This is a genomic window from Streptomyces sp. NPDC002851 (assembly GCF_053591935.1).
The window spans coordinates 57672-115342 of the sequence record NZ_JBSFUT010000025.1; the positions used below are offsets into that span (position 1 = coordinate 57672).

Sequence of the window (57671 nt, forward strand, 5' to 3'; positions counted from 1 at the left end):
CGGCCGCCGCACCGTCGCCGTCGGCGGCAACGCGGAGGCGGCCCGGCTCGCCGGGATCGACGTACGCCGCCAGCGCCTTTACCTCTATCTGCTCTCCGGTCTCTGCTGCGGCATCGCGGCCTTCTTGCTGATCGTGCTGTCCGGCTCCGGCCAGAACACCAACGGCAACCTCTACGAACTCGACGCCATCGCGGCCGCGATCATCGGCGGCACGCTGCTCACCGGCGGCCGGGGCACCATCGTCGGCTCCGTGCTCGGCGTGCTGATCTTCACCGTGATCACCAACATCTTCGCGCTCAACAACCTCCAGAGCGCGACCCAGCAGATCGCCAAGGGCGCGATCATCGTCGCCGCCGTTCTCATCCAGCGCCGCACCGCCCGCGAGTAGCGCGCCACTTCGAGGAGAGATACGCACATGGCTCACCCAGCGCACACCACCCGCAGAAACCTGCTCTTCGGCGCCGCCGCCGTCTCCACCGGCGCGCTGCTCACCGCCTGCACCAGCAACGAGCCCACGGACGGCGGCGACGACAAGGCCGAACTGCCGGTCGCCGACGACAAGCCGGGCAAGAAGGTCACCATCGGCTTCGCCGGGCCGCAGGCCGACCACGGCTGGCTCAACGCCATCAACGTCAACGCCCGCGAGCGCGCCGAGAAGTACCAGGACGTCACCCTGGAGATCACCGAGGGCTCCAACGACACGGCCGCCCAGATCGGCCAGATCGACACCCTGATCAACAAGAAGGTGGATGTCCTCGTCATCCTGCCCGCCGACGGCAAGGCCATGACCCAGGCCGGGCTCAAGGCCATGCGCGCCGACATCCCGGTGGTCAACCTCGACCGGATCTTCGCGTCCCCGCAGGCGTACCGCTGCTGGATCGGCGGCGACAACTACGGCATGGGCCTCAACGCCGGGCACTACATCGGCGAGCAGCTCAAGGGCAAGAAGAACGCCCGCGTCGTGGAGCTGGCCGGGCTCGACAACCTGGAGCTCACCAAGCAGCGCACCGAGGGCTTCGACGACGCCCTGAAGAACTACCCCAACATCAAGAAGGTGGCACGGCAGGCCGCCGAGTTCACGGTCGAGTCGGGCCAGGAGAAGATGTCTCAACTCCTCCAGGCGCAGAAGAACTTCGACGCCCTGTGGAACCACGACGACGACCAGGGCGTGGGCGCCCTGCGCGCTGTCAAGCAGGCCGGGCGCGACGACTTCCTGATGGTCGGCGGCGCCGGGGCGCTCTCCGCGTTCGAGGAGATCAAGTCCGACCAGGGTGTCCTGAAGGCCACCGTCCTCTACCCGCCCACCATGGCGGCCTCGGCCATCGACCTGGCTCGTGCGCTCGGCCAGAGCAAGGGCATCGGCGGCATGGCCGAGTTCGAGATCCCGTCGTCGATCACGCTCTACTCGGCGGTCGTCACCAAGGACAACGTCGACCGGTACATGCCCACCGGCTTCAAGTGAGCCCCGCAGCACCTGTGTTGAGCACCCGGGGCGCCGCGCCCCCCACCGCCGTTGACGAGGAGGCATTCCGTATGCAGGAGGAACACGGGGAGCGGGACGAGTCCGTGGCCGGGTCCCGGGCGCTGCCCCGGCTCGGTGTCGGCATGGTCGGTTACGCCTTCATGGGCGCCGCCCACTCGCAGGGCTGGCGCACCGCGGGCCGCGTCTTCGACCTGCCGCTGGCCCCGGACATGACCGCGATCTGCGGCCGCGACACCGTCGCCGTACGGTCCGCCGCCGACCGGCACGGCTGGCGCGCCGCCGAGACCGACTGGCGCGCCCTCGTGGCCCGCGACGACGTGCAGCTCGTCGACATCTGCACGCCCGGCGACAGCCATGCCGAGATCGCCATCGCGGCGCTGGACGCGGGCAAGCACGTGCTGTGCGAGAAGCCGCTCGCCAACTCGGTCGAGGAGGCCGAGGCCATGGCCGCCGCGGCCCGCCGCGCCCGCGCCCGCGGCCAGGTCGCCATGGTCGGCTTCAACTACCGCCGCGTGCCCGCCCTCGCGCTCGCCCGCCGCATGGTCGCCGACGGCCGGATCGGCGCGGTCCGCCATGTGCGGGTCGCCTATCTGCAGGACTGGCTGGTCGACCCGGAGTTCCCGCTGACCTGGCGGCTGCGCCGGGAGCTCGCGGGCTCCGGTGCGCTCGGCGACCTCGGGGCGCACATCGTGGATCTCGCGGAGTACGTCGCCGGGGAGCGGGTCGCGGGGGTGTCCGCGCTGACGGAGACGTTCGTACCGGAGCGGCCGCTTCCGGTGGGGGTGTCCTCGGGCCTTTCCGCGGGGCTGTCCGCGGGGTCCGATGCCGAGAGCGGTGGCGGTGGCGGTGTGGGGCGCGGGCTTGTCACCGTCGACGATGCCGCGCTGTTCACCGCGCGCCTGGCCTCCGGGGCGCTCGCGTCCTTCGAGGCCACCCGTTTCGCCGCCGGGCGCAAGAACGCACTGCGGCTCGAACTCAACGGCGAGAAGGGTTCGTTGGCCTTCGACCTGGAGCGCCTCAACGAGCTCTCCTTCCACGACCACACCGAGCCCGGTGAGAGCGCGGGCTTCCGCCGCATCCTCGTCACCGAGGCCGCCCACCCCTACCTCGACGCCTGGTGGCCGCCCGGCCATGGGCTCGGCTACGAGCACACCTTCGTGCACCAGGCCCGCGACCTCGTCCACGCCATCGCCGAGAACACCGCGCCCGTCCCGTCGTTCGCCGACGGGCTTCGGGTCCAGCGGGTCCTCGCGGCGGTCGAGGAGAGCGCCGCGAAGAACAGCGCCTACATCCCCGTACCGGCTCCGGAGGCTGAGGACTGATGCCCCGCACCTTCACGCTCTTCACCGGCCAGTGGGCCGACCTGCCGCTCGAAGAGGTCTGCCGGCTCGCCCGCGACTTCGGCTACGACGGACTCGAACTCGCCTGCTGGGGCGACCACTTCGAGGTCGACAAGGCGCTCGCCGACCCTTCTTATGTAGAAGGCCGCCACCAACTCCTCGACAAATACGGCCTGGAATGCTGGGCCATCTCCAACCACCTCGTCGGCCAGGCCGTCTGTGACGCGATCATCGACGAGCGGCACAAGGCGATCCTGCCCGCCCGCATCTGGGGCGACGGCGACGCGGAGGGCGTACGGCAGCGCGCCGCGGCGGAGATGGAGGACACCGCGCGGGCCGCGGCGGCCTTCGGCGTGGACACGGTGATCGGCTTCACCGGCTCGGCGGTCTGGCACCTCGTCGCGATGTTCCCGCCGGTCGTGCCCGGCATGATCGAGCGCGGCTACCAGGACTTCGCCGACCGCTGGAACCCGATCCTCGACATCTTCGACGCGGAGGGCGTCCGCTTCGCGCACGAGGTCCACCCCAGCGAGATCGCCTACGACTACTGGACCACGAAGGAGGCGCTCGCCGCGGTGCATCACCGCCCCGCCTTCGGCCTCAACTTCGACCCCAGCCATTTCGTCTGGCAGGACCTCGACCCGGTCGGCTTCCTCTACGACTTCCGCGACCGGATCTACCACGTCGACTGCAAGGAGGCCCGCCGCCGCCTCGACGGCCGCAACGGCCGCCTCGGCTCCCATCTGCCCTGGGGCGACCCGCGCCGCGGCTGGGACTTCGTCTCGGCCGGGCACGGCGACGTGCCCTGGGAGGACGTCTTCCGCATGCTCCGCTCGATCGGCTACGCCGGGCCGGTCTCGGTGGAGTGGGAGGACGCCGGTATGGACCGCCTCCAGGGCGCGCCCGAGGCGCTGCGGCGCTTGAAGGCGTACGACTTCGAACCCCCGTCGGCCTCGTTCGACGCGGCGTTCGGGGGCGCCGAGTAGGCCACTGCTAAGCCGAGTAGGCCACTGCTGGGCCGAGTAGGGCCACCGCCAGCAGGCCCGCCCCCTGCCCCACGCACGGCAGCACCAGCACCAGCACGCGCACGACGTAAGTACGGCACGCACCCGCCCTGTACCACCGGCCCCACCCCCGGAGGACACCCGTGCACAGAACACGACCATGGTTGCGCAAGCCCCTGGCACTCCTGACCGGCGCGCTCCTCGCCGGTGCCTCGCTGAGCCTGACGGCCCCGGCTTCCGCCGTACCGGACGCGCCTGCTTCCGGGCCCTCCGCCGAAACGCAGGCGGGGGCGGGGACGGGGGCGGCAGCGCGGGCGGACAAGGGCAAGGGCAAGCCCAAGGCCGAGGACTTCCAGCAGGTCACCCTCGCCAAGGGCGAGCTCGAAATGGGCGAGCCCATGACGCTCGCGGTACTCCCCGACCGCTCCGTCCTGCACACCTCGCGTGACGGAACGGTCCGTCTCACCAGCGAATCCGGCACTACAAAAGTAGCGGGCAAAATACCCGTCTACTCCCATGACGAAGAGGGCCTCCAAGGCGTAGGCATAGACCCCGACTTCGAGCAGAACCGCGCCGTTTACCTCTACTACGCCCCGCCCCTGGACACCCCGTCCGGCGACGCCCCCAACGAGGGCACCGCCGAGGACTTCGCGAAGTACCAGGGCGTCAACCGGCTCTCCCGGTTCACGCTCAAGGAAGACGGCACCCTCGACGTGGCCGGTGAGAAGAAGGTCCTCGACGTCCCCGCGGACCGCGGCATCTGTTGCCACGTCGGCGGTGACATCGACTTCGACAAGGACGGCAACCTCTACCTGTCGACCGGCGACGACTCCAACCCCTTCGCCTCCGACGGCTTCACGCCCATCGACGAGCGGGCGGGCCGCAACCCCGCGTACGACGCGCAGCGCACCTCCGCCAACACCCATGACCTGCGCGGCAAGATCCTGCGCATCAAGGTCGCGGACGACGGCTCGTACACCATCCCGGACGGCAACCTCTTCGCGAAGGGCACCGAGAAGACCCGCCCCGAGATCTACGCGATGGGCTTCCGCAACCCGTTCCGGATGAGCGTCGACAAGCCCACCGGCATCGTCTACGTCGGCGACTACGGCCCGGACTCGGGCACCGCCGACCCCAAGCGTGGCCCCGCCGGACAGGTCGAGTTCGCCCGCGTCACCAAGCCCGGCAACTACGGCTGGCCGTACTGCACCGGCAAGAACGACGCGTACATCGACTACGACTTCGCCACCGGAGCCTCCGGCGAGGCCTTCGACTGCGCCGCCCCGAAGAACGAGTCGCCGCACAACACCGGCCTCACCGAGCTTCCGCCCGCGCAGGAAGCCTGGATTCCGTACGACGACGACTCGGTCCCCGAGTTCGGTTCCGGTTCCGAGTCCCCGATGGGCGGCCCGGTCTACCGCTACGACCCGAAGAACGAGTCCCTGGTCAAGTTCCCGAAGGCGTACGACGGGAACTTCTTCGCCGGAGAGTTCGGCCGCCGCTGGATCAAGCGGATCGCGCAGGACAAGGACGGCACGGTCGAGTCGATCAACCCCTTCCCCTGGCAGGGCACGCAGGTCATGGACATGGAGTTCGGCCCCGACGGCGCGCTCTACGTCCTCGACTACGGCACCGGCTACTTCAACGGCGACGAGAACTCGGCGCTCTACCGCATCGAGAACGCCACATCCGGCCACTCCCCGGTGGCCGAGGCGAGCGCCAACGTCACCAGTGGCCAGGCCCCGCTCAAGGTCGACTTCACGGCCAAGGCCACCGACGCCGACGGCGACGCGCTCACGTACTCCTGGGACTTCGGCGACGGCGCCACGTCCACGGACCAGAACCCCTCACACACGTACGAGAAGAACGGCGTCTACGCCGCGACCGTGACCGTCAAGGACGCCACCGGCCGCACCGGCTCGGCCAGCGCCCATATCACCGTCGGCAACACCGCCCCGACCGTGAAGCTCGAACTCCCCGGCAACGGCCAGCTGTTCACCTTCGGTGACACCGTGCCCTTCAAGGTGACCGTGACGGACCCGGAGGACGGCACCATCGACTGCTCGAAGGTCAAGGTCACGCACATCCTCGGGCATGACAGCCACGGCCACCCGGTCACCTCGGCCAACGGCTGTGAGGGCACCATCCAGACCTCCGCCGACGGCGAGCACGACCCGAACGCGAACATCTTCGGGGTCTTCGACGCCGAGTACACCGACCAGGGCGCGAACGGCCAGCCCCCGCTGACCACCCACGACCAGAACATCACCCAGCCCAGGCACCGCCAGGGCGAGCACTACGACGACAACCAGGGCGTGACCGTCACCAACCGCGCCCCCGCCCACGGCGGCAGGGCCGTCGGCGATATCCACAACGGCGACTGGATCTCCTTCACGCCGTACCAGCTGGACAAGGCCACGGGCGTGACGGCGCGGGTCGCCTCCGGCGGCAGCGGCGGCACCCTCGAAGTGCGGGCGGGCGCCGCGGACGGCACGCTCCTCGGCACGGCGACGGTCCCGCCGACCGGCGGCTGGGAGAACTACGCCGACGTCACCGCGGACCTCGCGGGCGCACCCGCAGGCACCACCCAGCTCTTCCTGGTCTTCAAGGGCGAGGGCACGGAGGCGCTGTACGAACTCGACGACTTCACCTTCACGACGAGCTGAGAAGGGGGCAACAATGCGCGCACGCACGCGACTTACGCTGGCGACGGCCGCGGCGGCCCTGCTCATCGCCGGTGTCTCGGGCCCGAGCGCCGCCAGGCCGGACCCCGACAGGAAGCCCGGCGCGCCCGGCGCGCCCGGCGCGCCTGGCAAGCCCGGCAAGCCCGGCAAGCCCGGCAAGGACGGCGAGAAGGTCCTCGTCTTCTCCAAGACCGCCGGATTCCGGCACGACTCCATCCCCGACGGCATCGCCGCGATCAAGGACCTGGGCGCCGAACACGGCTTCACGGTCGACGCCACGGAGGACGCGGCCGCCTTCAGCCGCGGCAACCTGTCCCAGTACGACGCGGTCGTCTGGCTCTCCACGACGGGCGACGTCCTCGACATGGGCCAGCAGGACGCCTTCGAGGACTACATCAGGTCCGGCGGCGGGTACGTCGGCATCCACGCGGCCGCGGACACCGAGTACGAGTGGGAGTTCTACGGCGCCCTCGCCGGGGCCTACTTCCAGTCACACCCGCACATCCAGCAGGCCACGGTCGACGTCGAGGACCACGCCCACGAGGCCACCGCCCATCTGGGCCCGACGTGGCAGCGCACCGACGAGTGGTACAACTACCGCACCAACCCCCGGGACCGGGCCCGCGTCCTGGCCTCGCTCGACGAGTCCTCGTACATCGGCGGCACGATGAACGGTGACCATCCGATCGCCTGGTGCCAGGCCTCCGTCGACGGCTCCGAGGGCCGCTCCTTCTACACGGGCGGCGGCCACACCAAGGAGTCGTTCGCCGAACCGGAGTTCCGCCAGCACCTGTTGGGCGGCATCCGCTACGCGATGGGCGCCTCGCAGGCCGACTGCCGCCCCGAGCAGGGATATGAGTCGCTGTTCGACGGTACGTCGGTGGAGGGCTGGAAACAGGCCGGTCCCGGCTCCTTCGAGCTCGGCGACGACGGCACCCTGACGTCCGTCGGCGGGATGGGCCTGTTCTGGTACGAGGCCAAGGAGTTCGGCGCGTACTCCCTGAAACTCGACTGGAAGATGGCCAGCCAGGGAGGCGACGACAACTCGGGAATCTTCATCGGCTTCCCGCCGTCCGACGACCCGTGGTCGGCCGTGAACAACGGCTACGAAATCCAGATCGACGCGACAGACGTCCCGGAGAAGACCACGGGCTCGGTGTACGGCTTCCAGTCCGCCGACATCAAGGCCCGCGACCGGGCACTCAACCCGCCCGGGGAGTGGAACACCTACGAACTCCGAGTAGAGGGCGAGCACTTGGAACTCTGGCTGAACGGCGTGAAGATCAACGACTTCACGAACACGGATCCGGCGCGGAGCCTGGTGCAGGGGCATATCGGCATTCAGAATCACGGCGACGCGGACAAGGTGTCCTTCCGGAACATCCGCGTCAAGGAGCTCCCGGCTGCTTCGAAGGGGGCGGAGAGCTGACGTGGGGCCGGCGGGGCCGGCCGGTCCATCCGGTTCGGCCCCGCCCCGCCCGGCGTCTGCGCGGCACAGAACTCTTCGTAACTCTTCTTACGACGGGAGGATGGCGTGGCCTCAATTGGTACGGCCGCTGGTGGTACGGCAACGGGGGTCTGGCTGATCGGAGCACGGGGTTCCGTCGCCACGACGGTGGTGGCGGGGTGCGCGGCGGTCGCCGCGGGCCTGCGTCCGCCGACCGGCCTGGTCACCGAGACCCCGCCGTTCGCGAACAGCGGCCTGGCACCCCTGAACTCCCTGGTCTTCGGCGGCCACGACACGATCGAGTGCCCGCTGCCCAAACGCGCCGAGCACCTGGCCGACGGCGGTGTCCTGCCACACGGCCTGGTGCCATCGGTCCGCGCCGAACTGGCCGCCGCGGACGCCGAGATCCGCCCGGGCGGCCCACTCCCGGGCGACACCCGCGACGACGAGGCGCTGATCGCCTCCTTTGCGAAGGACATCTCCTCTTTCGTACGCCGCCGGGGCCTGACTGGAGCGGTAGTGGTGAACGTCGCCTCGACGGAACCCGCCCCGTCCCTGAGCGAGGGCGAACGCCTCCCACCCAGCTCCCTCTACGCGGCCGCGGCACTCCGCGCGGGCTGCCCCTACGTGAACTTCACCCCCTCAACGGGCCTGAACCACCCGGCCCTTGAGGACCTGGCCCACCGCTCCGGCCTGCCGTGGGCGGGCCGCGACGGCAAGACGGGCCAGACCCTGCTACGGGCGGCCCTGGCCCCGATGTTCCTGTCCCGCGCCCTCGACGTACGGGCCTGGTCCGGCACCAACCTCCTCGGCGGCGGCGACGGCGCCACCCTCGCCGACCCGGGCGCGGCGGCCGCGAAGAACGCGGGCAAGGAACGCGTCCTCACGGACATCCTGGGCGGCCCGGCTCCCCAGGGAGAGGTCCACATCGACGACGTGCCGTCCCTCGGCGACTGGAAGACCGCCTGGGACCACATCGCCTTCGACGGCTTCCTCGGCTCGCGCATGGTCCTGCAAACCATCTGGCAGGGCTGCGACTCCGCCCTGGCGGCCCCCCTCATCCTGGACCTCGCCCGCCTCACCGCCCGCGCCTCCGCCCTAGGCCTCACCGGCCCCCGCCCAGAACTGTCCTTCTACTTCAAGGACCCGGCCCCGGGCGCCCCGGCGGCCTTGGCGGACCAGTACCAAACCTTGCTCACGTTCGCGCAGCGGCTCCGGGAGGCATGGTGATGCTGCCACGAGACGGGCTTCGGGCCCGGCTTTTTGGTGCTCTGGGTGCTCTGGGTGCTTTCGGTGCTTTGGGTTCGGGTGTTCTGGGTGCTTCGGGTGCTTCGGGTGCTCCGGGGGCTCCCGGGGCTCCGGTCGCGCCGGGTGCTCTGGGCGCTCCGGGATTTCTGGGTGCTCTGGGCGCCCGTCGTTCGGGCCCGGCGGCCGTTCAGGGCCAACTTTCCTTGCCCCGGGCTGCTTTGGGTGCCGTGGGGGCGGTGGCCTCCCGGTCGGTGTCCTGGTCGGTTCTAACGTCAGTTCTCCCGTTGGTTCTCCCATCGGTTTCCAAGAAGAGTGACCGGACCGTTTCGGCGGTCGAGGAATCCCCGGAGGAATCCCCGGAGGAATCCCCGGAGGAAGCCGGGGCGCGACGGATGGTTGCTCGCAGGGCCGGACTGGGCCGCCCCCGCGACTGGGCCGAACTCCTCCGGATCTCCGCCCTGTTCACGGTGCCGGGCGACGCCCTCGCAGGCGCCGCGGCAACAGGCCGCCGCCCGGGCCGACGCACCCTCCTCGCCATCGGCTGCTCCCTCTGCCTGTACGAGGCAGGCATGGCCCTCAACGACTGGGCCGACCGCGCCGAGGACGCCGTCGAACGCCCGCACCGCCCGCTGCCCTCCGGCCGTATCGCCCCGGGCGCCGCCCTGGCCGCCGCGGCCGCACTCACCACGACCGGACTCGCCCTCGCCGCCCGCGCAGGACGCCCGGCCCTGACGGTCGCCGGGGCCTTGGCGGGCACCGTCTGGGCGTACGACCTCCGCCTCAAGCACACCCCGGCCGGCCCCGCCGCCATGGCAGCGGCCCGCGGCCTCGACCTCCTCCTCGGCGCCGCGGCCACCTCCGGCCGCATCACCCCGGCCCTCCCTTCCTCCGCCACCCTGGCGGCACACACCTACGCCATCACCACCGTCTCCCGCCAAGAAACCCAAGGCGGCTCCTCCGTACCTCCCTTGCTCGCCCTCGCCACCACCCTCGCCCTCACGGCCTCCACGGCCTCCACGGCCACACGACGCCTCGCCGCGCCCCAACTCCCCACAGCCCAAGGGGGAGCAGCCCTCCTAGGGAGACACCCCTTAGGCCAGCCCGGCATGCGTCGCCCGTCCGCCCACGCTGTGCTCGCCGGGCCTCCACTCTCCATGGCTCGACGCGGAGTAGCCCTCCTGCGCCTGCCCGGTATGCGTCGCCCATCCGCGCACGCCGTGCTCGCCGGGCCTCAACTCTCCGTGGTCCGACGTGGAGTTGTCCTCCTGTGCCTGCCCGGTATGCGTCGCCCATCCGCGCACGCCGTCCTCGCCGGGCCCCAACTCTCGGCGGCCCGACGCGGAGTTGCCCTCCTGCGCCTGCCCGGCATGCGTCGCCCATCCGCGCACGCTGTGCTCGCCGGGCCCCAACTCTCGGCGGCCCGACGCGGAGTTACCCTCCTGCGCCTGCCCGGGACGCGTCCATCCGCGCACGCCGTCCTCGCCGTGACCTACGCCGTCACAGCCGCCCGCCCCCTGCTGCACGCCGCGCTCAACCCCTCACCCCCACTCACCCAACGCGCCGTCGGCGGCGGCATCCGCGCCATGATCCCGCTCCAGTCCGCCCTCGCCGCCCGCTCCGGCGCCCTCGGCACCGCCCTCGCCACCGCCGCCCTCGCCCCTATAGCCCGCACCCTCGCCAGGCGGGTGAGCCCCACATGACCCGGCTCCAGCTCTGGCACCCCACCCGCTCCGCCCGCGCACGGAAGGGGGAACCCCACCCATGACCCTCCGCTTCGGCTACGGCACCAACGGCCTCACCGACCTGCGCCTCGACGATGCCCTCGACCTCCTCTCCGACCTCGGCTACCAGGGCGTCGGCCTCACCCTCGACCACATGCACCTCGACCCGATGGCACGGGACCTCGCCGCCCGCACCCGCCACGTCGCCCGCCGACTGGACCGCCTCGGCCTCGGCGTCACGGTCGAGACCGGCGCCCGCTATGTCCTCGACGCTCGCCGCAAACACGCCCCCTCCCTTCTCGACCCGGACCCGGACCGCCGCGCCGCCCGCACCCGGCTCCTGATCCGTGCCGTACAAGTCGCCGCCGACCTCGGCGCCCACGCCGTGCACTGCTTCAGTGGCACCGTCCCGCCGGATACCCCCGACGCCCTGGCCTGGCGCCGCCTCGTCGACGCGCTCGGCCCGGTCCTTGACGTCGCCACCGGTGCCGGTATCCCGCTCGCCGTCGAACCCGAACCCGGTCACCTCCTCTCCTGTCTCGCCGACTTCCACCACCTGCGCACCGAACTCGACAGCCCGGACGCCCTCGGCCTCACCCTCGACATCGGCCACTGCCAGTGCCTCGAACCCGAGTCGCCCGCCGACTGCGTCCGAGCCGCGGCCCCCTGGCTGCGCCACGTCCAGATCGAGGACATGCGCCGCGGCATCCACGAACACCTCCCTTTCGGCACCGGCGAGATCGACTTCCCACCGGTCCTCGACGCCCTGGCCCGCACCGGCTACCAGGGCCTCACCGTCGTCGAACTCCCACGCCACTCCCATGCCGGTCCCCAACTGGCCGAAGAATCCCTCCACTTCCTCCAATCCGCGACCCCCACACCCACGGCAGCCCCTCCACCGACACCGAGCCCAGCCCGAGCACCCACCACTCCTCCAACACCACCTCCGATCCCGCACCCGTCACCCCGTCCGACGCCACCCCGACACCCGACCTTGCGCGAGACGTGACGCCACCGAGGCCCCCAGCGACCAGCCCGCGGGCGGGCCCGCGACCGCGGCTCCGCGAACGCCCCGCCACAGGCACCCACCCCTCGGCGGAGGGGCGAGAGGGCCCGTCGCTCGGGGACAAACGGGCAGTCAACGCTCCCGTCAACAACCCGCCAACGAGCCCATCCAGACCCGTCCCCGTCCCCGACTCCGCGGAACGGCCAAGCCGCCAGGCCCACCACACGGCGCCCCCCACGCCCCCCAGGCCCCCCGCTCCTCACGGCGCCCCCCGAGCTCACCCGAGGCAGACCCAGGCACTCCAGCCAGAGCCGGTCCCGACGACAAGCCCCAAGGAGGCCCCAGGTGACCGTCGACCTCGAACACCTCCGTGCCCGGCTCGCCCCCGCCCTCGACGCCACCGCCCTCGCGTGGCTCGACCAGGCACTCGCAGCGGCGGCCGCAGCCGCAGCCACCCCGGCGCGCACCGCCGACCGCACGGAGGCCCCTCGCCCCCACACCGCCAACCACGGCAACACCCCCGCATCCGACGATCCGCGTCACGGCACTCCCGGCACAGCCCCTCTCGTCCCCGGAACGGCCCCTCGAACCGCCTCCGGCCCAGTCCTCGGCACCACCTCCCCCACCTCGGCACCCAGCCTCACCCCGCCACCCCGGCAAGCCCCCATCCCCACCTGGGAGTTGCGATTCGCCGAAGCCGGACGACGCTGCCGCCGCGGACCGGCCGGCGCGAACCAGGCCGATGGTGTCGCCGCCACCGACGCCACCGGCACCGCTGCCACCACTGACATGGCCGTCACCGACGCCACCGGCACCGCTGCCACCACCGACATGGCCGCCACCGACCCCGCCGACCCCGCCGAATCCACCGACCCCGCCGACACCACCGACGCAGTACGCGTACTGCTCCTGCACACAGCCCGCGCCGATACCGACACGCTCGCCCGCCTCTACCGCCAGGGCACCGCGGCCGAACGCCGCGCCGTTCTCCTGTCCTTGCCTCACCTCCTGTCCGGGCCCGAAGCCCTGTCCCTCACCGAGGACGCCCTGCGGACCAACGACACCCGGCTCGTCGCCGCGGCCGTCGGCCCGTACGCGGCCGACCACCTGGACGCCCACACCTGGCGCCATGCCGTCCTCAAGTGCCTGTTCACCGGCGTGCCGGTGGATGCCGTCGCCGCACTGGAACAGCGTGCCCGCGGCGATGCCGAACTCGCCCGCATGCTCCGCGACTACGCCGCAGAGCGCACCGCCGCGGGCCGTCCCGTACCCGGAGATCTGCACCGTGTCCTCGCGCTGACCGAGCTCTCGGCCGAGGACACGCCCCGTAAGGAGTCCTGATGCGCATCTTCGACCCGCACATCCACATGACCTCCCGGACCACCGACGACTACGAGGCCATGCACGCCTCGGGCGTGCGCGCCGTGGTCGAGCCCTCCTTCTGGCTCGGGCAGCCCCGTACCTCTCCGGCCTCCTTTCTCGACTACTTCGACGGTCTCCTCGGCTGGGAGCCCTTCCGCGCCGCGCAGTACGGCATCGCGCATCACTGCACCCTCGCCCTCAACCCCAAAGAGGCGAACGACCCCCGCTGCACCCCCGTGCTCGACGAGCTGCCCCGCTATCTGATGAAGGACGGTGTCGTCGCCGTCGGCGAGATCGGCTACGACTCCATGACCCCCGCGGAGGACACCGCACTCGCCGCGCAGCTCCAACTCGCCGCTGACCACGAACTGCCCGCGCTCGTCCACACCCCGCACCGGGACAAGCTGACCGGCCTGCGCCGCACCCTCGACGTCCTGCGGGAGTCCGCGCTCGCCCCGGACCGCGTACTCCTGGACCACCTCAACGAGGTCACGGTCGACGAGGCCAAGGAAGCGGGCTGCTGGCTCGGGTTCTCCATCTATCCGGACACCAAGATGGACGAGGACCGGATGATCGCGGTCCTGGAACGTCACGGACCGGACCGCGTCCTGGTCAACTCGGCCGCCGACTGGGGCAGAAGCGACCCGCTGAAGACCCGCAAGGTCGGCGAGGCCATGCTCAAGGCGGGTTTCACCGAGGACACCGTCGACCGGGTCCTGTGGCAGAACCCCGTGGAGTTCTACGGGCTCAGCGGCCGACTCATCCTCGACGTGCCGGACACGGCCGCCACCCACGAGGGCAACTCCATCCTCCGCGGCGCCCCGAAGACAGCGTCGGGCGAGGGGTGACCCATGCGCTTCCGGCACCCCGACGGCTCCACCGTCCACCTCGCGTACTGCACCAATGTCCATCCGGCCGAGAACCTCGACGGCGTCCGCGCCCAGCTGCGCGACCACTGCGAGCCGGTCCGCAAGCGACTCGGCCGGGACCGGCTCGGCATCGGTCTCTGGCTGGCCAGGGACGCCGCCCGCGCCCTCACCGCGGACCCGGCGGCGCTGCGCGAGCTGCGCACCGAACTGGACCGGCGCGGCCTTGAGGTCGTCACCCTCAACGGCTTCCCTTACGAGGGCTTCGGCAGCGAAGAGGTCAAGTACCGGGTGTACAAGCCCGACTGGACCGATCCGGAACGTCTGACCTACACCACCGACCTCGCCCGGCTGCTCACCACCCTGCTCCCGGAAGACGTCACCGAAGGCAGCATCTCCACGCTCCCGCTGGCCTGGCGCACCGGCTTCGACGCCGAACGTGCCGCGGTCGCCCGTACCGCACTCGTCGCACTCGTCGGACGCCTCGACGCCCTGGAGGAGCTCACCGGACGCTCCATCCGTATCGGCCTGGAACCCGAACCCGGTTGCACGGTGGAAACCACCGCGGACGCCATCGCCCCGCTCCTCGCCCTCCGCGAAGCCCTCGGCGACGTTCCGCCCGAACCCCAGGCCACCCCCGTCCTCCCGGGCGACGCACCCGGAACGCCCACCCGTCAGCGGCCGCACACCGCACCAGGCGACACCGGGCATGCCGGGCACGCCGACCGGATCGGCCTCTGTCTCGACACCTGTCATCTCGCCACCTCCTTCGAAGATCCGCATTCCGCTCTCGACGCCCTCGACGCCGCCCGTATCCCCATCCCCAAGGCCCAGCTCTCCGCCGCCCTGCATGCCGAGCACCCCCATCTCCCCGAGGTGCGCGCGGCGTTGGCGGCCTTCGACGAGCCCCGCTTCCTGCACCAGACCCGCACCCGTCCTCGGACCGGGCCCGCACCCGCACCCGCACCCGCACCGGACGGTCAGCCCGGGACCTCGGGCGGGCTGTGCGGCACCGATGACCTCGGCGCGGCCCTCGCCGCGGACGCCCTGCCCGACGACGCCCCCTGGCGGGCCCACTACCACGTGCCGCTGCACGCCGCACCCATGCCTCCGCTCACCTCCACTCTCTCCGTTCTGCGCGACGCCCTGTCCCGCCTCGTCGGAGGGCCGCACCCACGCACCCGGCACCTGGAGGTCGAGACCTACACCTGGCAGGCCCTGCCCCCAGAGCTGCGCCCGCGCGGCCGCCCCCAGCTCATCGACGGCATCGCCGCCGAACTGACCCTTGCCCGCGATCTCCTCGTCGACCTGGGCCTCAAGGAGCTGCCATGACCGAAGCCACCAGGCCCGCAGAGCCCACCCCCCTTCTCGTACTCGACGTCGTAGGACTCACCCCGCGCCTGCTCGACCACATGCCCCGGCTCAAGTCCCTGGCAGAGGACGGTTCGAGCGCCCCGCTCGGCACGGTCCTTCCGGCCGTCACCTGCTCCGCCCAGTCGACCTTCCTCACCGGCGCCCCACCCGCGGAGCACGGCATCGTCGGCAACGGCTGGTATTTCCGCGAACTCGGCGACGTCCTGCTGTGGCGCCAGCACAACGGCCTGGTCTCCGGCGACAAACTCTGGGACGCCGCCCGCCGCGTCCACCCGGGCTACACCGTCGCCAATATCTGCTGGTGGTACGCCATGGGCGCCGACACCGACATCACTGTCACCCCCCGTCCCGTCTACTACGCCGACGGCCGCAAAGAACCCGACTGCTACACCCGGCCCCCGGCCCTGCACGACGAACTCACCAAGAAATTCGGCACGTTCCCCCTGTTCCACTTCTGGGGCCCCGGGGCAGACATCACGTCCTCCCAGTGGATCGTGGCCGCCACCCGGCACATCCTCGGCACCCGCCACCCCGATCTGGCCCTCGCCTACGTCCCTCACCTCGACTACGACCTGCAGCGCTACGGTCCCGACGATCCGCGCGCCCACCAGGCCGCCACCGACCTCGACCGCACCCTCACCCCCCTTCTCGACGACGCGGCGCGTGAAGGCCGCACCGTGGTCGCACTCTCCGAATACGGCATCACCCGCGTCAGCCGCCCCGTCGACATCAACCGCGCGCTGCGCCGCGCAGGTCTCCTCGAGGTCCACACCCAGGACGGCATGGAGTACCTGGACCCCATGGCCTCCCGTGCCTTCGCCGTGGCCGACCACCAGATCGCCCACGTCTACGTACGCCGCCCGGAAGATCTCGACGCTGCTCGGAAGGCACTTCATGGCCTGGCAGGCATCGATCAACTACTGGACGACGAGGGCAAGAAGAACCACGGCCTCGATCACCCGCGCTCCGGAGAACTGATCGCCATCGCGGAGCCGGACGCCTGGTTCACGTACTACTACTGGCTCGACGATGCGCGCGCCCCCGACTTCGCGCAGCTTGTGGAGATCCATCGCAAGCCGGGCTACGACCCGGTCGAGCTGTTCATGGATCCCCAAGACCCCTACGTCAAGGTCAAGGCCGCCACCGCGCTGGCCCGCAAGAAAATCGGGCTGCGCTACCGCATGGCGGTGGTGCCCCTGGACCCCTCACCTATTCGAGGCAGCCATGGCCGCCTCCCCGAGGACCCGAACGACGGTCCGCTCATCCTGTGCTCCACCCCCCGCGCTGTCACCGGCCCGATCCGGGCCACCGATGTGAAATCCCTGCTGCTTTCGCTCGCCGGTCTCTCGTCCCGACCGGCTGCAGATCACTCAAGCAGACACCACTGACAACGCCCCGTGACGACGAGGAGTTCCCGCATGCTCCGACTTTCCCGCACGTCCGCCGACGACCCCGAACTCACGCACAGGCTCACCAGACGCGGCATGCTCGGCGTCGCCGCCGGTGCCACCGCGGCCGCCGTCCTCGGCTCCGCCACCCCGGCCGCCGCCGTGTCGGACGCACCGGCCGCCGCACCGAACGCTGCCGGGGCGGGAGGCGGCCCCGTACTTCCCCCGGGCCGACTCGGCATTCAGCTCTACAGCCTGCGCGACAAGGTCAGCACGCTCGGCTTTGCCCCCGTCTTCGCCGAGCTGGAGCGCCACAACTACGACGAGATCGAGTTCGCCGGCTACACCCAGGGCACCGCGGGCCCCATCACCCTGCGCCAGCTCAAGTGCCTCGCCGCCGACCACGGTTTGACGCCGATCGGCAGCCACGTCGGGTACCACTCCGACAGCGACCCGAACGCGTACACCTTCGCGCAGAACCTCGAACGCGTCCTGGACGACGCCCAGGCCCTCGGCCTGAAGCACATCGGCACCGCGTCCGGGCCCTGGCGCTACGGCACCACCGTCGACGGGTGGAAGCGCTGCGCCGAGGAGTTCAACGCGTTCGGCGCGGCCGCGAGGGAGCGCGGCATGAAGTTCTACCAGCACAACCACGCCGAGGAGTTCTCCTTCGCCACCGACCGGCCCGACGTACGCCTCTACGACGTGCTGCTCGCCGAGACCGACCCGGACCTGGTGTATCTGGAGATGGACATCTACTGGGCGTTCGCCGGCCAGTTCCGCTTCTCCCGGCGGGCCGACGGCACCCCCGCGCCGTTCGAGCCCCTCGACTACGTACTGAAGCAGCCGCACCGCTACCCGCTGTTCCACGTCAAGGACGGCGAGCACGACGAGTCCGCGCGGGACGGGTACCGGATGGTCGACGTCGGCGACGGAGACATCGACTACAAGACGTTCCTGTCCGCGGTCACGCACCGCACCCCGAGGGGACGCCGCTACCACCACTGGCAGGTGGAACACGACAATCCGGTGGACTCCCTCGAGTTCGCCCGCAAGTCGAGCGAGCACCTGCACTCGCTGCGCGAGTGAGACTGCCAGCGGGGCACACCCGTCATACGCAGCGCCCCCGGCACGATGCCGGGGGCGCTGCGTATGGGAAGTGCGGGGAGCGCACGGAGGAGCGGGTGCGAGGCTAGAGCGCGTCCCTGCTGATGGGCTGCGGATTCGGCGTGATCTTCTTGCGCTTCGGCCGCCCCGGCGGGGTGAGGAACAGCGCCACGAACCCGGCGAAGAACGAGATGCAGCCCGCCAGGATGAAGGCACCGGAGTGTCCCCAGGCGCCGACGACCACGGCGCCCATGCCCGCGCCCAGGCCGGAGACGAGCTTGGAGCTGTAGACCATGCCGTAGTTGGTGGCGTTGTTGTTCTCGCCGAAGTAGTCGGCGGTGAGTGCCGCGAACATCGGGAAGATGGCGCCGCCGCCGAAGCCGGAGATCGCGGAGAAGATCAGGAACAGCGGCAGGTTCTTGAGCTCGGCCGACCAGATGATGCCGAACTGGGCGAGACCGAGGATGAGACAGACAGAGAGCAGACACTGCTTGCGGCCGTAGCGGTCGGAGAGCCAGCCGATGACGCCGCGCCCGGTGCCGTTGACGATCGCCTTGAGCGACATCGCGGTCGCCACGATCCCGCTGGCGAAGCCCGCCTCGTTGCCGATGTCGACCTGGAAGGCGATGCCGAAGATATTCACGCCGGAGGTACAGGCGAGACAGAACCACATCAGCGCCACCCGGCCGGTCTTCCAGGCCTCCATGGGGGAGTACTGCTTGACGGCCGGCGGGTTCTTCTCCAGCGAACGGCGGGCGCGCGGGTCCTCCGGCGGGTTGAGCGGGTCGACCTCGGCGGGCCACCAGTTCTTCGGCGGGTCCTTGAAGAAGAAGCCGGCGACGGCCACGACCGCGGCGAGGAAGAGACCGACGCAGACCAGTACCGTACGGAAGTTGGACAGGTCCATGACGCCGGTGAAGATGAAGACGAACGGCACCGAGCCGTAGGCGAAGCCGCCGTTGACGAAGCCGGTCTTGCCGCCCCTGCGTTCCGGATACCACTTGCCCACCATGTTGACGCAGGTGGCGTACACCATGCCCGCGCCCATGCCACTGAACATGCTGAAGCCGATGTAGGCGAAGACGACGTGCGGCGCGTACGCCAGGGACAGGTATCCCATCAGCGTGCCCGCCGAGCCGAGCATCATCGCCCAGCGGGCCGGAAGTTTGCCGCTCTCGCGCAGCCTGCCCGCGGGGAAGGCCACCGCGGCCTGGAAGAACACCCAGACGGTCATCATCCAGAAGATGTGACCGCTGGCCCAGTGGTGCGCGTTGTGGAGGGTGTCCTCCGCGGATGCGAATGCGTACTCCGCGGAGCTGATGCCCATCATGCCGACCCACGGCAGGATGACCATCCACTTGCGCTTGCGCCCCATGATGTCGATGTCGGTCTCGCCGAGCCGGTACGTCCGGCCGTTGGCGTCCGTCACCTCCCTGTAGGGGACGGCCGTTGGTATGTCGGTTGTTGTCATGTCGATCGAACCCCTCGCGTGGAAGAAGTCTGGCCAGCGCCCCCTGTCCGTTCTCTTCGCGCCGGGGCCTACGGCGAGCGGCCGCCGCAGGCCCCGTGGTTCGAGGCGTCGCTCAGCTCATCGACCACCTCCGAGGAGCCCCGCCGCCCGCGCCCAGCGGTACTTGGCGCCAAGCACCGCGACGGGCTTCTCGGTCGTATAGGGGTACGCCACTACGCCACGCTCGAAGAGGTACGCGCACGCCTCCTCGACCTCGACGTCACCGGCGAGTGACGCGACAACCGGCTTCTCTATGCCGCGTTCTCTGAAATCCGCCACCACGCGCGCGGTGAGCTCGGCGAACACCATGGGAGGGGTCACGATGGTGTGCCAGTAGCCGAGGACCAGGGAGTGGATCCGCGGGTCCTCGAGGCCGAGCCTGATGGTCGCCTCGTACGTCGACGGGGGCTCCCCACCCGTGATGTCCACCGGGTTTCCCGCCGCCCCAAAGGGAGGGATGAACTTCCGGAACGCGGCGTCCAGGTCGTCCGGGATCTCCATCAGGGAGAGGCCGTTGTCCGTGACGGCGTCCGAGAGCAGCACCCCGGAGCCGCCCGCACCCGTGATGATCACGACGTTGTCGCCCTTGGGCGTCGGCAGGACCGGCAGCGCACGCGCGTACTCCAGCATGTCGTTGAGGCCCGGCGCCCGGATCACCCCGGCCTGCCGCAGGATGTCGTCGTACACCGCGTCGTCACCGGCGAGCGCCCCGGTGTGCGAACCTGCGGCCTTCGCACCGGCCGCCGTGCGCCCGGCCTTGAGCACGACGACCGGTTTCTTCGGCACGGTCGCCCGGGCCGCCTCTACAAAAGAACGGCCGTCCTTCAGATCCTCCAAGTGCATGGCGATGCATTTGGTGTTGGGGTCCTCCGCGAACCAGGTGAGTAAATCGTCCTCGTCCAGATCCGACTTGTTGCCGAGCCCGACGATCGCCGAGACGCCCGTCCTGGTGGCACGCGCGAAGCCGAGGATGGCCATGCCGATGCCACCCGACTGAGAGGTCAGCGCCACCCCGCCCTTGACGTCGTACGGCGTGCAGAACGTGGCGCACAGGTCCTGCCAAGTCGAGTAGTAGCCGTAGATGTTGGGGCCGAGGAGGCGCACGCCCTGGCGCTCGGCGATCGCGACGATCTCCGCCTGGAGGGCGTGCTCGCCGGTCTCGGCGAAACCGGAGGGGATGAGGACGGCATTGGGGATCCCCTTGCGCCCGACCTCCTCCAGGGCCGAGGCCACGAACTTGGCGGGAATCGCGAAGACCGCCACATCCACCTCACCCGGAACGTCGGTGACACTCTTGTACGCCTTGCGGCCCTGAATGTCATCGGCCTTGGGGTTCACGGGGTGGATCTCGCCGGAGAAGCCGCCGTCGATCAGATTGCGCATGACCGAATTGCCGATCTTCCCCTGCTCGTTGGAGGCGCCGATCACGGCGACCGAACGGGGCTGCATCAACCGCCGCATCGTGCGCAGCATTTCGTCGCGACTGTAGGTGCGACGCGGCGTCGGCGGAGCGTCGGCGAGCAGCACCCGGATGTCGGCCGCGAGCGCGCCCTCCGGGGTCGCCATCACCGGGTTGAGGTCCACCTCGGCGATCTCCGGGAAGTCGGTGACCAGTTCGGAGACCCGGCGGATCTGCTCGGCGAGCGCCCACCGGTCCACGCCCGCGGCCCCGCGCACTCCGCGCAGGATCTCGGCCGCGCGGATCGAGTCGAGCATGCCGGTGGCCTCGTCCGCGGACACCGGGGCGAGCCGGAACGTCACGTCCTTCAGCACCTCGACGAGGACGCCGCCGAGCCCGAAGGCCACCACCTTCCCGAACGTCGGGTCGGTCACCGCACCGATGATGACCTCCTGCCCGGATGGCAGCAGTTGCTGTACCTGTACGCCTTCGATCCGGGCGTCCGGCGCGTAGGCGCTGGCGTTGTCGACGATCCGGCGGAAGGCGGCCCTTACCTCGGCGGCGCCCTCCACACCGACGACGACCCCGCCGGCGTCGGTCTTGTGCAGGATGTCCGGGGAGACGATCTTCAGCACGACGGGGCCCTCGAAGCGGTCCGCGTGCGCCACGGCCTCGTCCACGTCCCGGGCCAGCTCCTCGCCCGGGACGGCGATGCCGTACGCGTCCGCGAGTACCTTGCCCTCGGGCGCGGTGAGCGCGGTGCGCCCGTCGGCCCGTACGGCGTCGAGCAGCGCCCGCACCTTCTGCGCGCGGTCCTCTGCCATCACGTCAGATCACTCCGTTCGACTTGAGCAGGCGCAGCTCCTCGTCGCCGAGGCCGAGCTCGCCGACGTACACCTCTTCGTTGTGCTCGCCGAGCAGCGGCGAACTGGTCACGTTCACGGGGGAGTCGGAGAGCTTCAGCGGGGAGCCGACGGTGGTGAACTCGCCGCGCTCCGGGTGCGGTACGCGCACGATCATCTCGTTGGTCACGAGCGAGTCGTCCTCGATGATCTCCTTGGTCGACAGGATCGGGCCGCAGGGGATGTTGTGGGCGTTGAGCCGCTCCAGGACTTCCCACTTCGGGAGGGTCGAGGACCACTCCTCGATCAGCTGGAACATCTTGTTCAGCTTCGGCAGGCGGGCCTCCGGCGTGGCCCACTCGGGGTCGTCGGCCAGTTCGGGCCGGCCGATGAGCTCGGACAGCGGCCGCCAGCCGACCGGCTGCACGATGACGTACACATAGTCGTTGGGGCCGCCCGGCGCGCACTTGACCGCCCAGCCGGGCTGGCCACCGCCGGACGCGTTGCCCGAGCGGGGAACTTCCGAGCCGAAGTCCTCGTTGGGATATTCAGCGAGCGGGCCATGGGCCAGGCGCTGCTGATCGCGCAGCTTCACCCGGCAGAGGTTGAGCACGGCGTGCTGCATGGCCACATTGACCCGCTGCCCGCGCCCGGTGGTCTCCCGCTGGAAGAGCGCCGCGAGTATCCCGGCGACGGCATGAATGCCGGTTCCCGAGTCGCCGATCTGGGCCCCCGTCGCCAGCGGTGGCCCGTCCTCGAAGCCCGTGGTGGCCATGGACCCGCCCATGGCCTGCGCCACGACCTCGTACGCCTTGAAGTTCGTGTACGGACCGTCCCCGAAACCCTTGATGGAGGCATAGACGATACGTGGATTGATCTCCTGGATGCGGTCCCAGGTGAAGCCCATCCGGTCCACGGCCCCCGGGCCGAAGTTCTCGACCATGACGTCCGCGCGCCTGATCAGCTCGGTCAGGATCTCCCTGCCGCGCTCGGTCTTGGTGTTGAGGGTGATGCTCCGCTTGTTGCAGTTGAGCATCGTGAAGTAGAGGGAGTCGACGGCCGGCAGGTCCCGGAGCTGTTTGCGGGTGATGTCGCCGCTCGGCGCCTCCAACTTGATCACGTCTGCGCCCAGCCAGGCGAGCAGCTGGGTCGCCGAGGGCCCGGACTGGACGTGCGTCATGTCGAGGACGCGGATGCCTTCGAGGGCCTTGGTGCCGTCAAGAGAACTGGTCGTGACAGTCATCGGCGAACACCTCACTTGTACATGGTCTGGTTCATGGTTCCGGGGGCGTACGCGTCGGGATCGACCCAGACGTTGATGAGCGAGGGCTTGCCCGACTCGCGGGCGCGCCGCAGCGCGGGGCCGATGTCGGAGGGGTCGCGGACCTCCTCGCCGTGGCCGCCGAGCATCCGGGCGAACTGGTCGTAGGGCACATCGCCGAGGGTGTTGCCGACCCGCTCGCGTGCCTCGCCGTACTTGGCCTTCTGGCCGTAACGGATCTGGTTCATGGAGGAGTTGTTGCCGACGATGCCGACGAAGGGCAGGTTGTAGCGGACCAGGGTCTCGAAGTCCCAGCCGGTCAGTGAGAAGGCGCCGTCACCGAAGAGGGCGACGATCTCCTTGTCGGGCCGCGCTTGTTTGGCGGCCAGGACGAAGGGGATGCCGACGCCGAGCGTGCCGAGCGGGCCGGGGTCCATCCAGTGCCCGGGCGACTTGGGCTGCACGACCTGACCGGAGAAGGTGACGATGTCGCCGCCGTCGCCGATATAGATCGAGTCCTCGGTCAGGAAGTCATTGATCTCGCTGACCAGGCGGTACGGATGGATGGGCGAGGCGTCCGAGCGGAGGCTCGGCAGCCGCTTCTCGATGGCGGTCTGCTCCGCGGCGCGCAGCTCGTCCAGCCACTCCTTGCGCTGGGAGGAGTTGCCGTTGAGGCGCCCGGAGGCGGCCTCGGTCACGGACTTCAGGATCAGCCCGGCGTCGCCGACGATGCCCAGGTCGATGTCGCGGTTCTTGCCGACGGTCCGGTAGTCCAGGTCGATCTGTACGACGGTCGCGTCCGGCGAGAGGCGCTTGCCGTAACCCATCCGGAAGTCGAAGGGAGTACCGACGATCACGATGACATCGGCGTTGGAGAAGGCGTACCTGCGGGAGAGCTGGAAGTGGTGCGGGTCGCCGGGTGGCAGGGTGCCGCGACCGGCACCGTTCATATAGGCGGGGACGTTGAGGGTGCGGACGAGTTCGGTGGCTGCTTCGGTGCCGCGGGTCGTCCATACCTGGCTGCCGAGCAGGATGGCGGGCTTCTCGGCGTGCACCAGGAGGTCGGCGAGCCGCTCGATCGCCTCGGGGTCACCGGCCGAGCGGGTCGACGCCCGGTAGTGGCCGGCCTTGGGCACCCGTGCCTTCTCCGTCGGCACCTTGGCGTCAAGTACATCGCGCGGGATCTCGAGGAAGGAGGGTCCGGGGGCGCCGTGGTAGCACTCGCGGAACGCCATGGACACCATGTCCGCGGCCCGCGCGGTGTCCGGCACGGTGGCGGAGAACTTGGTGATGGGCGTCATCATGTCGACATGCGGCAGGTCCTGGAGGGAGCCCATCTTGTGCTGGGTGTGGGCTCCTTGGCCGCCGATGAGCAGCATGGGTGACTCGGCACGGAAGGCGTTGGCGACGCCGGTGACGGCGTCGGTGGTTCCGGGTCCGGCGGTGACCACGGCGCAGCCCGGCTTGCCGGTGATGCGGGCGTAGCCGTCGGCGGCGTGTGCGGCGACCTGTTCGTGGCGTACGTCGACGACTTCGATGCCTTCGTCTACGCAGCCGTCGTAGATATCGATGATGTGGCCGCCGCACAGGGTGTAGATGACCTCCACACCCTCTGCCTTGAGTGCCTTGGCGACCAGATGCCCACCGGAAATGAGGGCCTGCTGGTTGTCGCTGCTCTCGTCAGGCATGGCGAAGTCCCGTCCCTTCGTAGGGGAGTTGGCGTTGCTCGTGCACTGAGTGAACCGCTCTCGCGGCAGATTGCATACAGTCGACGAATACTGTATGAAGCTTGTTATCCCGCATCCGGTGGGTGGTGTCCAGGGGGCGTGCGGCACTTTTCGAGGCCCGCGGCAGGAACGGGCAGTCAGGAGCCGGAATGGACCTGTTCGAGTACCAGGCGAGGGAACTCTTCGAGGAATACGGCGTGTTGGTGCCCCCGGCCGAGGTCACCGACTCGGCCAAGGAGGCTCGTCGGATCGCCGAGCGGCTGGGCGGCCGGGTGGTGGTCAAGGCCCAGGTGAAGACCGGGGGCCGCGGCAAGGCGGGTGGGGTGAAGCTGGCCGCCGACCCGGCCGCCGCCGAGCTGACGGCGCGCCAGATCCTCGGTATGGACATCAAGGGCCACACCGCACACCAGGTGATGCTCGCTCAACCGGTGGACGTAGCGGCGGAGTTCTATGTCTCCTATGTCCTCGACCGCGCCTCCGGCCGGTTTCTCGCCATCGCCTCCGCCGAGGGCGGCATGGACATCGAGGAGGTGGCCGCCACCCGGCCCGAGGCGGTGGCCCGGATCCCCATTGACCCGGTCCGCGGCGTCACCGCGGACAAGGCGGCCGAGATCGTGTCCGCCGCGGACCTGCCGCCCGAAGCGGCCGATGTCCTGGTCAAGTTGTGGACCGTGCTGACCGAGGAGGACGCCGTCCTGGTCGAGGTCAACCCGCTGGTCCGCACCGGCGACGGTCGGCTGATGGCCCTCGACGGCAAGGTCACCCTCGACCGGAATGCCCGCTTCCGGCAGGCGCGTTGGGGCGACGACGCGGCGACGTACGACGATCCGCTGGAAGCCACGGCGGCGGAGAAGGGGCTCACCTACGTAAAGCTCGACGGCGAGGTGGGGATCATCGGCAACGGCGCCGGGCTCGTCATGTCCACCCTCGATGTCGTGGCCGGCTGCGGCGCGCGCCCCGCCAACTTCCTGGACATCGGAGGCGGCGCCTCCGCCCAGGTGATGGCGGACGGCCTGTCCGTGATCCTCTCCGATCCGGAGGTGAAGTCGGTCCTGGTGAACGTGTTCGGCGGCATCACCGCCTGCGACGCGGTCGCCGACGGCATCGTGCAGGCCCTCGACCAGGTACGCCTCACCAAACCCCTCGTCGTACGCCTGGACGGGAACAACGCACCGCGCGGCCGGGCCATCCTCGACGGCCACGCCCACCCGCTCCTCGAACAGCAGCCCACCATGGACGGCGCCGCCCGCCGCGCCGCCGAACTCGCCAACTAGCCGCCCACAGCAGGGGAGTGGAGTTCCGACGATGGCGATCTACCTCACCAAGGAGAGCAAGGTCCTCGTCCAGGGCATGACCGGTGCCGAGGGCCTGAAGCACACCCGCCGCATGCTGGCCGCGGGCACCGATGTGGTCGGCGGCGTCAACCCCCGCAAGGCGGGCCGGAGCGTGGACTTCGACGACCGCGCCGTGCCGGTCTTCGGCACCGTGCGCGAGGGCATCGAGGCCACCGGGGCCGATGTGACGGTGGTGTTCGTCCCACCGGCCTTCTGCACAGCGGCCGTGACCGAGGCGGCGGACGCGGGCATCGGCCTCGTGGTGGTGATCACCGAGGGCATACCGGTGCACGACGCGGTCGCCTTCCAGGCCCACGCCAAGCGGCGCAGCACCCGCGTCATCGGCCCCAACTGCCCCGGCCTGATCACCCCCGGCCAGTCCAACGCGGGCATCATCCCCGCCGACATCACCAAGCCCGGCCGCATCGGCCTGGTCTCCAAGTCCGGCACCCTCACGTACCAACTCATGTACGAGCTACGCGATATCGGCTTCTCCACCTGCGTGGGCATCGGCGGCGACCCGGTCATCGGCACCTCGCACATCGACTGCCTGGACGCCTTCCAGGACGACCCCGACACCGAACTCATCGTGCTCATCGGCGAGATCGGCGGCGACGCGGAGGAACGCGCGGCGGCCCATATCCGCGACCACATCACCAAGCCGGTGATCGGGTACGTCGCCGGATTCACGGCGCCCGAGGGCAAGACCATGGGCCACGCCGGCGCGATCGTCTCCGGTTCGTCCGGTACGGCGGAGGCGAAGAAGCGCGCCCTTGAGGCCGAGGGCGTCCCGGTGGGCGCGACACCTACCGAGACAGCACGGCTCGTCCTGGAACGGCTCGGCCACGGATGACCCAAGGCCGACAAGAAGAGTCCGGGCCAGACAAGAAAAAGTCCTGGCCAGACAGGAACATTCAAGCCCGGGGCAAAAACAGGCACCCCTAGAAGGCGACGTCACTCATACGGTGACGCCAAGGCCCCGCACTACCGTCCCTACGGGACATCCCCGAAGAGCCATGCACCCCTCCCGCCCCGACTGTGCACCGTGAGCGGAGACCTCGATGGCATCACCCACCCTCACCCTGAAACCGGGCACGGCCTGGACCGACGCCTGGCAGCGCTGCCTCGCCGTCGCCCCCGAGGCGTTCCGGGACGACCACGTCCACAACCTCTGGGCCGCCGACTGGCACCCCGGAGGCCGCACCCTGCCCGTCACCAGCCCCGTCGACGGCACCCCGATCGTCGGCCCGCCCCGCCTGGACGGGGCCACCGCGCGCCAGGCCGTACGCGCCGCCCTCGACCAGCACCGCGCCTGGCGGCACATCCCGCTCGCCGAACGCCGCGCCCGCGTGGCCGCCACGCTCGACGCGCTCACCGAACACCGGGAACTCCTCGCCCTCCTGCTCGTCTGGGAGATCGGCAAGCCCTGGCGCCTCGCCCAGGCCGATGTGGACCGGGCCATCGACGGCGTGCGCTGGTACGTCGACGGCATCGAGCCGATGCTGGACGGCCGTACGCCCCTGGGCGGACCCGTCTCCAACATCGCCAGTTGGAACTATCCGATGTCGGTACTCGTTCACGCCATGCTGGTCCAAGCACTGGCAGGCAACGCGGTGATCGCCAAGACCCCGACCGACGGCGGCCTCGCGTGCCTCACCCTGGCCTGCGCGCTCGTCGCCCGCGAGGGCATCCCCGTGACCCTCGTCAGCGGCAGCGGCGGCGAACTCTCCGAGGCGCTGGTGCGCGCCCCGGAGATCGGCTGCGTCTCGTTCGTCGGCGGCCGGGACACCGGCGCCGCCGTGGCCACGGCCGTCACCGACCTCGGCAAGCGACACATTCTGGAACAGGAGGGACTCAACACCTGGGGCATCTGGGAACACTCGGACTGGTCCGCCCTGTCCGCCGTGATCCCCAAGCTCTTCGACTACGGCAAGCAGCGCTGCACCGCGTACCCCCGCTTCGTGGTCCAGCGCACCCTGTTCGACCAGTTCCTGGCCGCGTATCTCCCCGCCGTACGAGAGATACGCACCGGCCATCCGCTGGCCGTCGCGGACCCCGGCGACCCGCTCCCGGCCCTGGACCTCGGCCCGGTGATCAACGCCGCGAAGGCGAAGGAGCTGAACGACCAGGTGGCCGAGGCGGTCGACCGCGGCGCCGTCCCGCTGTACCGCGGTGCGCTCGCCGACGGGCACTTCCTGCCCGGCCAGGACACCTCGGCGTACGTCGCACCGGTCACCCTCCTGAACCCACCCCCGTCCTCCCCGCTGCACCACGCGGAGCCCTTCGGCCCGGTCGACACCATCGTCCTGGTCGACACGGAGGCGGAGCTCCTCGCCGCCATGAACGCCTCGAACGGCGCCCTCGTCGCCACCCTCTCCACCGACGACCCGGCGACCTACGCCCGCCTCGCCCCCCAGATCCGCGCCTTCAAGGTCGGCCATGGCAAGCCCCGCTCCCGCGGCGACCGAGAGGAACTCTTCGGCGGCTTCGGCGCATCCTGGCGAGGCGCCTTCGTCGGCGGCGAACTCCTGGCCAGAGCGGTGACCCAGGGTCCGGCGGGCGAACGACTGCCGGGCAACTTCCCGGAGTATCAACTGACGCCTTGAGCAAGGGAAAACGGGCCCCGTCAGTGCCGTGGGCGGGGCCCGTCACCTTCCGTGGTGGGCGATGGGGGTCCGGTTGAAGCATGTGGTGCCGAGGCTCATGCTCGTACAAAGCTTCCGAGACCCCGCACATGTTTTCCACGAGAGGTCATGATGCGTGCCACTTCCAGCGTTCTGACCGCTGTCCTAACCGCTGTCCTTACCGCCGTCATGCTCGTGGGGGCTTGCGGCCCGCCACAGGCTCAGGCGCAAGCCCCCACGGATGGGTGCAACACTGCTTTTCTGTCCATGACTTCACTCGGTGACGCTTGCGGCTGATCCCCCGGTCGCCTCGGGCCCGGGGATTACGGCGCCGTCCCGAATGACTCCTCGGCTTACTCCTCGGTCAGGACGACCTCGCGTTCGGCGGCGGTCAGGAATGCAGGCATGAGAGGAATCAACCCGTCACGCAGCTCGAGCTGCATGAGGGTGCTTTCCACCGTTGCCCGGCCCGGAATGAGGCGTCCGTTCCCGAATTCCGACGACTCGACGGACCAGGAATGGGTGCGCCCATCGCAGATGGCCTGCTGGGAGCCACCGGAGACGGACTTGTCGCCCTGCCTCACGGTCGCGGTGACCATGACCGGCTCAGGGGTCGTGTTCCTGGTGCACTGGTACGTTCCCGAAGCGAGGACGCGGTCGTCCTTCGTGATGACGGCCTTGCCATCGATGTGAACGTTGTCGCCGGGAGCGGAGCTGGCCGTGCCGGCACAGAGCAGCACAGTCAGGCAGGCGACACCCATGGCAGACCTTGCGTGCATGGCAATTGTCCTTCTGGTTCGACTCTGTTGTGGGAAGTTGAGCGGAGTGCGGAGTGATGTGACGTGTGATAAACGCGGTCAGTCACCCAGCGGTATTGCTGCGCATCAAGGATTCACTCTTCTTCCCGCCCGTTAACACAAGGTCGGCCAACTGGCCGATCGGGCCCGGATACACGACACTGCGCTGAATGGGTGAATCGCGCACTCGCCCCTGCCGAGGACACCACTAAGGTTCCGGCCCATGGTCGAAACCCAAAAGCTCGGCACCATGTCCACCCTTACCTGGATCGGAGCGCACGACGAAGGTCATGACACCCCCTACCTGCTGGTCTACAGCCTCGGCGACACCGAGGAAGGGGCCGAGGCGGCCGAGAAGGCCGTCGCCGAGCTCGCCCAAAGCCTGGGACTTTCTGCCGGCGGGGACATGGCGGACGGGTCGCGCCCCGACTTTCCCGTGACGCTGCTCATGGAAGGGCGCCAAGCGGTCCTCAACATGCAGGCGTTCATCGCCCAGGGCGACGTACCGCAGGAGTGGCTGGACGTCATCGAGGGCGGTTCCCCGGTGCACCTCATCCTCAGCGCGAAGGCCTGGCCGGAAGCCCTTCCGGGAAAGCCCGTCACCACCGAGGCCCTTGCCGCCTACATCGGAGACGAGGCCGTAGTCGCCTCGGCCGCGCACTGCATGCTGCCCGTCGGCAAGCTGCGCAGCCGCGTCTGACCCTTTGATACGTCTGACCGCCGGGTTGGCGCCGACCGAGGTGGTCATTGCTGCGCACAGGGGAAAAACCGTGGGGTTTCCCGTCCGGGCTCGTTGTGATGAACGAACGAATGACTACTTCTCTCCCAGGTGGATGCCGTGAAGATGACCAGCCGAGTCAATCTGGCCGCGATGCTGGCGTGTATGGCCTCAGCGACGGCCGTGACGCCCGCCGCCGCCGACGCCGCCGTGCCGGGGACGGCCGTGACGCCCGCCGCCGCCGACGCCGCCGTGCCGGCGACGCCCGTGACGCCCGGGACCGACGCCCTCGACACCGACCCCGCCGTGCCGGTGCCGGTCACTCTGCCTCTGGAAGCTGCCAGACACGCATCTCCCGTCGACCCTCCCGTCGCGGTTCCGCACGTGTACGGCGAAGTGCCGCTCGTGTTGACTCGAGGACCGGGCGCGCCGCGCTTCAGTGAGGACAGCCTGCTCCCTGAGCGGACGATTCCGCAGATCCCGCTGAATACGTCTGTTCCGCATACGGTCGTGGACGCCCCGGTGACGAATCCGTTGAGCGAAAAGCGGGTCGCCGGGGTGGACTTGGACACGTCCAAGGCGCCGGTCCGTGCGACCAGCCCGGGCATGGCGGTTGATGCACCGCTGACGCGGCCCGGGGCAGGACCGCTGATGCTCCCCAAGGCGAAGCTTCCGGACGCGGCCATGCTGACGCCGATGCTCCGGGCGAACCCCAAGGCGGATGCCGGTCTGATCTGAGCTGCGTAGGGCTGCGGCCTGACCTGAGACGCTGTGGTGCGGCGGCCTGACCTGGGCCGTCGCACCACAGCGTCTCGCTGTGTCCGGTCGCTGCTCCGCCCATGGCTCACGTATGGGCTACCACGGGATGCCGTCACGCCACACCGAGAAGAGGGTCCTCTTAACGGCGCGGATCGGGAACGCGGACGCATTCTGTGGGAGGAACTGTGCAGGCTCGCCGCCGAATGACGGGAACGTGTCTTCTAGCGGTGACGGCGAGTCTGCTGACCACTGGGACGATGCTCGGTTCTTCGAGTTCTGACCCGGACCCGGCACCGTCCGCATCTTCCTCACCGTCTCCATCCCGGTCTCCGTCTCCGTCTCTTTCTCCTTCTCCGTCTCCATCCTCATCCGTATCCGTATCTGCATCTGCATCTGCATCCCCACCTGCGAGTGGGGACGGATCGGAGCCTCCTGATTCTTCTGCCGTCGCTACGGGCGCCTATCTCGGTTACGGCCCTGAAGGTGTGGCCCGTATGGAGGAGTTGTCCCGCTGGCTCGGCGGTTCTCGGCTGCGCGTAGGACACACGTACCTGCCGGGAGATCTCTGGTCCAATATCGAAGGCAAGCCGGGGTTCCTGGAGTCCTGGGCGCGCTGGAAGCAAAGCAGCCCGGACCGGATGTTCGTTCTCAACGTTCCCATGCTGGAACGGAATGAAGAAGGCGTCCCCGACGGAGAGGTCAGCCGTCTGCTGCGCGCGGGCGCGAGCGGAGAGTTCGACCAGCATTTCGAGAAACTCGCCCGTCGCCTCGTCGACCTCGGAGTTCCCGACACGGTGATCGTGCTGGGGTGGGAGATGAACGGCATCACCTACACCCACCGCTGCGGTCCGGACCCCCAGGCCTGGAAGGCGTACTGGAAACGGATCGTGACAGCAATGCGTTCCGTACCCGGAGGGCAATTCCGGTTCGACTTCGCTCCCAGTCGCGGCCCTGACGCCGTGCCGTGGACCCTGTGCTATCCGGGCGACGACGTGGTCGACATCATCGGGATGGACGCGTACGACCAGCCGCCCGGCGAGACGTTCGAGGAGCAGGTACGCGGCCCCTACGGTCTTCAGCACCAGGTCGATTTCGCCAAGGCGCACGGCAAAGCCATCTCGTACCCGGAGTGGGGACTGTTCAGGAACGGGGACAATCCCGAATACATGCGGGGGATGCTCGACTGGTTCGCCCGGCACAAGCCGCTCTACCAGACGATCAGCGACTACTGCCCGCACGGCGTATGGCAGTGCGACGACAACCCCGCGTCCTCGAAGGTCTTTCGCACCAGGCTCTTCGGCAAGGACTTCCCCGAGCCGCCGGAGACGAGTCCCCCATCCGAGCCGACTCCGACACCCCATCCGACCGGGGTGAACCCCGACCAGTGGTGCGTGCCGATCGAATTCGGGGAGTGGGGCGACGACGGCCGCGATGAATCACAGGCGTGTGTGCGTCAGGACTGGGACTGGGACTGGGACGAGGATTGGGACTGGGAAGACTGGGATTGGGATTGGGATTGGGGCTGGGACTGGGCGGTTCCCAAGTGGCCCTTCTGAGCCGCGGTGTTCAGTGTTCCGGCGGTAGCCCTGGTACGTCGCCACGCGGCGCGCGCCCGTGCCAGATGAGGTTTCGCTCTGCGTGCCAGCGTGCGGCGGGCGGCGAGGTGCGCGTAGTACAGGTCGAGGAGCGGTGACATGCCCGACGGGGCGAGAAGCAGGCGCTGATTGACGACTCGGTCCGGTCCCCAATGGTGTTTGTACGGCTCGTCGCCCCGCAACAGGCTGATGATGGTGCGGTGTTGTGTCACCGCGCTCTTGGCGTACTCGCGCAGCAGCATCGCGGACACGTCGAGTTTTCTGCGTCGCAATTCGGGGTCGGCTCCGTAGAGGTATCCGCCGGAGAGCGGGCCTGAGTGCAGGCTGAGGTTGGCCGCCACCGTTCGGCCTTCGAGGCGGTACAGGGTCACCGAGGCGTTCCCGGTTCGCACCATTGCCTGCGCGGCTTGGGTGAGATGCCGCGCGAAGCGTGGGGTGAGGTGTTCCGGAGTGATGCTCCGGCCCTGCCACTGGAGCACGTGCAACTGGAGGAGTGTGGCGATGGCTTGGGGCACGTCGTGCTCGGGCACGGTGCGTACGTCGATGCCCGCGGCGTCGAGCTTGCGCAGCTTGGCGCGGGCGCGTTGCGCGCGGGACGAGGCGAGACCCTTCACGAGTTCGTCGATGCCCAGGGCGGGCAGTTCCAGGCAGATGGAGTCGTCCAGGCGGCGTCGTGCGCCCTGCCAGCGCTGGTAGAGCTGGTGGGCCGCGGCGCCCGGGTGTACCTCGCGCAGATCGATCACGTGGTGGCGGGCCGCCTGGCGCAGGCCGCGCAGGAGCGCGAGGACGGCCGCGTCGGCGTGTTCGTCGGCGATGAGGACGTCGAAGAGGTCGGAGATGGGGCCGCCCAGCGGGACGAGTGTGGGCAGCGGGCGGTGGGTGAGCATCAAGGGAGCCGCGCCGATGAGTTCTTCGCCCCGCCTGACCAGGAGCAATCTCAGGCGCCCGGGCCTGCCGTACGCACGCCACCAGGAGTGCAGCCATGCGTGGGTCTGGAACGGGGTGGCCGTACCGCAGCGCTCGTGCAGCTCGTTCCACGCGCCCTCGAGGGCGGTGAAGTCCGCGGTGTCCCGGCACAGGGTGACGGTCACGGCGGCGGGCGGCGCGGTGCGGGAGGTGGTCATGTCGGCTGCTGCTCCTTGGCCGTCGGCGCGGGCGACTGGGCCGGGGCCGGCAGCGGCGCCGTCTCGTGCGTACGTGTCCGGCGCGGCTGTACGAGCAGCAGCAGCCCGCCGACCAGGCCGCCCGCGCTGACCCCGACTCCGGCGCTCAACGGCAGCAACGGGGAGGTGGGCGCCGGGGGCTTGATGGCGCGGGAGAAGCGGACCAGGCGTACCCCGGTGTCGTCGGTCCGGTCATTGGCGTTGAGGCTCAGGGAGTCGGCGACCGCGTTGGCGATGTCGGCGGCGTCACCGGGCTTGGCGGCCGTTCCCGTGATGCCGATCATCGGCGAGTCGGGCGAGGTCTCGGTCTGTACGTGACGGGGCAGCTGCTTGGCCGGTACGCCTGCGGTCGCCTGCGCGTACGCCAGTGTGCTCGTGCTGGTGGCGAGGCGGCCGTAGGCCTGGGCGAAGCCCAGGGTCGCGGTGGGGTCGGCGTTCTTCTCCGCCGTCGCGATCAGGTAGGTGGTGGCGGCGTACTCGGGCTCCGCGAGCACGCCGTGCGCGGTGCCCGCCGCCAGGCCCAGGGCGGCGCACGCGGGCAGCGGCCACCAGCGCGGGAGTTGGCGTGTGCGGGGCAGCCGCAGGCGCGGCCTCGGTGCTTTCAGGGACGAGAGCAGGGACGAGAGTGACGGGATGCGACGGCGGATTCCCACAGCGGTCAGCTCCTGGTGGACGTGCGGAGGGTGTGCTCGTAGAGGTGCATGAGGTGTTGTGCGCTGCGTCTGATGTCGTAGTGGGTGACGGCTTGTGGCGGTGGGAGGCGGCGCGGGCCCGCGCCGCGATGCCGCTCCAGTTCCTGCCGCAGTTCCCGCCGCAGTTCCTGGACCAGCAGGGCATCGTCGGCGCTGACGCGCTGCGCGCCGAGGCAGTGGTCGGCGGGCAGGTCCTCCAGGGCGGGGCACGCCGCGTACAGGACGGGCAGTCCGGCGGCGAGGGCCTCGACGATGGCAAGCCCGAACGCCTCCTCGTGGGAGGTGGAGACGAACACGTCCATGGCCGCCAACAGGCCCGGAATGCCGAGGTGTTCGCCGTCGACGTCGCATGCCCCCGGCATGTGGACCCGGTCGCCGATGCCGAGAGCGGCCGTCAGGGTGTGGAGCCCGGCTCGCTCCGGGCCGTCGCCGACGAGCAGCAGATGCACCCCTGGAACGTCGGCCACGGCGCGCAGCAGGACGTCGAAGCGCTTGCCCGGGCTGAGCCGTCCGACCGCGCCGACCACGAAGGCGGCGCGGTCGAGGCGCAGCGCGTCCCGGGTACGGCGGCGCCGCGCCGCGTCGTAGCGGAACTGCTCGGCGTCGATGCCGTTCGGCACGACGTGGATGCGCCGCGCGGGTACGCCCCAGTTCCGCAGGCGCTCGGCGACGGTGTCCGAGACGGCGACGGTGGCCCGGCTCAGCCGCTCGGTGAACAGATACAGGGCCCGGTTCCCGCGGGTCAGCGGCCGCCCCTCGATGCGGTGCCGCCCCAGTGAGTGCTCGGTGGCGATGGCGGGCACCCCCGCGAGCCGGGCGGCAAGACGGCCGTACACGCAGGCCCGGTACAGGTGGGTGTGGACGAGGTCGTAGCGCCCGGCCGCGATGAACCGGGTCAGTCTGGGCAGCGCGCGCAGATCGCGGTTGCCGCGCATGCCCAGGTGCGTGACCGACACCCCGTCGGCCCGGAGCTGGTCGGCCACCGGCCCGGGGTTGGTGAGGGTCAGGACCTCGCTGTCGGCCGGGAGATGCCGCAGCAGGATCCGCAGTTGCTGTTCGGCGCCGCCGATGCCGAGGCCCGTGATGACGTGCAGGGTTCTCATCGGTGTTCGCTCACGGGTCGAGTGGCGGAAGGCCGGGACACCGGAACCGAGCCCCGATGAAGGAGCTGCTTGATACGCAGGCGCAGCGCGCGGTCGGCCTGGCTGATGTGCACCCGGGGCAGCGCGAACGCGCCGTGCAGCGGTTCGGGGGCGATGGCGCACGCGTACGCGTAACCGGCCGCGCGCACGGCGTCCACCACCTGCTGGTTCAGCGTTCCGTACGGGTAGCAGAAGCCCTGCGGCGGCTGCTTGGTGACGTGGGCGAGGGCGGCACGGCTGTCGCGTACCTCGCGGTGCAGATCGGCGGGCGAGAGCCGGGTGAGGTCCGTGTGCAGCAGGCCGTGGGAGCCGATCTCCATGCCCGCGGCGGCGGCCGCACGGATCGCGTCCCGGGACAGCAGGCGCTTATGAGGGCCCAGCGAATCCCAGCTGTTGACGCCGTCCAAGCGGCCCGCCAGGACGAACACCGTGGCCGTGAAGCCGTGTTGCCGCAGCACCGGTAGCGCGTCGGTGAGGAAATCGGCGTACCCGTCGTCGAAGGTCAGACCGACCAGTTCCCGGCTCCGCCCCGCCTCGTGGGCGCGCAGCAGGGCGGCCACGCTCACCCCGGTGAGGCCCCGGCCGCGCAGCCACCGCAGCTGGTGATCGAGGCGCTCGGGCGTGACCGTGATGCTGTACGGGTCATACGTGGCGTCGTCGATGGAGTGGTACATCCAGATCCACGGCAACCGCGTCCGGGAGAGCGGTACGGGGCGGGCCGCCGCCGTGTCAGCGCGCATGACGGGCCTTTCGACGGAGTAGGTCCACGAAGTCGGTTACTTCCGGCGCCCGCAGGGCCGCGGCCGACGCGGCGAACAGCGCGGGCACGACCAGGCACCCCAGGGCGAGGCTGAGCAGCGGGTCCGGGACGTACGGCCCGAGGAACCAGCCCGCGCTCGCGCTGACCGCCGCGGCGACCACGAGCCGGGCCAGGGTGAGCAGCGTGCCGCTGACCCGAAGGGGCAGCACGCGCGGGCCGAGGCCGCGCAGCAGCAGGAGGGCCGTGACGCTGATGCCGATCGCGTTCGCGGCGGCGATGCCGTACGCCCCCCACTGGCCGACGCTCGCCGAACCGGCCGCCGTGGTGGTGGCCAGACCGGCGGCCATGGCGGCCGGTGGATACCAGGTGGGACGGCTGGTCGAGAAGAACGGGCGGCACAGCGCGCCGACCAGACAGTGCCCGAGCAGGCCGAGGGCGTAGACGCGCATGACGCCCGCGGTGGCGGCCGTGTCGGTGGCGTCGAAGGCCCCGCGGTGGAACAGGACTTCGATGATCTGCGGGGCGTAGCCGACCACGAGCGCCGTGCCGGTCAGAACGACCAGGGCCGCGCAGGCCAGGTCCCGCTCGACCCGGCGCCGGGCCCGTTCCGGGTCGCCGTCGGCCATGGCCTGGGCCACGACCGGGAAGGTGACCGTACAGATCATCAAGGACAGCACCATGGGCAGCTGGGCCACTTTTTGCGCGTAGTTGAGGTGCGAGATGGCGCCGTCGGGGAGCCCCGCGGCCAGGAAGCGCTCGACGACCACCTGGGACTGGCGGCTGACGGTGAACAGGACGACGGGCGCGAGCATCCCCAGGCTCATCAGGACCGGGCGCGGCGCGGCGACTCTCCCGGCTCGCGGCGGCGGAACGGAGGCGCCGGAAGCGCGGCGGCGCAGAAAGGACGGCAACTGCACGAGCACCATCAGGGCACTGCCGAGGGCGACCCCCGCGGCCGCGGCGCGAATGCCCCACGCGCCGTGCAGCACCACCACCGTGCCGATGATGCCCACGTTGTACGCCACATAGATGGCGGCGGGCGCCAGGAAGCTGCCGTGCGCGCGCAGCGCGGCGCTGAAGTAGCCGGTCAGACCGAACGTGAACAGCGTGAACGCGGTCAGCCGGGTGCAGGCCACGGCCATGTCCGGTCGGCTCAGCCCCGGCGCCAGGAGGTGGACGACGACCGGTGCGGCCACCATGAGCAGCAGCGCCGCGCACGCGAGCAGCGTCAGCAGCCGCGGCAACGTGTCGGCGATCAACTCGCGTACGGGGTCCGCCTTGTGCGGGCGGGGGCCGCGTTGGGCGAGGGCGTGGCTGAAGGCCGGTACCAGGAGCAGCGCCATGCCGTCCTCGATCAGCAGCGTCGAGGCCATCTCCGGGACGGTCCACGCCACGAGGAAGGCGTCGCTCTCCGCGCCCGCGCCGAAGAGGTGAGCGATGGTCTGGTCCCGCACCAGGCCGAGGGCGGCTCCGGCCGTGGTGAGCGCGGCGGTGCACACGGCCGCCCTGGCCAGGAAGCGGCCCAGGCGTTCCGGACCGACCCCGGTTGCGGGCAAGGGTGCGGTGGGCGCCGGGTTCTTGACCGTTTCGTTCATGGCCGTCCGCGCTCCGCCGGATCTCCCATCTTGCCCGAGCCGGCGGCGTGGGTGGCGGCGCCCAGAGCCCACCAGGCGCACAGACCGAGCACGATCCCCGTCAACGAGGTCGAGGGGCCGCCGATGTCCGCGTAGAGGAAGTTGATGAGGTGCCAGACGAGCAGCCCGATCGCGACCAGGCCGCAGTCGGCGGGGAGGCCCGATCGGCGCGCCCGGAACGTTCGGCGTACGGCGAGGACCAGCACGGCCAGCCAGCTGCCGACCAGCGTAAGCAGCCCCAACAGGCCCTGTTCGCCGAGCACGAGCAGATACATGTTGTGCGGGGAGAGCAGCGGCTGACGGTGGAATTCGCGCCCGGCACCCCCGGTGTCGCCGGCCGATGAAAGGGCCAGCCCCGCGTGTGCGTCCCGGTGGGCGGCGAACCCCTTGAGCCCCACGCCGGTCACCGGGTCCTCGCGCCACATCCGGGCGGACGCGGCCCACATGGTGTAACGGTCGGTCACGGACTGGTCCGGTGCGTCGGTGACCTGAGTGATGCTGGTCAGACGCTCGGCAAGCAGGTCGGAGCCGACGCCGAAGCCACCGATCAGGACGACGAGCGCGGCCACCGAGGCGACGAGGAACCGGAGCAGGCGGCGCCATCCGGTGAGGGCGACGAGTCCGCACAGCGTGATCAACGTGGCGATCCAGGAGCCGCGGCTGAACGACAACGCCAACGGCACGCACAGCACGCCGCCCGCCGCGAGCAACGCCGGACGCCACCACGCGGGACGGCCGGGAGCCGGATCGAGGGCGAGCGCCGCGGCGACCACGAGGCCGAGCGCCACGACGGTGGCCATGCCCATCACGTCGGTGGCCCCGAACGTGCCGACGGCGCGGATGTCCTGCCCCATGTACGACGCGCCGGTGCCGGTCACGTACTGCTGAAGCCCGATTCCGCCCTCAACGAGGGCAAGCAGCACCAGACTTGCGGCGACGATCCGGAAGTCCGCCGCGTCCCGGATCAGAAGAAGGAGGGCCGCCGGTACGAGCACGAAGACCTGCAGATAGCGGATCAGCCCCGGCAGCGCGGCCACCGGGTCCGCGGCCGTCACGGTGGCCACGGCCACGCCCACCGCGGGCGCCGAGAGGACCAGAACGGCCGTCAGGGACAGCGGACGGGAACGGCGCCGCAGCGCTTGGACCGCGCACCCGCAGACCAGCAGCGCGGTGGCGACGTCCGCGGGCGTGACGCTGGGCGTGTTCGCGCCCCCCTCGGTATAGGGGACGGCCAGCAGGAGCACCGGGGCTGCCAACAGCACGGCGAACCCATGCGCTGGCCGGGACGCTCCCGGTCGGCCCGACGGCAGCGGATTCCGGGTCATCGCAGCCGTGGTCATGCTCAGCCCCCTCCCGGGCGCAGCAGCGAGGCGACGGTGCGCAGGGCGACGCACACGTCCTGCCACAGCGTCCACGTGTTGACGTACCGGTTGTCGAAGCGAGCCCGGTCGGCGATGGAGGTGTCCCCGCGCAACCCGTTGATCTGGGCGAGGCCGGTGAGGCCGGTGGGCATACGGTGCCGGGCCGCGTAGCCGGGGTACTCCTGGGCGAACTTCCGCACGAAGTAGGGCCGCTCGGGGCGCGGGCCGACCAGGCTCATGTCGCCCCGCAGCACGTTCCACAGCTGCGGCAGCTCATCCAGCGAGCTGCGCCGCAGGAAGGTGCCCACCTTGCTCATCCGGGCATCTCCCGCGACGTTCCACCGCGTGTCCGACTCGGTCTCGTCGACCGGGCGCAGGGTGCGGAACTTGAGCAGGGTGAACGTCCGCTCGTCCTGGCCGACGCGTACTTGGCGGAACAACACGCCGGGCCCGTCGGCCCACCGTACGGCCACGGCACACAGCGCCATGACCGGGCTGAGCAGGACGATGGCCGTCCCGCCGAGGACGATGTCGATAAGACGCTTCGCGTACATGGCCGTTGACCGACCGGGGCGGGTCCGCAGCGCGTGCGCGGGATAGCCGTACAGGTCATCCGGGAGCGCCCACGGCGGGGACATGAGCTGGTCCTCCTCGCCCGTGTCGACGAGCCACACCTGAAGTCCGTACGCGTCGAACAGCCGCATGAGGTCGGGCGCCACCAGCGCGGACGATCCCCACGAGCGAGCCATGACGACGTGCTGTACCCCGTTCTGGATCACCGCGCGCAGGACGTCGGCCCGGTCCCGCAACAAGGGGAGCGTGGGAATCCGGCGCTCCGAGGGTGGCGGCGGGACGCGGTGCGAGGTGGCGACGCCGACGGGGTGTAACCCGAGCCGCGGCTGCTGCTGCAGCAGACTCACCAACTGGTAGGCGTCGGTGCCCCGTCCGACGACCAGTGTGGGGCGCGGCCGGCGCACCAGATGCCATCGCCGCATCCGGTAGACCAGCGCGCGGGCGGTGCACAGCAGAAGGACCTGCCCCCCGATGGCGAGGGCCAGGGCGGACCACGACAGCGCATGCCGCGGATCCCGCGCGGCGACAAGCGCGGCGGCCGCACACCAGGTCAGCGCCGCGCACGTGGCCACGGCAGGCATCTCCGCAAGCGCCGAGCAGCTCAACCGCGGGGCATAAAGGCCGCGGCGCAGGTGCAGCACGCTCTGCGCGAGGACCAGCGGTACGGCCACCACCACGGGGCGCTCAAGCCCCGGCGCCACAGCACAAGCGACCGACACGGCCACCACGTCGCCGACGACCAGGGGAGCGGCCATCCGGCCGCGTGCCGGGGGAGCGGGGACAAGCCCCTGATGCCGCTCCTCGACCGCATCCGCCGGGCGTACGCGGGCCGCGGCGGCTGTGGGCGAAGGTGCGCTGCCGGTCGTCATGCGCTCAGACACTCACGTGCGGCAGACCTGGTCGGAGCCACTCGGCGGTACAGGTCCATGACGGCTTGCGCGGTACGGCGCACATCGAACGCCTGGGCGTGGACGTACGCCTGCTGGGCCATCGCCTGCCGCAGCGGGACGTCGACGAGCAACGTCGTGAGGGACCGCGCCAGCGCTCCCGGGTCGTCCGGGGGTACAAGGGCCAGCGCCCGGTGCTCGGGCGGGAGGCTCTCGCGCGCTCCGTCGACATCGGTGACGACGACCGGGCGCCCGGTGGCCATCGCTTCCAAGGGCGCCAGGGCCATGCCCTCCCAACGCGACGGAAGGACCACCAGGTCGGCCCGCCGAAGCCAGGGCAGTACGTCGGTCACCGATCCGGCGAAGTCCACCTGCGCGGGGGCCGCTTGCTCCCATTGCGTACGGAGTGGCCCGTCACCGACCAGGATCAGGCGGGCGTCGGGAACGGCCGCGAGCACCTCGGGCCAGGCCTTCAGGAGCACGTCCTGGCCCTTCTGGCGGCACAGTCGGCCCACGCACATCACGAGGGGGGAGCAGCGGGCAGCCACGGCGGGTGCCGGTGGGGGAGTGAAGCGCGACAGGTCGACGCCGTTGGGGATGACCTCCCAGCGCGCCGTGATGCCCGCGGCCTGCCCCGTGGCGCGCTCCGCGGCGCTGACGCACAGAACGCGGTCGGACCAGCGTGCGGCGAAGCGCTCCCAGCGCAGGGCGGCCTCGGCCAACGGCCCTTGGACGGCGGCGAAGGACCAGGCATGGGGCTGATAGATCGTGGGCACGCGGCCGCGCACCGCAAGCCGCGCGGCCAGTCCGGCTTTGGCGCTGTGCGCGTGCACGATGTCGGGTCGGCAGGCCCTGATGAGCCGGGCCGCTTGCCATGTCTCCCGGGCCAGTTGAGGACCGGGTGACCGCGTGGCCCGCCAGGTGTGGACGTGTGCGCCCGCCTCGCGCAGGTCCCCGACGAGCGGCAGTTCGGGATGGCACGCCACAACGGCCCTCATACCGGCGCGCAATTGTTCCCGGACCAGGTCGGCGACAACCCGAGGCACTCCTCCTCCGCCAGGCTGAAGGATATGAAAAGCCGTGAAGTTCCGGTCTTCTGTCATGGTCTCGTGCGGCACGTTCGGCTTTCTGTAAGCAGGGCCGAAAAGGTGGACCCGGGGCGTAGAGAGGAAACTCTAGTTGACGCCGGGCAGATCTAATGAAAACGCGCCGCGGGACCGTCGGGTACCACCTGAGTGGTGGTCATGAGGCCCGGTATCGCTACGGAATTCTGCAGCGGAGATCGGCTGCGGAACCGTACGCGACCGTCTGCGATACGTATACGCAGCGCTGCAGGAAGGGAACAATGAACGCGGAAACTCGAGTTGGGGGCCCGGAAGGGGCCCCCAACTCCACGCAGTCCAAGGTGTGTTGTGCCGGAGGAGAGGCACAATGGCTCGACGACGCGGAGCGTCGGCGGCTGGGAGCCAGCACCCGCTCGAGAACCGCTCCTCCTCAGTACATCATTGGGCGCGGCTCAGCAGGCGCGGGTATCACCCATTTGCCAGCTCGAAAACATGGCCGCCCGGCTTTCGGGTGGGCTCGAGAAAGCAAACGTTAACGGGTTTCCATATCTTGAGCTGGTCGGAGTTGCCGGGTCATGAACACGCTGTTCGGGTCCGGGCGGTAGTCCGCGAACGGCTCGCAGTAGGCGAAGCCGAACTTCTCGTACAGCTTCCGGGCGGGCAGGAAGAAATCGGCCGAGCCGGTCTCCAGGCTCAGCCGGGTGAAGCCCATGCGCCGGGCCTCGGCAGTGATGTGGTCGAGCAGGAGCGAGGCGATGCCGCTGCGCTTGCGCGCCTGCGTGGTGCGCATGGACTTCAGTTCGGCGTGCGTCGGCTCCAGGGCCTTGAGCGCGCCGCAGCCCACGATGGAGCCGCCGTCCTCGACCGACCAGAATGTGACGTCCGGCTTACGCAGGGCGTCGAGGTCGAGGGCGTGCTTGCTCTCCAGGGGCGTGAGGGACCGCATCTGTTGGACGTGCTCGTCGAGGAACGCGGCGATCTCCGGGCCGGAGAGGTCGTCCACCTTGATCTTCACTGTGCTTCCCGTCCGCGGATCGTCGGCCATCCGGGGAGTTTAGGACACGTGATCCAGGCCCTCGCGGGGGTACGGGCCCGGGCGGTGGTGGAGGTAGCGGGGCGGGGAGGACGGGTCGGCGGTGTGGGACTTGGCGTTGAGGGCCTCGGGGGTGGTGCCGGTCCAGCGACCGGTGTTGAGGCGGTCCTTCAGCGTGTGGAGGGCGGCGATCCGTTCTCCCGGGGAGAAGGTGCAGTGCCCCGGGGCGTCGACGTAGGCCTGGCGGAGCAGCGGGAGGCGGCCCGCGGTGGTGACGGTGTCGCGGTAGGCGCTCTCGGACTGGGCGGGGATCAGGCCGTCGCCCGTGGTGTGGACGTTCAGCTGGGGCTTGCGCAGCGCGCCCGTGAAGGCGATGTTGCGGGTCATGTAGCGGACGGCGGCGGGGTCGGCCTTGATGCGGGGGGAGTTGGCGAGGGTGCGCAGGTCGTCGGGCAGGGAGCGGCCTGCTGACTTGTAGAGGGCCTTGACCTCGTCGCAGGTCGCTGAACGGCGCAGCATGGTGGAGTAGTTCACGTCCGTGTTCCCGGACATGTTGCCGCCTGCCCGGGCCTCGGCCTTGTACCGCCAGGCGAAGGCGGGGTGCTGTACCAGGCCGCTGAGCGCGTCGTACTGGTTCGCCTGTGCCGTGGCGTGGTCGGAGGGGGCGGGGCGGGGTTGGGACGGGTCGTTCCAGGCGGGGATGTTGTGCAGGGCGGCGGCGAGGACGATACGGGCGCGGCCGGTCGGGGTCTTCTGGGCTCGGGTCAGTACGGTGCTGAGGTTCTTTGCCGCGGTGGTGGCCTCGGTCGCGTCCGTGAAGCCGGTCAGGGGGAAGTCGGCGTTCGGGGCGAGCAGGGTCGTGAGGGCGAAGACGGGGTCCAGGGTGGAGTTCCAGTTGGCCACGCCGCCCTGGACGAGGCCGCACAGGGACAGTGAGCCGTCGATGCGCTGGGCGTGGCGTTCGGCGATGGCGGTGGTGACCAGGCCGCCGTAGGACTCGCCCCAGGCGAGGGTGCGGCGGGCCGCGCCGACCCGGTCGGTGAACGTGGCGAGGGCGGCGAGCTGGTCGGGTACGGCCTGTTCCACGGCCCAGCCGGTGGTGGTGGCGGCTTCGGCACTCGCTTCGGCGGTCGCTTCGGCGGTCGCTTCGGCCGTGGTGAACAGCGGGCTTTCGGCGACCGCGAGTCGTACGTACAGGCCCACGGCGAGCAGGATCAGGCTCAGCAGGAACGGGATGAGCCAGCCCCAGGTGGTGAACTGCTCGTCGGGCAGGGTGCTGAGCCCGGCCGGGGCGGGTGCGCCGCCGCAGTTGAGGGTGCGCAGGGAGGAGAGGTCGGCGGTCTCCCAGCGGGGGCGGTCCGCGAGGCGTTCGTACATCGTGGGCACCCCGAACATGAAGGTGATCCGGTGCCGTTCGACGAGGTCGAGCGTGGCGTCCGGGTCGCAGGACTCGACGAGTACGCAGGTGCCGCCCTTGAGCAGGACCGGCAGGGTGAGCATGTTGAGCCCGGCGGTGTGGAAGAGCGGCGCGCACACGAGGGCCGCCTCGTCGGCCGTCAGGTCGGTGTCGACCAGAACGTTCACGGCGTTCCATGTCAGGTTGGCGTGCGTGAGCATGGCGCCCTTGGGCAGCCGGTGGTGCCCGAGGTGTACATGAGGATGCACAGGTCGTCGCCGGTGACGGTGGCGTCGATCCGTACGGTGGGTGCTGCGGCGATCAACTCCTCGTACCGCGCGCCTACTTCGAGGCGAACCGTGAGGTGCGGTGCCTCCTTCGGGGCGGGTACGAGGGGGTGTGCGCGGGGCGTGGACGAGGGCCATCGCCCCCGAGTCGGTGAGCTGGTAGGCGATCTCGGGGGCGGCCAGGCGGCTGTTGAGCGGGACGAAGACCGCTGCGCTATTTGGCCACCTGGAGGGAGCGTTGCAGCGCGAACTCAGCGAACGGCTCGGCTACGACCCCAGTGCCATCGTCGGCCTCGTGGACGACCTCGAGAAGAAGGAGTTCGTCGAGCGCCGCCCCGCGCCCGGTGACCGGCGTCGCCGCGTCGTCGCCCTGACCCGGGCCGGTGAGGCGTTCCTGAGGGGCACCGACGAGGCGAGCCACCGCGTCACGGACGAACTGCTCGCCCCGCTGTCCCCGCGGGAACGCGAGACACGGCACGCGTTGCTACTGCGGGTTGCCCGTCCGCAGTGATTCCGCCGCGTCCGAAACGCGGCGCAGCAGCTCGAGGAAGGTCTTCTGCTCCACCGGATCCAGCGGCGAGAGGAAGATCTGGTTCATCCGGGCCGTCCGCGGCGACAGCTTGCGGTGCACCCGACGGCCCTCATCGGTGGCGCGCAGCACCGAGCGGCGGCCGTCCTTCGCGTCCCGGACCTTGTCGACCAGACCACGGCCGACCAGGCGGCGGATCACCTCGGCGACGGTGGAGCGGTCGAGCCCGACCCGCTCACCCACGGTGCGCTGATCGAGGTCGTCCTCGCCGACCAGGGTGTTGAGCACCGCGAACTGCGGCGACGTGACCTCCTCCGACACCATGGAGGTCCACAGCAGCGTGTGCGCCTGCTGCAGGCGCCGGGCCAGGTGCCCGGGGTGGCTGCCGAGGTCGAGCGCGGGCACGGCGCCCCCTTCCTTGGATGCTCCTTGCACTGAGGGTCTTGACCCTCCGTGCTGCATGATGTCACGCTCCGGTTCAGCCTCAGATGCTCAGTGCACTGACTATTTCCTTGCTGCTTTCGGTCAGTCTCCGGTGTGAGTCCGGTGTGAGGGAGGAGCGGACGGATGGACAAAGTGGTGCCCACGGCCGCGCGGGCCGTGGCCGACATCCGCGACGGAGCGACGCTCGCGGTCGGCGGCTTCGGGCTCAGCGGCGTACCGAACACGCTGATCCAGGCGGTGCACGAGACCGGTGCCCGCGGCCTCGGCGTCGTGTCGAACAACTGCGGCGCCATGGAGTCCGGCCTCGCCGTCCTGCTCGCCGCGGGCCGGATCGCCCGCGTCACCGGGTCGTACATCGGCGCGAACAAGGAGTTCGCCCGCCAATACCTCGCCGGGGAGCTGGAGGTCGAGCTGATCCCGCAAGGCACCCTCGCGGAGCGGCTGCGCGCGGGCGGCTGCGGCATCCCCGCCTTCTTCACGCCCGCGGGTGTCGGTACGCAGGTCGCGGAGGGCGGGCTGCCCTGGCGGTACGACGGGCAGGGCGGGGTCGCGCTCGCCTCGCCGCCGAAGGAGGTGCGCGAGTTCGACGGCGCCCCGTACGTCCTGGAGCACGCGATCCGCACCGACTTCGCTCTCGTACGCGCGGCGAAGGGCGACCGGCACGGGAACCTCGTCTTCGCCAAGTCCGCCCGGAACTTCAACCCGCTCGCCGCGATGGCGGGCCGGGTCACCATCGCCGAGGTCGAGGAGCTGGTGGAGCCCGGCGCGATCGACCCGGACCACGTCCACCTGCCCGGGGTCTTCGTGCAGCGGGTCGTGGCGCTCACCCCCGAACAGGCCGCGGACAAGCAGATCGAGAAGAGGACGACCCGAGGAGAGAGGCCGACGGCCCGAGGAAAGAAGGGCATGACGCGATGAGCTGGACACGGGAACAGATGGCCGCCCGCGCGGCCGCCGAACTGCGCGACGGCGAGTACGTCAACCTCGGCATCGGCCTGCCGACGCTGATCCCGGGCCACCTCCCCGACGGGGTCCGCGTCGTCCTCGAATCCGAGAACGGCATCCTGGGCACCGGGCCCTTCCCGTACGCGGACGAGGTCGACCCCGACCTGATCAACGCGGGCAAGGAGACCGTCACGGTGCTCCCGGGCGCCTCGTTCTTCGACTCGGCGCTGTCCTTCGGGATGATCCGCGGCGGCCACATCGATGCCGCGGTACTCGGCGCCATGCAGGTCTCCGCCCGCGGGGACCTCGCCAACTGGGCCGTACCCGGCAAGCTCGTCACCGGCATCGGCGGCGCCATGGACCTGGTGCACGGCGCCCGCCGGGTCATCGTCACCATGACGCACACCGCCAAGGACGGCAGCCCGAAGATCGTGCCGGAGTGCGAGCTGCCGCTCACCGGGCGCGGCTGCGTGGACCGGATCATCACCGATCTCGGTGTGCTGGATGTGACGGAGGGCGGTCTGGTGCTCGTCGAGTGCGCGCCGGGGGTCGGGGTTGATGAGGTGGTGGCGCGGACCGCGGCGCCGGTGCGGGTTCCTTGGCGGGTCGCCGAGGGGGTTCGGTCGTGACAGCTGTCCCACCCACTCAGGACACCATCGACCGCGAGATGGCGCGGCAGCGTGAGGCCTACGAGAAGTCCGTCGCCGACGGCGGTCCGCGCAGTCATCACCCGGCCCGGGACTACGCCCCCTACCGCTCCAGCGTGCTGCGGCACCCGAAGCAGCCGCTGGTCTCCATAGCCGCCGCGCAGGATCCGGAGGCCGTCGAGCTGGGTTCGCCCGCCTTCGGCGAGACCGATGTCACCGAGCTCGACAGCGATCTCACCCGCCAGCATCAGGGGGCGCCTCTCGGTGAGCGGATCACCGTCAGCGGGCGGCTGCTCGATCGCTACGGGCGGCCCGTGCGCGGTCAGCTGATCGAGCTCTGGCAGGCCAACGCCTCCGGTCGGTACGCCCACCAGCGCGACCAGCACCCCGCGCCGCTCGACCCCAACTTCACCGGTGTGGGGCGGGTGTTGACCGGTGACAACGGCAGTTACGCCTTCAGCACGATCAAGCCGGGCGCCTACCCGTGGCGGAACCACACCAACGCCTGGCGGCCCGCGCACATCCACTTCTCGCTCTTCGGCTCCGCGTTCACGCAGCGCCTGATCACGCAGATGTACTTCCCGAACGACCCCCTCTTCGCGTACGACCCCATCCTGCAGTCCGTCACCGACGCCGCCGCACGCCAGCGCCTCGTCGCCACGTACGACCACGCCTTGTCGCGGCCGGAATGGTCCCTCGGGTACCGCTGGGACATCGTGCTCGACGGCCCCGCCGCCACCTGGATCGAGGAAGGCCGCTGACATGACGACTTCTGACTCGCTGCCCCCTACCCCGTCCCACACGGTGGGGCCCTTCTACGGGTACGCGTTGCCGTTCCCCGGGGGCGGGGACGTTGCCCCGGCGGGGCACCCCGACACGATCACCGTCCACGGAACGGTGACGGACGGGGACGGTACCCCCGTCCCGGACGCCCTCGTGGAGTTCTGGGGACCCGGCCCGGATGGCGAACTCCCGTGTGTCGGTGGGTCGTTGCGGCGTGATCCGGTGACCGGTGGGTTCCTCGGCCGTAACGGCGTCGACTTCACGGGCTTCGGGCGGGTGCCGACCGACGCGGACGGCCACTGGGCGGTCCGCACGCTGCGGCCCGGCGGCCGTGGCGGCAACGCCCCGTATCTGAGCGTCTGCGTCTTCGCCCGCGGGCTCACGCACCATCTCTTCACCCGGGCGTATCTGCCGGAGCCGGAGGAGGCCCTGGCCGCCGACCCGCTGCTCGCCCGGCTCCCCGAGGCGCGACGGGCCACGCTGGTGGCGGCCGCCGAACCGCACGGCACCTACCGGTTCGACATCCGTCTACAGGGTGCGGCGGAAACCGTGTTCCTGGAGTTCGTATGACCCCCACTCCTGGTGCCCCCGGCCTGCTCGCCCCCGGCAGCGCGGGGTCGCCCGCCGAGGCCGCCACCTCCGACGCCGCGTTTCTGCAGGCGATGCTCGACGCCGAGGCTGCCCTCACCCGCGCCCAGGCCGCGCTCGGCACAGGGCGGTCTGTGCCGGGCGTCCCGGGGCAGGCGGGACTTCCGACACCGGCACCGGCACCGGCACCGGCCCTGGCCCTGGACCGGGCGGCCGAGGCCGTCACCGAGGCCGCCCGCGCCGACCGCTTCGACCCGCGCGACCTGGCGCTACGGGCCCGCTCCGGTGGCAACCCGGTCATCCCGCTGGTCGCCGACCTGAGGGCCGCGGTGCCGGAGGCGTACGCCTCGTACGTCCATCGCGGGGCCACCAGCCAGGACATCCTCGACACGGCGGCGATGCTCGTCGCCTCCCGGACCTTGGCGCTCGTCCTCGCTGAACTGGACCGTACGGCCGAGGCGTTGGCGACCCTCGCCGCCGAGCACCGCGACACCCTCATGCCGGGCCGCACCCTCACCCAGCACGCCGTCCCGACGACGTTCGGCCTGAAGGCGGCGGGCTGGCGGGCGCTTGTGCTCGACGCGCGCGACCGGTTGACGGTCGTACGGGAGGCGCTGCCGGTTCAACTGGGCGGTGCGGCGGGGACGTTGGCTGCCTTCGAGGCGTACGCGGACGGGGCCGAGGGCGCGGATGAGGTCGGGGTCGGGGTCGGGGGAGCGGAGGCAGTCGGGACCGGTCTGCGGCTGCTCTCCGCCTACGCCCGCGAACTCGGCCTCGCCGAACCGCCCTTGCCCTGGCACACCCTCCGTACCCCCATCGCCGACCTGGCCGGGGCGCTCGCCCTCACCGCCGGTGCGCTCGGCAAGATCGCCGCCGACGTGCTTGTTCTCTCCCGTACGGAGATCGGTGAGGTGAGCGAGGGCGCGGGTGGTGGCTCGTCCGCCATGCCGCACAAGGCCAATCCGGCGCGGTCCACCCTCATCGCCGCCGCCGCGCGCCGCGCTCCGGCGCACGCCGCCGTGCTCTACGGCTGCGTCGCCGCCGAGGACGAGCGGCCCGCCGGGGCCTGGCACGCGGAGTGGGAGCCGCTGCGCGACCTCCTTCGGCTGGTCGGGGGAGCGGCCCGGGACGCCACGGAACTCGTCACGGACCTGCGCGTGCACCCGGAGCGGATGCGCGCCAACCTTGACCTGACCGGCGGGTTGATCGTCTCGGAGCGGCTGACCGCCGCGCTCACCGCGCGCGTCGGCCGGGCCCGGGCCGAGCGGGTCCTGACGGATGCGGCACGTGCCTCTCGTACAACAGGAGCGGGGCTGGCCGACGTACTCACCGACGTACTCACCGACGTACTGACGGACGAACTGGGCGATGACCTCGGTGACGATCTCGGCGACGACCTCGACCTGTCCCACCTCACCGACCCCACCCACTACACCGGTTCCGCCGGGGCGCTCACCGACCGTGCCCTGAAGCGGCGTTGAGCCATGCATGCATGAACGTAGGAGATCATGACCGACACGCTGCACCACCGTTCCGAAGGCCCCGCCACCGCGCCCGCCCTGCTCCTCGGCCCTTCGCTCGGCACCTCGACGGCCCTGTGGGACGCGGTCGCGCCCGAGCTGAGCACGGCCTTCCGTACCGTCCGGTGGGACCTGCCGGGACACGGACGATCGCCTGCCGGTCTGCTCGGCCCGGGCGCCACGGTCGCCCAACTCGGCGCGCTTGTCTTGGACTTGGCCGACTCGCTCGGCCTGGACCGGTTCCACTACGCCGGGGTCTCGCTCGGCGGCGCGGTCGGCCTCTGGCTGGCCGCACACCACCCCGAACGGGTCGACCGGCTCGCCGTCATCTGCTCGTCGGCGCACTTCGGGCCGCCCGGGCCCTGGCGTGAACGGGCCGCTCTGGTACGGGAGTCCGGTACCGGGCCGGTCGCTGAGACCGCGTCCGCGCGATGGTTCACGCCTGAGTTCACCTCGGGCCGCACCGATCCGGAGTGCGTCCCGCGGCTGGTCGAGGACCTGCGCCGGACCGACCCCGAGGCGTACGCCGCCTGCTGCGATGCCCTCGCCGTCCTCGACCTGCGGAACGACCTGGCGTCGATCACCGCCCCCACGCTGGTCCTCGCAGGACGGCAGGACCCCGCCACGCCGCCCGCGCACGCCCGGGAGATCGCGGATGCCGTGCCGTGCGCGACGCTCACCGAACTGGCCGACGCCTCGCACCTGGCGCCCGCGGAGCAGCCCGCGGCCGTGACCGCCGCCCTGCGCGAGCACTTCAGCGGATCTTGACGAGTCATAGCCCGAAGTTCTGTTACGGCCGCATGTATTGACAGCCAATCAGGGGCCGGGCAGCATCCGCCGCAGTTAATTAACTATCTAGTGCGTTAACTGTTCCCCGAGGAGTTCACGTGACCGCTCACTCGCAGGCCGGGCACGCGCCGTCCGGGCCACCCCAGGGCAAGCCCCGTAAGGCCGCCTTCGCCGCCTGGATCGGCAGCGCCCTTGAGTACTACGACTTCTTCATCTACGGCAGCGCCGCCGCTCTGGTCTTCCCGAAGGTCTTCTTCGACCCGGGTGACCCGGCCACCGCGACCCTGATCTCGCTGGCGACGTTCGGTGTCGCGTACGTTGCCCGGCCCGTCGGCGCGCTCTTCCTCGGTCACTTCGGGGACCGGCTCGGCCGACGGAAGGTCATGGTCTGGACGCTCATGCTGATGGGCCTGTCCACCTTCCTCATCGGCTGCCTGCCCACGTACGCGCAGATCGGCACCGTCGCCCCCGTACTGCTCGTCCTCATGCGCGTACTCCAGGGCCTGTCCGCGGCCGGTGAGCAGGCCAGCGCCAACGCGATGACGCTGGAGCACGCGCCCGAGCACCGGCGCGGCTACTACACGAGCTTCACTCTGAACGGCACCCAGGCCGGACAGATCCTCGCGACCGTGGTGTTCATCCCGGTCGCCGCGCTCCCCGGCGAGCAGCTCTACACCTGGGGCTGGCGCGTTCCGTTCCTGCTGAGCGCCTTTGTCGCCGTCGCGGGCTACGTCATCCGCCGCACGCTCGACGAGACCCCGGTGTTCCAGGAAGCGTCCGCCACCCAGGACGTGCCGACCATGCCGCTCGCCGAACTGCTCAGGAATCACTGGGCAGATGTGCTGCGCGTGGTCGCGGCGGCGCTGATCGCGACCGTCAGCACGATCTTCTCCGTGTGGGCCCTGTCGTACGCCACCAGCGATGCCGTCGGTCTCGGCGAGTCGGGCATGCTCTGGGTCAACGGCTGCGCCAACGCCGTGGCGCTGCTCGCCATCCCGCTGTGGGCGCGGCTCTCGGACCGGATCGGCCGCAAGCCCGTCTTTCTCGTCGGCGCGCTCGGCTCCGGGGTGATGATCTACGTCTATCTGTGGGCGATCTCCACGGGCAGCTATCCGCTGGTGTTCGTGACCGGGCTGCTGTTCTTCGGTGTCGTCTACAGCGCGGCCAACGGCATCTGGCCCTCGTTCTACGGGGAGATGTTCCCGGCCCGGGTCCGCCTCTCGGGCGTGGCGGTCGGCACGCAGATCGGCTTCGCCGTCGCCGGGTTCTCGGTGACCTTCGCGGCGCAGATCGCCGGTCCGGACGGGGACAACTGGACGGGCGTCGCCCTCTTCACCGCTGTCTTCTGCGCGCTCTGCGCGATCGCCGTGGCAACCGGGCGCGAGACGCACAAGACGCCGACGGCGGGACTCGGGCTGCGGCCCGGAGTGGAACCGGCCGCGGTGCCGGAGCGGGAGTCGGGCGGAGTCCCCGCATGACCGTGCCGCCGCCCGCGTACCCGACCGTGCCGTCCTCGTATCTCACCGGCCTGATCGGCTCCGGTATCGGCCCCTCGCTCAGCCCCGCGCTGCACGAACGCGAGGCGGACCGGCACGGCGTACGCCTGGTCTACCGCACCCTCGACCTCGACGAGCTCGGCGTCGTGCCCGAGGGGGTCGGCCGACTGGTGCGCGCCGCCCGCGACCTCGGCTTCGACGGCCTCAACATCACCCACCCCTGTAAACAGTTGGTGATCGAGCACCTGGACGAGCTGGCCCCCGAGGCCGCCGAGCTCGGCGCCGTGAACACCGTCGTCTTCCGGGGCGGGCGCGCCATCGGGCACAACACCGATGTCAGTGGCTTCGCCCGGTCCTTCGCCCGCGGGCTGCCCGACGTGCCGACCGGCCACGTCGTCCTGCTCGGCGCGGGCGGGGCGGGCGCCGCCATCGCCCACGCGCTCCTGACACTCGGCGCCGACCGGCTCACCCTGCTCGACACCGACCCCGCGCGCGCCGCCGGGCTCGCCGGGTCGCTCAACGAACGCTTCGGCCCGGGGCGCGCGGCCGCCGCCGGGACGCGGGACGCGGCGGGCCACCTCGCCACCGCCGACGGACTCGTGCACGCCACGCCCACCGGCATGGCCGCACACCCCGGACTGCCGCTGCCCGCCGAACTGCTCCGCCCCGACCTGTGGGTGGCCGAGGTCGTCTACCGCCCGCTGGAGACCGAACTGCTCCGCGAGGCCCGCGCGTTGGGCTGCCGCACCCTCGAAGGCGGCGGCATGGCCGTCTTCCAGGCCGCCGACGCCTTCCGCCTCTTCACCGGGCTCACCCCGCACACCGAGCGGATGCTCACCGACATCGCCGGTCTCGCGGCCGCCCCGGCGTAAGCCGCCACCCCGGCGTCAGAGGAGAACAGAAGCATGCGTCGCACGTCCCGCAAGTCGATCGCCACCGTCTCGCTCAGCGGCCCGCTCTCCGAGAAGCTCACCGCCATCGCCACCGCCGGGTTCGACGGCGTCGAGATCTTCGAGAACGATCTGATCGCCGGGCCGCTCAGCCCCGAGGAAGTACGGCTGCGCTGCGCCGATCTGGGCCTGAGCATCGACCTCTACCAGCCCTTCCGCGACTTCGAGGCGGTCCCCGCCGATCTCCTCGCCCGCAATCTGCGGCGCGCGGAGCGGAAGTTCGACGTGCTGGAACGCCTTGGCGCGGATCTGCTCCTGGTCTGCTCCAGCGTCTCGCCGGACGCGATCGACGACGACGCACGCGCCGCCGAGCAGCTGCGGCTCCTCGCCGACCGGGCGCAGCGCCGCGGCATCCGTATCGCGTACGAAGCGTTGGCCTGGGGCCGCCATGTCCATACGTACGACCACGCCTGGCGCATCGTCGAACGGGCCGACCACCCCGCGCTCGGCACCTGCCTCGACAGCTTCCACATCCTCTCCCGCGGCTCCGACCCCAAGGGCATCGCGGGCATCCCCGGCGAGAAGATCTTCTTCCTCCAGCTGGCGGACGCACCGCTGATGGCGATGGACGTCCTGCAGTGGAGCCGCCACTACCGCTGCTTCCCCGGCCAGGGCGGCTTCGACGTCGCGGGCCTGGTGGCGGCCGTCGTACGGGCCGGATACCAAGGGCCGCTGTCGCTCGAGGTGTTCAACGACGTGTTCCGGCAGGCCGGGGCGGCGAACACCGCCGTCGACGCGCTGCGGTCGCTGCTGCTGCTCGAGGAGTCCGCGGGGCTCGCCTCGCCGCCCGCCCCGGTCGTCCCGTCGGGCTTCGCGTTCGCCGAGCTCGCCGCGGCCGACACCGAGCCGCTGTGCGGGGTACTCGGGGCGCTTGGCTTCGCCCGCACCGGGCGACACACCTCGAAGCCGGTCGAGCTGTGGCAGCAGGGCGAGGCCCGGATCCTGCTCAACACGGGCGCCGGCGCCGACCGTACCGGCCCGGCCCTCGCCGCCATCGGCCTGGAGACCCCCGACCCGGCCCGGGCCGTGCGCCGCGCGGAGGCCCTGCTCACCCCCGTCGTACCGCGCCGCCGCGCCCCCCAGGACGCCCCGCTGGACGCCGTCGCCGCACCCGACGCCACGGAGCTGTTCTTCTGCCGTACGGATCGGCCCGATCACCTCGGCTGGACGGGGGACTTCACCGACGTACGCCCGCACGGGGAGAAGGACGAGATACCGGACGCGGCCGGGATCCGTCGCATCGACCACATCGCGCTGACCCAGCCCTGGCACCAGTTCGACGAGGCTTCGCTGTTCTACCGCAGTGTCCTTGGCCTGGCGGCGGACGACAGTCTCGATCTGGCCGACCCCTACGGGCTGCGGCGGAGCCGGGCCGTCGCGGCCGCCGACGGGAGCGTACGGATCGCGCTCAATGTCGCGCCGGGGCCGGGCGAGGGGGACGCCCGGCGTCAGCACATCGCCCTCGCGACGGACGACATCGTCACCGCGACCCGGCGCATCCGGGAGCAGGGCATGGAGCTGCTGCCCATCCCCGCCAACTACTACGACGACCTGGACGCCCGCTACGACGACCTGGACCCACAACTCCTCGCTGACCTGAGCGAGTTGGGCATCCTCTACGACCGGGACGAGCGCGGGGAGTTCTTCCACTGCTATACCGCTACGGTCGGGCGGGTCTTCTTCGAGCTGGTGCAGCGCACGGGCGGCTATCAGGGGTACGGGGCGCAGAACGCGGCGGTACGCCTCGCCGCCCAGCATGCGTTCCGGTACGGCGCGTGACGCCCGCGGTGGGGCCGGTGGGCGGCCGCCGTCGGGCGCGGTGGGGCGTGGGGAGGCCGTGGTTAGACTGACCGGCGCCGGAGAGTCCGCCCCGACGAGGAGCCGCATGCCCGCCGCCGTCCCCCCGCCGACCCCGTCGGCCAAGCGCACCCGGGACAAGGCCCGGACCCGGGCGGAGATCCTCGACGTGGCGACCGAGGAGTTCGCCCGCCTCGGCTTCACGGGCGCCCGCGTGGACGAGATCGCCGCCCGCATCCGTACCACGAAGCGGATGATCTACTACTACTTCGGCAGCAAGGAGCAGCTCTTCACGGCGGTACTCGAGCGCACGTACGCGGTCATCCGGCAGGAGGAGAAGGAGCTGGATGTCGAGCACCTCGATCCGGTCTCCGCGATCCGCCGCCTCGCCGAGCTCACTTTCGACCACCATGAGGCGCACCCGGACTTCATCCGCCTGGTCAGCATCGAGAACATCCACGAGGCCGAGCACATCGCCGCCGCCTCGAGCCTGGGCTCCCTCAGCTCCCCGGCGATCGAGGTCATCGGCCGCATCCTCGACGCCGGGCGCGAGCAGGGCGTCTTCACGGCCGACGTGGACGCGGTCGACGTACACGCGCTGATCAGCTCGTTCTGCTTCTTCCGCATCTCGAACCGGCACACCTTCCGTACGTTGTTCGGCCGCGACCTCACGGAGGCGTCCCGCCGCGAGCACTATCGGACGATGCTGGGCGACATGGTCATCGCGTATCTGACCTCGACGGACTGACCTCGACGAACTGACCTCGGCTGACTGACCGCGTACCTGACGGAGCATGGCGAAGAGCGCCCTTCTCGTGATGGACGTCCAGCGCGACATCGTGGCCCTCGCGGACGACGGCTCCGGATATCTGGACCGCCTGCGCGGCGCGATCGACGGTGCCAGGGCGGCCGGGATACCGGTGATCTACGTGGTCGTCGGGCTGCGCCCGGGCCTGCCGGAAGTCGGCCCGCGCAACCGGGCCCTGACGGCCGCCGCGCAGGCCGGACTCTTCACCGAGGGCGAGCCCGGAACCGCGATCCACGACGCCATCGCGCCCCGGGACGGCGATGTCGTGGTCACCAAGAGGCGGGGAAGCGCGTTCTCGGGCAGTGACCTCGATCTGGTGCTCAGAGCCCGCGGCATCGACAGCCTGGTCCTCACCGAGAAGCTGTTCCCGCAGTGGGCGGAGGTCGTCGCCGTTGAGGACTGGGTCAAGGCGGTGACGCCGTAAGCACCAAGTCCTCTATGTGCGCACACCGCGTGCCCCGCGCCCCCGTCAGGACTCGGAGCGGCGCATCCGGTCGCGTTGGTAGGCCTCCCAGTCCGCGGGGGGCCAGGTCGCTTCCGGGGCGGCCAGGCATACGTCGATCTCCACGCCGATGGTGCCCTGGAAGAAGTGGCCGATGTCCCGGACCAACTCCAGGGCCGCCACGGTACGTTCGCCCAGCGGGCGGGCCATCCGGTCGGTTCCGGAGGGGATGCAAAGGGGTTGGAAGCGGGCCTGGCGGAGCGCGCGGTCGGCCTGTTCGTCCAGGCCCGCGGTCAGGAAGCCGATCGCTCTGGCCAGGCGTTGGACGGATTCCTCGGCGCTGGAGTGGAGGTCGTGGATGCCGTGCAGCGTCTGGCCCGGACCGCCGGCCCGGGCCCCGTCCTCCCGCGGCGCGTCGGCGTAGAGGTCGCGGAGGCGCTCCTCTTCCTCCGCCAGCAGATCCTTCGCCCGGGCCATCACCCGGATCACGGCCACGAGTTCGTCGATGGTCTCGGCCATGCCAACCCCCAGTGCAGTCGGTCTGTGTCGACCGTACACGCAGGTCCCCCCGTTGAAACACTGGGCCGCGTACGGGACTTGGCGGGGGAGCGGCGCGGTGTGGCGGGCCGATGAGGAGCGGCGGGCAACCTGCGGCGCACCGGCGGCGACTTCACTGCGTACCGCCCCGGGCCGGGCTCGCCCCGCCTCGGCCCGGGGCACCGTCGACCGGCCTCGCCCCGGGCGAGGCAAGGAGGACCCGCAGTGAGCCGCACTCGCCTCCCCAGCACGGACCTCAATGTCCCCCAGCCACACCAGCCGACCCTGCCGCACCAGCGGCACCAGCGGCACCAGCCGCATCGAAAGGGCCGCTCGCACCGGTCCGACCGGGCCCGAAAGGAACGTGGTCCCCGTCGGCTCCTCTCGCACAAGGCGCTGCTTGTGCTGCCCGCCGCCGCCCTGCTCACCTTCATGCCGTCCACCGCGTCCGCGTACCCGAATCCGGGGCAGGTCACGGGGGACATCGTGGTGCACGACCCGACCATGGTGCGGACCGCGGCCGGGAAGTATCTGCTCTACTCCACCGGCGACGGGCTCCAGTTGCGCACCTCGACCGACCGGACCGCGTTCGGCCGGGACGGTTCGGCGTTCCCGACGCGGCCGGGCTGGTGGAGCGAGTACAACGCCGACTCGGATGTGTGGGCGCCGGACATCTCGTTCCACGGCGGGAAGTACCTGATGTACTACTCCGTCTCCAAGTTCGGCTCGAACACCTCGGCGATCGGCCTTGCCACCTCCACGACGGGCGAGCCGGGCAGCTGGACCGACCAGGGAAAGGTCTACGACT

The 57671-nt window shown here is 70.6% G+C and carries 48 protein-coding genes and 2 pseudogenes (2 of these 50 cut by a window edge); 33 read left to right on the top strand and 17 right to left on the bottom strand.

Going from position 1 to position 57671, the window contains the following annotated elements; all coding sequences use genetic code 11:
• From ACWD10_RS24765 to ACWD10_RS24830, 14 genes are all read left to right on the top strand, one after another.
• Positions 1–388 carry the 3' end of an ABC transporter permease gene (locus ACWD10_RS24765; protein ID WP_451094527.1) on the top strand. The gene continues 677 nt to the left of window position 1, outside the view, so 388 of the gene's 1065 nt are visible here — the last part of the coding sequence; its start codon lies beyond the left edge, outside the window; it ends in the stop codon at positions 386–388.
• 27 nt (positions 389–415) lie between these two features.
• Positions 416–1462 carry a substrate-binding domain-containing protein gene (locus ACWD10_RS24770; protein WP_451094529.1) on the top strand — a complete coding sequence of 349 codons (1047 nt, stop codon included), beginning with the start codon at positions 416–418 and terminating at the stop codon, positions 1460–1462.
• A 71-nt stretch (positions 1463–1533) separates the two neighbouring features.
• Positions 1534–2805 (top strand): Gfo/Idh/MocA family protein, encoded by a 1272-nt coding sequence (locus ACWD10_RS24775; RefSeq protein ID WP_451094531.1) that lies wholly within the window; start codon positions 1534–1536, stop codon positions 2803–2805.
• Positions 2805–3809, top strand: coding sequence for a sugar phosphate isomerase/epimerase family protein (locus tag ACWD10_RS24780; RefSeq protein ID WP_451094533.1), 1005 nt, complete (start codon positions 2805–2807; stop codon positions 3807–3809). Before ACWD10_RS24775 ends, ACWD10_RS24780 begins: the two co-directional genes overlap by 1 nt.
• A gap of 161 nt (positions 3810–3970) precedes the next feature.
• Positions 3971–6493, top strand: coding sequence for a PQQ-dependent sugar dehydrogenase (locus tag ACWD10_RS24785; RefSeq protein ID WP_451094535.1), 2523 nt, complete (start codon positions 3971–3973; stop codon positions 6491–6493).
• Positions 6494–6506: 13 nt separating this feature from the next.
• Positions 6507–7940 carry a ThuA domain-containing protein gene (locus ACWD10_RS24790; protein ID WP_451094537.1) on the top strand — a complete coding sequence of 478 codons (1434 nt, stop codon included), beginning with the start codon at positions 6507–6509 and terminating at the stop codon, positions 7938–7940.
• Positions 7941–8045: 105 nt separating this feature from the next.
• Positions 8046–9188, top strand: a complete 1143-nt coding sequence (locus ACWD10_RS24795; protein ID WP_451094539.1) for an inositol-3-phosphate synthase — start codon at positions 8046–8048, stop codon at positions 9186–9188.
• A 485-nt stretch (positions 9189–9673) separates the two neighbouring features.
• Positions 9674–10906: an SCO3242 family prenyltransferase gene (locus tag ACWD10_RS24800; RefSeq protein WP_451094622.1), complete on the top strand. Its 1233-nt coding sequence runs from the start codon at positions 9674–9676 to the stop codon at positions 10904–10906.
• Positions 10907–10967: 61 nt separating this feature from the next.
• Positions 10968–11936 carry a sugar phosphate isomerase/epimerase family protein gene (locus ACWD10_RS24805; RefSeq protein WP_451094541.1) on the top strand — a complete coding sequence of 323 codons (969 nt, stop codon included), beginning with the start codon at positions 10968–10970 and terminating at the stop codon, positions 11934–11936.
• A gap of 663 nt (positions 11937–12599) precedes the next feature.
• On the top strand, positions 12600–13274 hold the full coding sequence (locus tag ACWD10_RS24810; RefSeq protein ID WP_451094624.1) for an EboA domain-containing protein: 675 nt from the start codon (positions 12600–12602) through the stop codon (positions 13272–13274).
• Positions 13274–14143, top strand: a complete 870-nt coding sequence (locus ACWD10_RS24815) for a TatD family hydrolase (protein WP_451094543.1) — start codon at positions 13274–13276, stop codon at positions 14141–14143. The genes ACWD10_RS24810 and ACWD10_RS24815 overlap by 1 nt, the downstream gene beginning before the upstream one ends.
• A 3-nt stretch (positions 14144–14146) precedes the next feature.
• Positions 14147–15493, top strand: a complete 1347-nt coding sequence (gene eboE, locus ACWD10_RS24820; protein ID WP_451094545.1) for a metabolite traffic protein EboE — start codon at positions 14147–14149, stop codon at positions 15491–15493.
• On the top strand, positions 15490–16923 hold the full coding sequence (locus ACWD10_RS24825) for an alkaline phosphatase family protein (protein WP_451094547.1): 1434 nt from the start codon (positions 15490–15492) through the stop codon (positions 16921–16923). Before eboE ends, ACWD10_RS24825 begins: the two co-directional genes overlap by 4 nt.
• A 30-nt stretch (positions 16924–16953) precedes the next feature.
• On the top strand, positions 16954–18012 hold the full coding sequence (locus ACWD10_RS24830; RefSeq protein ID WP_451094549.1) for a sugar phosphate isomerase/epimerase family protein: 1059 nt from the start codon (positions 16954–16956) through the stop codon (positions 18010–18012).
• A 103-nt stretch (positions 18013–18115) separates the two neighbouring features.
• Here the strand turns inward: ACWD10_RS24830 and ACWD10_RS24835 are convergent, their stop codons facing one another.
• The 4 genes from ACWD10_RS24835 to ACWD10_RS24850 form a co-directional block, all read right to left on the bottom strand.
• Entirely contained in the window at positions 18116–19501 is a 1386-nt protein-coding gene (locus ACWD10_RS24835; protein ID WP_451094551.1) for an OFA family MFS transporter, read from the bottom strand.
• A gap of 117 nt (positions 19502–19618) precedes the next feature.
• Positions 19619–21763: an acetate--CoA ligase family protein gene (locus ACWD10_RS24840; protein WP_451094553.1), complete on the bottom strand. Its 2145-nt coding sequence runs from the start codon at positions 21761–21763 to the stop codon at positions 19619–19621.
• A 4-nt stretch (positions 21764–21767) separates the two neighbouring features.
• Positions 21768–23024 (bottom strand): formyl-CoA transferase, encoded by a 1257-nt coding sequence (gene frc, locus ACWD10_RS24845; protein ID WP_451094555.1) that lies wholly within the window; start codon positions 23022–23024, stop codon positions 21768–21770.
• Between the two features lie 11 nt (positions 23025–23035).
• Positions 23036–24730, bottom strand: a complete 1695-nt coding sequence (locus tag ACWD10_RS24850) for a thiamine pyrophosphate-binding protein (protein ID WP_451094557.1) — start codon at positions 24728–24730, stop codon at positions 23036–23038.
• Between the two features lie 188 nt (positions 24731–24918).
• Here ACWD10_RS24850 and sucC point away from each other — a divergent pair, with 188 nt between their 5' ends.
• From sucC to ACWD10_RS24865, 3 genes are all read left to right on the top strand, one after another.
• Positions 24919–26043, top strand: a complete 1125-nt coding sequence (sucC, locus tag ACWD10_RS24855; protein WP_451094559.1) for an ADP-forming succinate--CoA ligase subunit beta — start codon at positions 24919–24921, stop codon at positions 26041–26043.
• 31 nt (positions 26044–26074) lie between these two features.
• Entirely contained in the window at positions 26075–26956 is an 882-nt protein-coding gene (gene sucD, locus ACWD10_RS24860; protein WP_451094561.1) for a succinate--CoA ligase subunit alpha, read from the top strand.
• 208 nt (positions 26957–27164) lie between these two features.
• Positions 27165–28709 carry an aldehyde dehydrogenase family protein gene (locus ACWD10_RS24865; protein ID WP_451094563.1) on the top strand — a complete coding sequence of 515 codons (1545 nt, stop codon included), beginning with the start codon at positions 27165–27167 and terminating at the stop codon, positions 28707–28709.
• Between the two features lie 371 nt (positions 28710–29080).
• Here the strand turns inward: ACWD10_RS24865 and ACWD10_RS24870 are convergent, their stop codons facing one another.
• Positions 29081–29506: a DUF6299 family protein gene (locus ACWD10_RS24870; protein WP_451094565.1), complete on the bottom strand. Its 426-nt coding sequence runs from the start codon at positions 29504–29506 to the stop codon at positions 29081–29083.
• Between the two features lie 241 nt (positions 29507–29747).
• On the opposite strand from ACWD10_RS24870, the gene ACWD10_RS24875 reads away from it, so the two are divergent.
• From ACWD10_RS24875 to ACWD10_RS24885, 3 genes are all read left to right on the top strand, one after another.
• Positions 29748–30224 (top strand): DUF5949 family protein, encoded by a 477-nt coding sequence (locus ACWD10_RS24875; protein WP_451094567.1) that lies wholly within the window; start codon positions 29748–29750, stop codon positions 30222–30224.
• A 183-nt stretch (positions 30225–30407) separates the two neighbouring features.
• The gene (locus ACWD10_RS24880) at positions 30408–30980 is read left to right on the top strand and encodes a hypothetical protein (protein ID WP_451094569.1); all 573 of its coding nucleotides are present in this window, start codon (positions 30408–30410) and stop codon (positions 30978–30980) included.
• A gap of 206 nt (positions 30981–31186) precedes the next feature.
• On the top strand, positions 31187–32557 hold the full coding sequence (locus ACWD10_RS24885; protein ID WP_451094571.1) for a glycoside hydrolase family 26 protein: 1371 nt from the start codon (positions 31187–31189) through the stop codon (positions 32555–32557).
• Here ACWD10_RS24885 and ACWD10_RS24890 read toward each other — a convergent pair.
• From ACWD10_RS24890 to ACWD10_RS24935, 10 genes are all read right to left on the bottom strand, one after another.
• Positions 32455–33720: a GNAT family N-acetyltransferase gene (locus tag ACWD10_RS24890; RefSeq protein WP_451094573.1), complete on the bottom strand. Its 1266-nt coding sequence runs from the start codon at positions 33718–33720 to the stop codon at positions 32455–32457. The genes ACWD10_RS24885 and ACWD10_RS24890 overlap by 103 nt on opposite strands.
• Entirely contained in the window at positions 33717–34412 is a 696-nt protein-coding gene (locus ACWD10_RS24895) for a lipopolysaccharide biosynthesis protein (RefSeq protein WP_451094575.1), read from the bottom strand. Before ACWD10_RS24895 ends, ACWD10_RS24890 begins: the two co-directional genes overlap by 4 nt.
• Positions 34413–34417: 5 nt before the next feature.
• Positions 34418–35554, bottom strand: coding sequence for a glycosyltransferase (locus ACWD10_RS24900; protein WP_451094577.1), 1137 nt, complete (start codon positions 35552–35554; stop codon positions 34418–34420).
• Positions 35551–36333, bottom strand: coding sequence for a polysaccharide deacetylase family protein (locus ACWD10_RS24905; RefSeq protein ID WP_451094579.1), 783 nt, complete (start codon positions 36331–36333; stop codon positions 35551–35553). Before ACWD10_RS24905 ends, ACWD10_RS24900 begins: the two co-directional genes overlap by 4 nt.
• Positions 36323–37948, bottom strand: coding sequence for a murein biosynthesis integral membrane protein MurJ (murJ, locus tag ACWD10_RS24910; protein ID WP_451094580.1), 1626 nt, complete (start codon positions 37946–37948; stop codon positions 36323–36325). The genes ACWD10_RS24905 and murJ overlap by 11 nt, the downstream gene beginning before the upstream one ends.
• Positions 37945–39327 carry an O-antigen ligase family protein gene (locus tag ACWD10_RS24915; protein ID WP_451094582.1) on the bottom strand — a complete coding sequence of 461 codons (1383 nt, stop codon included), beginning with the start codon at positions 39325–39327 and terminating at the stop codon, positions 37945–37947. The genes murJ and ACWD10_RS24915 overlap by 4 nt, the downstream gene beginning before the upstream one ends.
• Positions 39328–39329: 2 nt before the next feature.
• Positions 39330–40790: a sugar transferase gene (locus tag ACWD10_RS24920; RefSeq protein WP_451094584.1), complete on the bottom strand. Its 1461-nt coding sequence runs from the start codon at positions 40788–40790 to the stop codon at positions 39330–39332.
• On the bottom strand, positions 40787–41911 hold the full coding sequence (locus ACWD10_RS24925) for a glycosyltransferase (protein WP_451094626.1): 1125 nt from the start codon (positions 41909–41911) through the stop codon (positions 40787–40789). Before ACWD10_RS24925 ends, ACWD10_RS24920 begins: the two co-directional genes overlap by 4 nt.
• Before the next feature lie 493 nt (positions 41912–42404).
• Complete coding sequence (locus ACWD10_RS24930) at positions 42405–42887, bottom strand: GNAT family N-acetyltransferase (RefSeq protein ID WP_451094628.1); 483 nt, start codon at positions 42885–42887, stop codon at positions 42405–42407.
• Between the two features lie 39 nt (positions 42888–42926).
• On the bottom strand, positions 42927–44570 hold the full coding sequence (locus ACWD10_RS24935) for an AMP-binding protein (RefSeq protein WP_451094586.1): 1644 nt from the start codon (positions 44568–44570) through the stop codon (positions 42927–42929).
• Between the two features lie 227 nt (positions 44571–44797).
• On the opposite strand from ACWD10_RS24935, the pseudogene ACWD10_RS24940 reads away from it, so the two are divergent.
• Positions 44798–45099, top strand: a pseudogene (locus tag ACWD10_RS24940) (MarR family winged helix-turn-helix transcriptional regulator); the annotation flags it as partial.
• Here ACWD10_RS24940 and ACWD10_RS24945 read toward each other — a convergent pair.
• Complete coding sequence (locus ACWD10_RS24945; RefSeq protein WP_451094588.1) at positions 45073–45522, bottom strand: MarR family winged helix-turn-helix transcriptional regulator; 450 nt, start codon at positions 45520–45522, stop codon at positions 45073–45075. The pseudogene ACWD10_RS24940 and the gene ACWD10_RS24945 sit on opposite strands and share 27 nt — an antisense overlap.
• A 162-nt stretch (positions 45523–45684) precedes the next feature.
• Between ACWD10_RS24945 and ACWD10_RS24950 the strand changes: the two genes are divergently transcribed.
• From ACWD10_RS24950 to ACWD10_RS25000, 11 genes and pseudogenes are all read left to right on the top strand, one after another.
• A complete protein-coding gene (locus ACWD10_RS24950) occupies positions 45685–46479 on the top strand; it encodes a CoA transferase subunit A (protein WP_451094590.1) in 795 nt (264 codons plus the stop codon).
• Positions 46476–47135, top strand: a complete 660-nt coding sequence (locus tag ACWD10_RS24955) for a CoA transferase subunit B (protein ID WP_451094592.1) — start codon at positions 46476–46478, stop codon at positions 47133–47135. Before ACWD10_RS24950 ends, ACWD10_RS24955 begins: the two co-directional genes overlap by 4 nt.
• A gap of 38 nt (positions 47136–47173) precedes the next feature.
• Positions 47174–47914, top strand: a complete 741-nt coding sequence (gene pcaH / locus ACWD10_RS24960; protein WP_451094630.1) for a protocatechuate 3,4-dioxygenase subunit beta — start codon at positions 47174–47176, stop codon at positions 47912–47914.
• Between the two features lies 1 nt (position 47915).
• A complete protein-coding gene (gene pcaG / locus ACWD10_RS24965) occupies positions 47916–48506 on the top strand; it encodes a protocatechuate 3,4-dioxygenase subunit alpha (protein ID WP_451094594.1) in 591 nt (196 codons plus the stop codon).
• Positions 48503–50005: a 3-carboxy-cis,cis-muconate cycloisomerase gene (pcaB, locus tag ACWD10_RS24970; RefSeq protein WP_451094596.1), complete on the top strand. Its 1503-nt coding sequence runs from the start codon at positions 48503–48505 to the stop codon at positions 50003–50005. Before pcaG ends, pcaB begins: the two co-directional genes overlap by 4 nt.
• 27 nt (positions 50006–50032) lie before the next feature.
• Positions 50033–50806 (top strand): annotated as a pseudogene (gene pcaD / locus ACWD10_RS24975) (3-oxoadipate enol-lactonase); the annotation flags it as partial.
• Between the two features lie 125 nt (positions 50807–50931).
• A complete protein-coding gene (locus ACWD10_RS24980; RefSeq protein ID WP_451094598.1) occupies positions 50932–52311 on the top strand; it encodes an MFS transporter in 1380 nt (459 codons plus the stop codon).
• On the top strand, positions 52308–53201 hold the full coding sequence (locus ACWD10_RS24985) for a shikimate dehydrogenase (protein WP_451094600.1): 894 nt from the start codon (positions 52308–52310) through the stop codon (positions 53199–53201). The genes ACWD10_RS24980 and ACWD10_RS24985 overlap by 4 nt, the downstream gene beginning before the upstream one ends.
• Before the next feature lie 33 nt (positions 53202–53234).
• A complete protein-coding gene (locus tag ACWD10_RS24990) occupies positions 53235–55058 on the top strand; it encodes a bifunctional sugar phosphate isomerase/epimerase/4-hydroxyphenylpyruvate dioxygenase family protein (RefSeq protein WP_451094602.1) in 1824 nt (607 codons plus the stop codon).
• A 106-nt stretch (positions 55059–55164) separates the two neighbouring features.
• Positions 55165–55824, top strand: a complete 660-nt coding sequence (locus ACWD10_RS24995) for a TetR family transcriptional regulator (RefSeq protein WP_451094604.1) — start codon at positions 55165–55167, stop codon at positions 55822–55824.
• A 46-nt stretch (positions 55825–55870) separates the two neighbouring features.
• Positions 55871–56308, top strand: coding sequence for a cysteine hydrolase family protein (locus tag ACWD10_RS25000; RefSeq protein ID WP_451094606.1), 438 nt, complete (start codon positions 55871–55873; stop codon positions 56306–56308).
• A gap of 45 nt (positions 56309–56353) precedes the next feature.
• Here ACWD10_RS25000 and ACWD10_RS25005 read toward each other — a convergent pair whose 3' ends face one another.
• The gene (locus ACWD10_RS25005; protein WP_451094608.1) at positions 56354–56845 is read right to left on the bottom strand and encodes a hypothetical protein; all 492 of its coding nucleotides are present in this window, start codon (positions 56843–56845) and stop codon (positions 56354–56356) included.
• Positions 56846–57295: 450 nt separating this feature from the next.
• Here ACWD10_RS25005 and ACWD10_RS25010 point away from each other — a divergent pair, with 450 nt between their 5' ends.
• Positions 57296–57671, top strand: partial view of an arabinan endo-1,5-alpha-L-arabinosidase gene (locus tag ACWD10_RS25010; protein WP_451094632.1) — the 5' portion only. 536 nt of this gene lie beyond the right edge of the window; only the first 376 of its 912 coding nucleotides appear in the window; its start codon is at positions 57296–57298; its stop codon lies beyond the right edge, outside the window.

Excerpts from the sequence above, each read along its gene's own strand:
- ACWD10_RS24870 (WP_451094565.1), bottom strand. The coding sequence starts at position 29,506 with ATGCACGCAAGGTCTGCCATGGGTGTCGCCTGCCTGACTGTGCTGCTC.
- ACWD10_RS24920 (WP_451094584.1), bottom strand. The coding sequence starts at position 40,790 with ATGACGACCGGCAGCGCACCTTCGCCCACAGCCGCCGCGGCCCGCGTA.
- ACWD10_RS24865 (WP_451094563.1), top strand. The coding sequence starts at position 27,165 with ATGGCATCACCCACCCTCACCCTGAAACCGGGCACGGCCTGGACCGAC.
- pcaB (WP_451094596.1), top strand. The coding sequence starts at position 48,503 with ATGACCCCCACTCCTGGTGCCCCCGGCCTGCTCGCCCCCGGCAGCGCG.
- ACWD10_RS24775 (WP_451094531.1), top strand. The coding sequence starts at position 1,534 with ATGCAGGAGGAACACGGGGAGCGGGACGAGTCCGTGGCCGGGTCCCGG.
- ACWD10_RS24770 (WP_451094529.1), top strand. The coding sequence starts at position 416 with ATGGCTCACCCAGCGCACACCACCCGCAGAAACCTGCTCTTCGGCGCC.
- ACWD10_RS24900 (WP_451094577.1), bottom strand. The coding sequence starts at position 35,554 with ATGAGAACCCTGCACGTCATCACGGGCCTCGGCATCGGCGGCGCCGAA.
- ACWD10_RS24815 (WP_451094543.1), top strand. The coding sequence starts at position 13,274 with ATGCGCATCTTCGACCCGCACATCCACATGACCTCCCGGACCACCGAC.
- ACWD10_RS24905 (WP_451094579.1), bottom strand. The coding sequence starts at position 36,333 with ATGCGCGCTGACACGGCGGCGGCCCGCCCCGTACCGCTCTCCCGGACG.
- ACWD10_RS24835 (WP_451094551.1), bottom strand. The coding sequence starts at position 19,501 with ATGACAACAACCGACATACCAACGGCCGTCCCCTACAGGGAGGTGACG.
- sucC (WP_451094559.1), top strand. The coding sequence starts at position 24,919 with ATGGACCTGTTCGAGTACCAGGCGAGGGAACTCTTCGAGGAATACGGC.
- ACWD10_RS24880 (WP_451094569.1), top strand. The coding sequence starts at position 30,408 with ATGGCCTCAGCGACGGCCGTGACGCCCGCCGCCGCCGACGCCGCCGTG.
- ACWD10_RS24875 (WP_451094567.1), top strand. The coding sequence starts at position 29,748 with ATGGTCGAAACCCAAAAGCTCGGCACCATGTCCACCCTTACCTGGATC.
- ACWD10_RS24950 (WP_451094590.1), top strand. The coding sequence starts at position 45,685 with ATGGACAAAGTGGTGCCCACGGCCGCGCGGGCCGTGGCCGACATCCGC.
- ACWD10_RS24925 (WP_451094626.1), bottom strand. The coding sequence starts at position 41,911 with ATGACAGAAGACCGGAACTTCACGGCTTTTCATATCCTTCAGCCTGGC.
- sucD (WP_451094561.1), top strand. The coding sequence starts at position 26,075 with ATGGCGATCTACCTCACCAAGGAGAGCAAGGTCCTCGTCCAGGGCATG.
- frc (WP_451094555.1), bottom strand. The coding sequence starts at position 23,024 with ATGACTGTCACGACCAGTTCTCTTGACGGCACCAAGGCCCTCGAAGGC.
- ACWD10_RS25000 (WP_451094606.1), top strand. The coding sequence starts at position 55,871 with ATGGCGAAGAGCGCCCTTCTCGTGATGGACGTCCAGCGCGACATCGTG.
- ACWD10_RS24805 (WP_451094541.1), top strand. The coding sequence starts at position 10,968 with ATGACCCTCCGCTTCGGCTACGGCACCAACGGCCTCACCGACCTGCGC.
- eboE (WP_451094545.1), top strand. The coding sequence starts at position 14,147 with ATGCGCTTCCGGCACCCCGACGGCTCCACCGTCCACCTCGCGTACTGC.
- pcaH (WP_451094630.1), top strand. The coding sequence starts at position 47,174 with ATGGCGCGGCAGCGTGAGGCCTACGAGAAGTCCGTCGCCGACGGCGGT.
- ACWD10_RS24985 (WP_451094600.1), top strand. The coding sequence starts at position 52,308 with ATGACCGTGCCGCCGCCCGCGTACCCGACCGTGCCGTCCTCGTATCTC.
- ACWD10_RS24915 (WP_451094582.1), bottom strand. The coding sequence starts at position 39,327 with ATGACCACGGCTGCGATGACCCGGAATCCGCTGCCGTCGGGCCGACCG.
- ACWD10_RS24840 (WP_451094553.1), bottom strand. The coding sequence starts at position 21,763 with ATGGCAGAGGACCGCGCGCAGAAGGTGCGGGCGCTGCTCGACGCCGTA.
- pcaG (WP_451094594.1), top strand. The coding sequence starts at position 47,916 with ATGACGACTTCTGACTCGCTGCCCCCTACCCCGTCCCACACGGTGGGG.
- ACWD10_RS24955 (WP_451094592.1), top strand. The coding sequence starts at position 46,476 with ATGAGCTGGACACGGGAACAGATGGCCGCCCGCGCGGCCGCCGAACTG.
- ACWD10_RS24850 (WP_451094557.1), bottom strand. The coding sequence starts at position 24,730 with ATGCCTGACGAGAGCAGCGACAACCAGCAGGCCCTCATTTCCGGTGGG.
- ACWD10_RS25005 (WP_451094608.1), bottom strand. The coding sequence starts at position 56,845 with ATGGCCGAGACCATCGACGAACTCGTGGCCGTGATCCGGGTGATGGCC.
- ACWD10_RS24990 (WP_451094602.1), top strand. The coding sequence starts at position 53,235 with ATGCGTCGCACGTCCCGCAAGTCGATCGCCACCGTCTCGCTCAGCGGC.
- ACWD10_RS24790 (WP_451094537.1), top strand. The coding sequence starts at position 6,507 with ATGCGCGCACGCACGCGACTTACGCTGGCGACGGCCGCGGCGGCCCTG.
- ACWD10_RS24825 (WP_451094547.1), top strand. The coding sequence starts at position 15,490 with ATGACCGAAGCCACCAGGCCCGCAGAGCCCACCCCCCTTCTCGTACTC.
- ACWD10_RS24830 (WP_451094549.1), top strand. The coding sequence starts at position 16,954 with ATGCTCCGACTTTCCCGCACGTCCGCCGACGACCCCGAACTCACGCAC.
- ACWD10_RS24780 (WP_451094533.1), top strand. The coding sequence starts at position 2,805 with ATGCCCCGCACCTTCACGCTCTTCACCGGCCAGTGGGCCGACCTGCCG.
- ACWD10_RS24995 (WP_451094604.1), top strand. The coding sequence starts at position 55,165 with ATGCCCGCCGCCGTCCCCCCGCCGACCCCGTCGGCCAAGCGCACCCGG.
- murJ (WP_451094580.1), bottom strand. The coding sequence starts at position 37,948 with ATGAACGAAACGGTCAAGAACCCGGCGCCCACCGCACCCTTGCCCGCA.
- ACWD10_RS24890 (WP_451094573.1), bottom strand. The coding sequence starts at position 33,720 with ATGACCACCTCCCGCACCGCGCCGCCCGCCGCCGTGACCGTCACCCTG.